The sequence below is a fragment of the Paenibacillus mesophilus genome (genome assembly GCF_005938385.1).
GTDB classification, from domain to species: domain Bacteria; phylum Bacillota; class Bacilli; order Paenibacillales; family NBRC-103111; genus Paenibacillus_AB; species Paenibacillus_AB mesophilus.
The window spans coordinates 173,015-230,685 of sequence record NZ_VCRA01000001.1 but is presented as its reverse complement, the minus strand read 5'-3'; the positions used below and the strand labels follow the sequence as shown (position 1 = coordinate 230,685).

The 57,671-nt window shown below is 54.5% G+C and carries 48 protein-coding genes and 1 pseudogene (2 of these 49 running past the window's edge); 36 read left to right on the top strand and 13 right to left on the bottom strand.

Translation table 11 applies throughout. The features are described from left to right. The 12 genes from FE783_RS00855 to FE783_RS00800 form a co-directional block, all read left to right on the top strand. On the top strand, nt 1-1,034 hold the final stretch of the coding sequence (locus FE783_RS00855) for a helix-turn-helix domain-containing protein (protein WP_158301551.1). 1,261 nt of this gene lie to the left of the window's left edge; only the last 1,034 of its 2,295 coding nucleotides appear in the window; its start codon lies off the left edge, out of view; the stop codon is at nt 1,032-1,034. 151 nt (nt 1,035-1,185) lie between these two features. Next, the gene (locus tag FE783_RS00850; RefSeq protein ID WP_138877419.1) at nt 1,186-2,067 is read left to right on the top strand and encodes a carbohydrate ABC transporter permease; all 882 of its coding nucleotides are present in this window, start codon (nt 1,186-1,188) and stop codon (nt 2,065-2,067) included. Nucleotides 2,068-2,083: 16 nt separating this feature from the next. Then, nucleotides 2,084-2,911, top strand: a complete 828-nt coding sequence (locus FE783_RS00845; RefSeq protein ID WP_138877418.1) for a carbohydrate ABC transporter permease — start codon at nt 2,084-2,086, stop codon at nt 2,909-2,911. Between the two features lie 80 nt (nt 2,912-2,991). Continuing rightward, nucleotides 2,992-4,146, top strand: coding sequence for an N-acetylglucosamine-6-phosphate deacetylase (gene nagA, locus FE783_RS00840; protein WP_138877417.1), 1,155 nt, complete (start codon nt 2,992-2,994; stop codon nt 4,144-4,146). A 113-nt stretch (nt 4,147-4,259) separates the two neighbouring features. Then, on the top strand, nt 4,260-5,978 hold the full coding sequence (locus FE783_RS00835; protein ID WP_158301550.1) for a sensor histidine kinase: 1,719 nt from the start codon (nt 4,260-4,262) through the stop codon (nt 5,976-5,978). Nucleotides 5,979-5,984: 6 nt separating this feature from the next. Next, the gene (locus FE783_RS00830) at nt 5,985-7,652 is read left to right on the top strand and encodes a response regulator (protein ID WP_138877415.1); all 1,668 of its coding nucleotides are present in this window, start codon (nt 5,985-5,987) and stop codon (nt 7,650-7,652) included. Nucleotides 7,653-7,753: 101 nt separating this feature from the next. Further along, nucleotides 7,754-9,064 carry an ABC transporter substrate-binding protein gene (locus FE783_RS00825; RefSeq protein ID WP_138877414.1) on the top strand — a complete coding sequence of 437 codons (1,311 nt, stop codon included), beginning with the start codon at nt 7,754-7,756 and terminating at the stop codon, nt 9,062-9,064. Nucleotides 9,065-9,121: 57 nt separating this feature from the next. Then, the gene (locus FE783_RS00820) at nt 9,122-10,792 is read left to right on the top strand and encodes an extracellular solute-binding protein (protein WP_138877413.1); all 1,671 of its coding nucleotides are present in this window, start codon (nt 9,122-9,124) and stop codon (nt 10,790-10,792) included. Between the two features lie 214 nt (nt 10,793-11,006). Continuing rightward, nucleotides 11,007-12,431 (top strand): right-handed parallel beta-helix repeat-containing protein, encoded by a 1,425-nt coding sequence (locus FE783_RS00815; RefSeq protein ID WP_138877412.1) that lies wholly within the window; start codon nt 11,007-11,009, stop codon nt 12,429-12,431. Between the two features lie 20 nt (nt 12,432-12,451). Further along, nucleotides 12,452-13,735, top strand: coding sequence for a right-handed parallel beta-helix repeat-containing protein (locus FE783_RS00810; protein ID WP_138877411.1), 1,284 nt, complete (start codon nt 12,452-12,454; stop codon nt 13,733-13,735). Between the two features lie 201 nt (nt 13,736-13,936). Then, on the top strand, nt 13,937-15,358 hold the full coding sequence (locus FE783_RS00805) for an extracellular solute-binding protein (RefSeq protein WP_138877410.1): 1,422 nt from the start codon (nt 13,937-13,939) through the stop codon (nt 15,356-15,358). Between the two features lie 194 nt (nt 15,359-15,552). Then, the gene (locus FE783_RS00800) at nt 15,553-16,374 is read left to right on the top strand and encodes an IclR family transcriptional regulator (RefSeq protein WP_138877409.1); all 822 of its coding nucleotides are present in this window, start codon (nt 15,553-15,555) and stop codon (nt 16,372-16,374) included. Between the two features lie 68 nt (nt 16,375-16,442). Here the strand turns inward: FE783_RS00800 and mnmA are convergent, their stop codons facing one another. Next, nucleotides 16,443-17,534 carry a tRNA 2-thiouridine(34) synthase MnmA gene (mnmA, locus tag FE783_RS00795; RefSeq protein ID WP_138877408.1) on the bottom strand — a complete coding sequence of 364 codons (1,092 nt, stop codon included), beginning with the start codon at nt 17,532-17,534 and terminating at the stop codon, nt 16,443-16,445. A gap of 370 nt (nt 17,535-17,904) precedes the next feature. Between mnmA and cymR the strand changes: the two genes are divergently transcribed. From cymR to FE783_RS00770, 5 genes are all read left to right on the top strand, one after another. After that, nucleotides 17,905-18,324 carry a cysteine metabolism transcriptional regulator CymR gene (gene cymR, locus FE783_RS00790; RefSeq protein WP_138877407.1) on the top strand — a complete coding sequence of 140 codons (420 nt, stop codon included), beginning with the start codon at nt 17,905-17,907 and terminating at the stop codon, nt 18,322-18,324. A gap of 12 nt (nt 18,325-18,336) precedes the next feature. Then, complete coding sequence (locus FE783_RS00785) at nt 18,337-19,488, top strand: cysteine desulfurase family protein (protein ID WP_138877406.1); 1,152 nt, start codon at nt 18,337-18,339, stop codon at nt 19,486-19,488. A 301-nt stretch (nt 19,489-19,789) separates the two neighbouring features. Then, nucleotides 19,790-20,308, top strand: a complete 519-nt coding sequence (locus FE783_RS00780) for a PRC-barrel domain-containing protein (protein ID WP_138877405.1) — start codon at nt 19,790-19,792, stop codon at nt 20,306-20,308. Nucleotides 20,309-20,313: 5 nt separating this feature from the next. After that, the gene (locus FE783_RS00775) at nt 20,314-20,511 is read left to right on the top strand and encodes a hypothetical protein (protein WP_138877404.1); all 198 of its coding nucleotides are present in this window, start codon (nt 20,314-20,316) and stop codon (nt 20,509-20,511) included. 652 nt (nt 20,512-21,163) lie between these two features. Next, entirely contained in the window at nt 21,164-22,237 is a 1,074-nt protein-coding gene (locus FE783_RS00770; protein ID WP_138877403.1) for an AI-2E family transporter, read from the top strand. Here the strand turns inward: FE783_RS00770 and FE783_RS00765 are convergent. From FE783_RS00765 to FE783_RS00755, 3 genes are read right to left on the bottom strand one after another with little or no spacing between them, the layout of a single operon-like run. Then, a complete protein-coding gene (locus FE783_RS00765) occupies nt 22,227-23,114 on the bottom strand; it encodes a carbon-nitrogen hydrolase family protein (RefSeq protein WP_158301549.1) in 888 nt (295 codons plus the stop codon). The two genes, FE783_RS00770 and FE783_RS00765, sit on opposite strands and share 11 nt — an antisense overlap. Continuing rightward, complete coding sequence (locus FE783_RS00760) at nt 23,111-23,758, bottom strand: GNAT family N-acetyltransferase (RefSeq protein ID WP_138877401.1); 648 nt, start codon at nt 23,756-23,758, stop codon at nt 23,111-23,113. Before FE783_RS00760 ends, FE783_RS00765 begins: the two co-directional genes overlap by 4 nt. A 15-nt stretch (nt 23,759-23,773) precedes the next feature. After that, a complete protein-coding gene (locus FE783_RS00755; protein ID WP_158301548.1) occupies nt 23,774-24,400 on the bottom strand; it encodes a YdcF family protein in 627 nt (208 codons plus the stop codon). 252 nt (nt 24,401-24,652) lie between these two features. Here FE783_RS00755 and FE783_RS00750 point away from each other — a divergent pair, with 252 nt between their 5' ends. The 3 genes from FE783_RS00750 (at nt 24,653) to FE783_RS00740 (ending at nt 27,212) form a co-directional block, all read left to right on the top strand. Continuing rightward, nucleotides 24,653-25,189: an NfeD family membrane protein gene (locus tag FE783_RS00750; RefSeq protein WP_138877399.1), complete on the top strand. Its 537-nt coding sequence runs from the start codon at nt 24,653-24,655 to the stop codon at nt 25,187-25,189. A gap of 15 nt (nt 25,190-25,204) precedes the next feature. Next, nucleotides 25,205-26,749, top strand: a complete 1,545-nt coding sequence (locus FE783_RS00745) for a flotillin family protein (RefSeq protein WP_138877398.1) — start codon at nt 25,205-25,207, stop codon at nt 26,747-26,749. Nucleotides 26,750-26,882: 133 nt separating this feature from the next. Continuing rightward, nucleotides 26,883-27,212, top strand: a complete 330-nt coding sequence (locus FE783_RS00740; protein ID WP_138877397.1) for a hypothetical protein — start codon at nt 26,883-26,885, stop codon at nt 27,210-27,212. A gap of 176 nt (nt 27,213-27,388) precedes the next feature. Here the strand turns inward: FE783_RS00740 and FE783_RS00735 are convergent, their stop codons facing one another. After that, nucleotides 27,389-28,276, bottom strand: coding sequence for an AraC family transcriptional regulator (locus FE783_RS00735; protein ID WP_158301547.1), 888 nt, complete (start codon nt 28,274-28,276; stop codon nt 27,389-27,391). Between the two features lie 428 nt (nt 28,277-28,704). Between FE783_RS00735 and FE783_RS00730 the strand changes: the two genes are divergently transcribed. The 4 genes from FE783_RS00730 (at nt 28,705) to FE783_RS00715 (ending at nt 34,940) form a co-directional block, all read left to right on the top strand. Continuing rightward, entirely contained in the window at nt 28,705-30,849 is a 2,145-nt protein-coding gene (locus tag FE783_RS00730; RefSeq protein WP_158301546.1) for a glycosyl hydrolase family 28-related protein, read from the top strand. 46 nt (nt 30,850-30,895) lie between these two features. Next, complete coding sequence (locus FE783_RS00725) at nt 30,896-32,980, top strand: glycosyl hydrolase family 28-related protein (protein WP_138877394.1); 2,085 nt, start codon at nt 30,896-30,898, stop codon at nt 32,978-32,980. Between the two features lie 152 nt (nt 32,981-33,132). Beyond that, nucleotides 33,133-33,714: a TetR/AcrR family transcriptional regulator gene (locus FE783_RS00720; RefSeq protein WP_138877393.1), complete on the top strand. Its 582-nt coding sequence runs from the start codon at nt 33,133-33,135 to the stop codon at nt 33,712-33,714. 89 nt (nt 33,715-33,803) lie between these two features. After that, nucleotides 33,804-34,940, top strand: a complete 1,137-nt coding sequence (locus tag FE783_RS00715; RefSeq protein WP_138877392.1) for a cytochrome P450 — start codon at nt 33,804-33,806, stop codon at nt 34,938-34,940. Nucleotides 34,941-35,001: 61 nt separating this feature from the next. On the opposite strand, the gene FE783_RS00710 is transcribed toward FE783_RS00715, so the two are convergent. Both FE783_RS00710 and FE783_RS00705 read right to left on the bottom strand, forming a co-directional pair. After that, complete coding sequence (locus FE783_RS00710; RefSeq protein ID WP_158301545.1) at nt 35,002-37,143, bottom strand: tail fiber domain-containing protein; 2,142 nt, start codon at nt 37,141-37,143, stop codon at nt 35,002-35,004. A gap of 713 nt (nt 37,144-37,856) precedes the next feature. Continuing rightward, nucleotides 37,857-38,759, bottom strand: coding sequence for a helix-turn-helix transcriptional regulator (locus FE783_RS00705; protein ID WP_138877390.1), 903 nt, complete (start codon nt 38,757-38,759; stop codon nt 37,857-37,859). 137 nt (nt 38,760-38,896) lie between these two features. Between FE783_RS00705 and FE783_RS00700 the strand changes: the two genes are divergently transcribed. Together FE783_RS00700 and FE783_RS00695 are read left to right on the top strand one after the other, a co-directional pair. Further along, complete coding sequence (locus tag FE783_RS00700) at nt 38,897-39,901, top strand: Gfo/Idh/MocA family protein (RefSeq protein ID WP_138877389.1); 1,005 nt, start codon at nt 38,897-38,899, stop codon at nt 39,899-39,901. Then, complete coding sequence (locus tag FE783_RS00695) at nt 39,898-40,893, top strand: Gfo/Idh/MocA family protein (RefSeq protein WP_138877388.1); 996 nt, start codon at nt 39,898-39,900, stop codon at nt 40,891-40,893. The genes FE783_RS00700 and FE783_RS00695 overlap by 4 nt, the downstream gene beginning before the upstream one ends. A gap of 96 nt (nt 40,894-40,989) precedes the next feature. Here the strand turns inward: FE783_RS00695 and FE783_RS00690 are convergent, their stop codons facing one another. Beyond that, nucleotides 40,990-41,643, bottom strand: a complete 654-nt coding sequence (locus FE783_RS00690) for an ABC transporter substrate-binding protein (RefSeq protein WP_158301544.1) — start codon at nt 41,641-41,643, stop codon at nt 40,990-40,992. Nucleotides 41,644-41,648: 5 nt separating this feature from the next. Then, on the bottom strand, nt 41,649-41,960 hold the full coding sequence (locus FE783_RS00685; protein WP_138877386.1) for an ABC transporter substrate-binding protein: 312 nt from the start codon (nt 41,958-41,960) through the stop codon (nt 41,649-41,651). Between the two features lie 196 nt (nt 41,961-42,156). Here FE783_RS00685 and FE783_RS00680 point away from each other — a divergent pair, with 196 nt between their 5' ends. Further along, nucleotides 42,157-43,095: an ROK family protein gene (locus FE783_RS00680; protein ID WP_138877385.1), complete on the top strand. Its 939-nt coding sequence runs from the start codon at nt 42,157-42,159 to the stop codon at nt 43,093-43,095. Between the two features lie 347 nt (nt 43,096-43,442). Here FE783_RS00680 and FE783_RS38145 read toward each other — a convergent pair whose 3' ends face one another. After that, complete coding sequence (locus FE783_RS38145; RefSeq protein ID WP_274381430.1) at nt 43,443-43,646, bottom strand: YiaA/YiaB family inner membrane protein; 204 nt, start codon at nt 43,644-43,646, stop codon at nt 43,443-43,445. Between the two features lie 42 nt (nt 43,647-43,688). Next, nucleotides 43,689-43,883, bottom strand: a pseudogene (locus FE783_RS38140) (YiaA/YiaB family inner membrane protein); the annotation flags it as partial. Nucleotides 43,884-44,116: 233 nt separating this feature from the next. Between FE783_RS38140 and FE783_RS00670 the strand changes: the two are divergent. From FE783_RS00670 to FE783_RS00655, 4 genes are all read left to right on the top strand, one after another. After that, nucleotides 44,117-44,884 (top strand): DeoR/GlpR family DNA-binding transcription regulator, encoded by a 768-nt coding sequence (locus FE783_RS00670; protein ID WP_138877384.1) that lies wholly within the window; start codon nt 44,117-44,119, stop codon nt 44,882-44,884. A 287-nt stretch (nt 44,885-45,171) separates the two neighbouring features. Beyond that, nucleotides 45,172-46,032 carry a DMT family transporter gene (locus FE783_RS00665; RefSeq protein ID WP_238402812.1) on the top strand — a complete coding sequence of 287 codons (861 nt, stop codon included), beginning with the start codon at nt 45,172-45,174 and terminating at the stop codon, nt 46,030-46,032. A gap of 46 nt (nt 46,033-46,078) precedes the next feature. Beyond that, nucleotides 46,079-47,197 (top strand): metallophosphoesterase family protein, encoded by a 1,119-nt coding sequence (locus FE783_RS00660; protein ID WP_138877383.1) that lies wholly within the window; start codon nt 46,079-46,081, stop codon nt 47,195-47,197. A gap of 213 nt (nt 47,198-47,410) precedes the next feature. Continuing rightward, nucleotides 47,411-48,247 (top strand): YitT family protein, encoded by an 837-nt coding sequence (locus FE783_RS00655; RefSeq protein ID WP_238402832.1) that lies wholly within the window; start codon nt 47,411-47,413, stop codon nt 48,245-48,247. Between the two features lie 294 nt (nt 48,248-48,541). On the opposite strand, the gene FE783_RS00650 is transcribed toward FE783_RS00655, so the two are convergent. Beyond that, nucleotides 48,542-49,438, bottom strand: coding sequence for an AraC family transcriptional regulator (locus FE783_RS00650; RefSeq protein WP_138877381.1), 897 nt, complete (start codon nt 49,436-49,438; stop codon nt 48,542-48,544). 247 nt (nt 49,439-49,685) lie between these two features. On the opposite strand from FE783_RS00650, the gene FE783_RS00645 reads away from it, so the two are divergent. Then, nucleotides 49,686-51,035 (top strand): ABC transporter substrate-binding protein, encoded by a 1,350-nt coding sequence (locus tag FE783_RS00645; protein ID WP_158301543.1) that lies wholly within the window; start codon nt 49,686-49,688, stop codon nt 51,033-51,035. Between the two features lie 45 nt (nt 51,036-51,080). Further along, on the top strand, nt 51,081-52,457 hold the full coding sequence (locus FE783_RS00640; protein WP_138877379.1) for a hypothetical protein: 1,377 nt from the start codon (nt 51,081-51,083) through the stop codon (nt 52,455-52,457). Nucleotides 52,458-52,635: 178 nt separating this feature from the next. On the opposite strand, the gene FE783_RS00635 is transcribed toward FE783_RS00640, so the two are convergent. Further along, complete coding sequence (locus FE783_RS00635; protein ID WP_138877378.1) at nt 52,636-52,920, bottom strand: hypothetical protein; 285 nt, start codon at nt 52,918-52,920, stop codon at nt 52,636-52,638. A 175-nt stretch (nt 52,921-53,095) separates the two neighbouring features. On the opposite strand from FE783_RS00635, the gene FE783_RS00630 reads away from it, so the two are divergent. The 3 genes from FE783_RS00630 to FE783_RS00620 all read left to right on the top strand — a co-directional run. Beyond that, a complete protein-coding gene (locus FE783_RS00630; protein WP_238402831.1) occupies nt 53,096-55,768 on the top strand; it encodes a family 78 glycoside hydrolase catalytic domain in 2,673 nt (890 codons plus the stop codon). A gap of 80 nt (nt 55,769-55,848) precedes the next feature. Further along, on the top strand, nt 55,849-56,865 hold the full coding sequence (locus FE783_RS00625) for a Gfo/Idh/MocA family protein (protein ID WP_138877376.1): 1,017 nt from the start codon (nt 55,849-55,851) through the stop codon (nt 56,863-56,865). Beyond that, a protein-coding gene (locus FE783_RS00620; protein ID WP_138877375.1) for an enolase C-terminal domain-like protein crosses the window boundary here: on the top strand, nt 56,862-57,671 show its 5' portion. Its footprint extends 492 nt past the window's final position; the window shows 810 of its 1,302 coding nt (coding positions 1-810); it begins with the start codon at nt 56,862-56,864; its stop codon lies off the right edge, out of view. Before FE783_RS00625 ends, FE783_RS00620 begins: the two co-directional genes overlap by 4 nt.

The following is a 57,671-nucleotide window of genomic DNA, read 5'->3' as shown; positions in this document are numbered from 1 at the left end:
CGGATGAAAGCGCTTTGTCCGCCGCCGAGCGTGCGATCCGCGATATGGAGCTTCGCGGGGGGATGATTTCGGATACGGTCGCGGCGAACCAGTTTTGCCTCATCTTCAATTGCCCCCAGGAAGAAGCGCTGATGATGCTGGAGCCGCTGCTCGACCATCTCCGCGACGAGCTGGAGCTTCGGCCCTACGCCTTCGTCGGGAACGGCTATGAAGATATTCATTTTGTCAAAAACTCGTTCGAGGAAGCGAAGGCGCTGCTCAAATACCGGGTCGGCGAGCGGATGGAGGAGGAGCCGTCCGTCTTTTTCTCCGGAGCTTCCTGGGAGCATCAATATCCCGAATCGTTCGAGAACCGGCTGCTCTACTATATGGATGAGGGCGATTTCGACACTTGCGCGGGCGTGATGGAGGAGCTGATCGCTTACGTTCGGGTGAAGCCGGTCGCCCCGTCCGTCATCAGCTCGCTGCTGATCTCGCTGTACAATCATATGAACAAGCTGCTGATCCAGTTCGGCGGACAGGACGTGCGGCTCGCCGACGACTGGCTCGACAAGCTGAGTTTGCGCCTGTCGCTCGAGCCGTTCGAGAAGAACGGCCGCGACTTTATCGCCGTCGTCAAAAAGCAGCTCGGCCCGCTGATGCATCAGCAAGTGCGGTACAGTCCGAACGTCGCCAAATCGCTGCTGCTTATCCGCGAGCAGTTCGACAATCCGAACATCGGCGTCGACTATGCGGCCAGAGAGCTCGGGTTGAATACGAACTATTTCAGCCAGCTGTTCAAGAAAGAAGTCGGCGTCGGGTTCGCCGAATATGTAAGCGGTTTAAGGCTGGAGCATGCGCAGAAGCTGCTTGGCGGCACGGCGCTTAAAATCAAAGAGGTGGCGGAGAAAACCGGCTTCGCCGACTCGCACTATTTCGGCGTATGGTTCAAGGACAATACGGGGCTGTCCCCATCGCAGTACAGGAAAAGCATGCAAGCCCAGCCCACTTATTCCGAGCTTGACACCACGGCGAACCGATCATCAGCGAATTAAGCGGGCAGGCAGGCTCAAACTGAGGAAACCGCCCCATTCCTGACGAATTTCACCTATCGCCCCTCCGAAGCTCCATGGTACGTTGGAAGCGTGACGACGGCTGGTTCGCCGTCAAGCGTCAACCTACAACCGGACAGGAGGGACGAATGTTATGGGGAAACTATGGAGCTTGAAATTGCGGCGCGAATGGAGCGGCTGGCTGTTCGTACTGCCGATGCTGCTTTTTTTCGTCGCCTTCGTCGTGTACCCGATTTTGTCGTCGATCAGAAGCAGCCTTTACGCATTCGATTATGCGGGATACGTCTTTGCCGGGCTGGACAACTACAAGCAATTGGTGAGCGATTCGTTGTTCTGGAAAGCGGTATGGAATACGCTCGTTTTCGTCCTTTATTTGGTGCCGTCCATTACGGTGCTCGCGCTGCTGCTGTCGGCGATTATTCACGTGTATCCGAAGAAGATGCAGTCTTTTTTCAGAGCGGCGTTCTATATTCCCGGCGTTACCTCCATCGTGAGCCTGGCGATGGTATGGGAGTATATGTACAACAACCAGTTCGGCCTCGGCAACTATTTCTTGAAGCTGATCGGCATGCAGCCCGTTAACTTTCTCGGTTCCGAATACGCTTACATGTCCTTGTCGCTCATTCTGGTCACGATCTCGCTCGGCAGCTCCATCGTCGTGTTCACGGCGGCGCTGAACGGGATTCCGCGCGACTTGTACGAATCGGCTTCGCTGGACGGCGCTGCGCCTCTCCGGGCTTTCTTCAGCATTACGCTGCCGATGCTGAGGCCGTCCGTCCTATACGTGGTCGTAACTTCGACGATCGGCGCCATTCAAGTATTCGCGATCATTCTGCTGATGACGGGGGGCGGGCCGGCTTACAAGACGACGACGATTCTGATGCTCATTTACCGCGAGGCGTTCGTCAATATGAACTTCGGCATCGCCAACGCGATGGGCGTCATGCTGTGCCTGCTCATTTGCCTGATCGCCTTCCTTCAATTCAAGCTGCTGAAATCCGACGTGGAGTATTGAGAAGGGGGCGAGGCATATGTTGAAGAAATGGCCTGCGGTCGCGGGGCATGTATGGATTTGGGCGTCGGCGTTGTTTTTCCTGTGGCCGATGTACTGGATGCTGATCGGATCGTTCAAAAATTTGAAGGTGGCGCTGCAAATACCGCCGGAGTGGTTTCCGCTTGAGCCGACGCTGGACAATTTCCGGATTCTCGCGACCGACTTTCCGCTATTCCGCTGGTTGTACAACAGCATGTTCATCTCCGTCATGGCGACGCTGCTCGTCATCACGGTTAGCGCTCTGGCCGCGTACGCGTTCGCCAAAGTGCCGTTCAAAGGGTCCAAATGGCTGTTCGCGGTCATGATCGCTTCGATGTCGATTCCGCATACGGTGCTGCTCATTCCATTGTTCCAGATGATGAACAAGCTCGGACTGACCAACTCGCTGTGGGGCGTGCTGCTCCCGCTCGTCGGCTGGCCGTTCGGGGTGTTTCTGCTCAAACAGTTCATGCAGACGCTGCCCGGGGCGCTGATCGAAGCGGCCAAAATCGACGGCGCAAGCGAGTGGCAGACGTTCGCAAGGGTCATTTTGCCGCTGGCGAAGCCGGGCATAGCCGTACTAGGCATCTTTACGTTCGTGAACTCGTGGAACGATTACGTCTGGCAAATGATCATGCTCAAAGACAAATTGACGTATACGCTTCCCGTCGGCGTGAAAATAGCAAGGCAAGTGCAAGAGGTGGATATCAATTACGGGGTTGCCATGGCGGGGGCCTTGTGCGCTACGCTGCCGGTTCTGCTTGTGTTTTTGTTCTTCCAGCGCTATTTTACCCAGGGCATTACGCTCGGCGCGGTGAAGGGGTAAGCGGAACGAGAGAAGGCGATCGTAAGCTTATTTCAGACCCGCAGTGAGTTGATCGCCGGAATTTCAGGAGGAGATTAGATATGGACGGACGGTTGAAAGCGATCGTTAACGGCAAAATCGTTACCGCGCATTCCGTCATAGACGACGGGATAATGCTGATCGACGGAGAAACGATCGCGGATATCGGTACGAAGGGCAGCGTAGAAATACCCGAGGGGGCGGAAGTGATCGACGCCGGCGGCGAATACGTCGGTCCGGGCTTTATCGACATTCACTGCCACGGCGGCGGCGGATACTGGTCCTGGGAGGAGCCTTATTTATTCGCGCTGTCCCATTTGAAGCACGGTACGACCGGAATATTGCCGACGCTCGTCTACAACCAGAGCCGGGAAGAGATGCTCGAGGGCGTGCGCAACATATTGCGCGTCGGAGAGCAGCCGTACAGCGGCGCGATTATCGGCATTCATATGGAAGGGCCGTTCATTAACAAAAAGTACGGGGCGGTTACGTCCCCGATACGCCCGGTCGATCCGGACGAGTACAACGAGCTGCTCGCCGTCGCGGGGGACCGGATCAAAGTATGGACGCTCGCTCCCGAGCTGGACGGACAAGCCGAATTCGCCGAAGCCGCTTCGAAATACGGCATCGCCTTGTCGGTCGGCCATTCGGAAGCGGACGCGGACACGATCTTCTCGCTCGTGGACAAAGGGCTGCGAATCGGCTGCCACTGCACGAACGCCTCGGGAACGACGCCCTCGCCTTCCCGGTACGGGGGAACGAGGGAAATCGGCGTCGACGAAGCGGTGCTCGTCCATGACGACATTTATGCCGAAGTCATTCCGGACGCGCAAGGGATTCACGTCAGACCGCTCATGTGCAAGCTGATCCACAAGGCGAAGGGTACGGACAAAGTGATCGTCATTACCGATGCGATCGACGAGGCCGGCTTGGAGAGTGGGACACCGGGCGGCGAGTATGAGGACGTAAGGTTTATCGAAGGCGTCGGCTTGTCCGGCAGCAAGCTGACGATGGACCGGGCGGTGAGGAACATGATGCGCCATACGGGAGTCGGCATCGTAGATGCATTTGTCATGAGCTCGCTGAATCCGGCCAAGGCGATTAATGCCGACCGGGAGATGGGCAGTCTGGAGAAGGGGAAGCTGGCCAATCTGGTCATCGTCTCGGACGAGATCGAAGTGCGCCGGGTGATGCTGCGGGGACGGTTGATGGAGTAGGGGAACTATATACGGGCTGTCCTTTCGGGTATTTGCGACCGGGGCAGCCCGATTTTCTCTTCACTGAGGCGTCTGACGCTTGGAAGGAGGCGATGAACGGGAGTATGGTTCGCATGTTCAGGAGCAGCTCTATTTTCGTCAAAAATATCGTGTTGTTTATGTTGTTTGCGGTACCGATGTACGGAATCAGCCTGCTCATCAACCATTCCGGCTCCGAGCATGTGAAGGAACAAATATTCGGCTCCATGCAATCGCGCGTCCATTTTTATTTGAACTCGCTCGAGGAAGAAATCAGCCGGGTCAATCGACTGAAGAAGCAATTTATTACCGATGACGATTTACAAAGATTGAGCGCGCTCGCTCTTCAAATGTCCAATTACGACAAACGCGGCGCCATTCTAAGAATTCAGCAGAAGCTGCAAAACGTCGTAGACTCCAGCCTGTATGTTAATGAGGCGTCGGTCCATATCCCGCTTATCGACCGCACCATTTCCAACGCTTATTATGACGAAGATGTCGCCTTGAGCAAAATCGAAACGCTCGCTCGCGAATCCGAATCGAGAGGTTCGCCGTTCGTCGTCTGGAATAACGAGCTGCTGATCGTCCAAAGCGCACCCCGGCAAATGAACGGGACGACGGCGTATTTGGCCGAAATCAAGCTGTCCGAGCAAAAGCTGCGGCAAACGCTCGTCCATATTACGAACGAAACGAAAGGAGGGGCCATGCTGATTGATCGGGAGCGCCGGTGGATGCTGTCGTCCGACGGCGACGACGCCCGGCACGAACAATGGGTCCGTGAGCTCGCGAGCGCAGGCGATCAGAAAACCGCTGCTATCGCGGGCGAAGATTATTGGCTGACTTACGACTATTCGGAGTTTCTTGGCGCCTTTCTTGCCGTATATGTTCCCGAAGAGCAGTTTATGGGCTGGAAACGGAAATATCGGCTTGTTATATGGCTTGTTACGGCTGTCTCGCTTCTGTTCGCGGGCTTGTTCTCGTATTGGAATTATCGCTTGATTCATAAGCCGTTGATACGTCTGGTGCACGCATTCCGCAAGATGGAGAAGGGGGATCTGCAAGTGCGGCTGGAGCACCGCCACGAGGACGAGTTCCGCTACTTGTACGATCAATTCAATGCGACTACAGCCCGGCTGAATACGTTGATATCCGAGGTGTACGAGCAGAAAATCCGGTCCCAGCGGTCGGAGTTGAAGCAGCTGCAGTCGCAAATCAATCCCCATTTTTTGTATAACAGCTTCTTTGTTTTGTACCGGATGGCGCAAAGGCACGATCATGATAACGTCGCCCGGTTTACGGAGCATCTCGGACACTATTTCCGTTTCATTACCCGTTCGGACGCCGACGAGGTAACGCTTGAGGAAGAGTACGAGCATATGAAAGCGTATACGGAAATTCAAAGGACTCGTTTCTCCCGTTCGGTCGAGACGGACATTATGCCATTGCCCGATCGGGCAAAGGACGTCGAGGTGCCGAGGCTGATCCTGCAGCCGCTGGTGGAGAACGCTTTCCATCATGCGCTCGAGCATAAACAAAAGGGGGGATTGCTGTGCGTCCGGTTTCAGGAGGAGACGGGCGAGCTGCTTATCGAAGTGGAAGATAACGGCAGCCGGATCGATCCCGAACAAATCGAGCGATTGAACGGATTGCTCCGCCGATCGGGCACCGATATGGAATTGACGACCGGGGTGTTCAATGTGCATCGCCGGTTGCGGATCAAATTCGGGGATAACGCCGGACTTTGCTTCGCTCTCGGTGAAAAGGGAGGTTTGCTTGTTCGTATGCGAATCCCGCTGCCCAAGGAGGTTGAATGAAATCGCATGTACCGGATGTTGATTATCGATAACGAGGAGATTATCGTCGAAGGTTTGGTGGAGCTGTTCTCGGAGCAGCCCGAGCTGGAGCTCGAAGTATTCGGGGCCTACTCGGCGGACGAAGCGATCCTGCTGCTGGAGCGGACGAAATTCGATATCGTCCTGACGGACATTCATATGCCGGGAATGAGCGGGCTGCAGCTGCAGCAGGTTATAATCCGGCAATGGCCGTGGTGCAAAGTTATCTTTCTTACCGGCTTCAGCCGGTTCGAATATGCGCAGAGCGCGCTGCGCAACGAAGGCATCGATTTCGTGCTGAAAACCGAAGGTGACGGCAAAATTATCGAGGCGGTGCAAAAAGCGAAAGCGAAGCTTCAGGAGCAAACGGAAACCCGGCACAGGCTCGAGCAGGCACAACGCCAAATGGACAAAGCTTTGCCTCTGCTCAGACAGACTTGCCTGAAAGAGCTGCTCGATGGAGACAGCGCGGCGGATACGCAGGCGGATGAAATGCTTCGAGAGTTCGGGACGGGACTGACGACCCTCCAGCCTGTGCTGCCCGTTGTCGGGCGGCTGGACGATCTGCCCGGTTCGCCCAAAGACCGGGCTTTGTACGTATGCGCGTTGCAAAATAGGATCGAGGGCTATTTGTCGGCGATGACCGCCGTCTGCTTCGTTGATTACGACAAAACGCGGTTTGTCTTGCTGATGCAGCCATTGGACTCATCCCGGGAGGAGCGTAAGGAAAGCGAGTACGAGACGGCCATCAGGACGCAGCGTTTCATTCACGGCATGCTGGAGCACGTCCAACAGGAGAGCAAGCATGCTTGGAACGTGCGGCTGTCCTTTGCGCTCGCGGATGAGTTCGTCCGATGGGAGCGGTTGCCCGACATGTTGAGCAGGCTGAAAGGTTATTTTCATTTCGGACTCGGCATCGGACCGGAGTCAATGCTTGCCGGTCCATACATTCAGGAAGATCGCAGCGGAGAGGGTGTGGCGACGTCTCCGACGGGGGCGTCATCCGGCAATTATGACCGCTTGAAGCGCTATTTGGAGCAGGGAAGGAAAGAAGAGTTTCAGGAATTGATTCGGCAAATGATGCCGGGGCCGGATTCGGGGCTGGGAAGGCCAGGGAACGAAGAGCCGCGGAGGATGGAGCTTTATTACCATTTCGTCGCCTTGCTTATGACCGCCGTCAATGAATGGGAGTTGTACGAAGCGGTGCAAGCTGCGGAAGACTTCCGTAAGCTCGCCGTATGGGACGATACGGAAGGTTGGGAAGAGCGGTTCGGCCGCTTGTTCCGCTTATCGGGAAGCCTGTTCGATCTGCGCGAGGACGGATACCGCAAAGATAGCGACGAATTGGTAAACCGGATCAACCAATATATCGATCGGCACATTAACGGGGATTTGTCGCTTACCCGTCTCGGGGAAGCGATGAAGCTGAATCCTTCCTACTTGTCCCGCCACTATAAGCAGACTACCGGCAAAGGCGTTTCGGAATATATTATGGAAGCCAGATTAAGTACGGCCAAACGGCTGCTGACGGGCAGCCGGCTCAAAATCCACGAAATATCGGCCGAAGCCGGCTTTTTGACGGATGCGACCTTTTACCGGTGCTTCAAGAAAGCGATCCGGCTGACGCCGCAGGAATACCGCGAAGTAAATAAATAAGAGGATGACGTAAAGAACCGTAAGTAGTCCGGCCAAACACCCCCCCTTTATAATTGGATATGAACACCGGTGTAAGACGTTTATAGGGGGAGATATCGAGAATGAGAAGAACTTATGCCATGTCGCTTCTGTTCGGCTTGTCGATGGCGGCGTTGTCCGCTTGCGGCGCAGACAAGGAGCAGCCCGGAGCGGCGGGCGCGCCGGAGAAGAAAGATCCGATTACGCTGTCCGTATTCGGGCTTGGGGTCAAGGAGGAAGAATTCAACGACCGGTTCAGGGGAGAGCTTACGAAGAGGTTTCCGTACATCACCTTCAAATACATCCCGCCGGACAAGGGCAATTCGCTGCCGGAGCTTGTGGCGCGCGGAGAAACGCCCGATCTGATCCGGACGGACATTCCGAATTTGAAGAACAATTATCTGGATCTCAAGATCGGCACCGACCTGAACCCGTTCGTCAAATCGCACAGCTACGATCTGAGCCGCTTCAACCCGCCGTTCATTCAGGAAATGATCGATGCCGGTCAGAACGGGGCCTTATACGGCATTCCGTATCCGCCTTATATTCCGATGGTGCTGAGCTATAACAAATCTTTGTTCGACCAGTTCGGTGTCCCTTATCCGAAGGACGGCATGAACTGGGATGAAGTGTACGAGATCGCCAAGAAAATGAGCAGAACGGAAGGCGGCAGCGTCTATCGCGGCTTCAGCGGCAACGTGATGGCGATGCTGCGAGACAATACGTACGGCTACCCGATTCTCGATCCGAATGCGGACCAGCTGTACAACCCGGAGAAATGGAAAACGATATTCGCCAACTTCAAACGATTCTACGAGATTCCGAACAACAAAATCGATCCGGTCGTCGGTGCGGAGCTGAACGGCGAAGCGTTCAATAAAGGGAAAGTCGCCATGCATGCATACCAATACAGCACCTATGCACCAATACCGGAAACAATCGACTGGGATATCGTATCGTATCCGACGTTCCCGGGCGAATCGAAAATAATGGCCTGGCGAGGCCCCGCCTACTGGTCCGTCTCCGCGCTCAGCAAGCATAAGGATGATGCGTTTCAGGTCATCATGGCGATGGTATCCGATGAAGTCCAATTGGCCGATTCGAAGAAAGGCATCCTTCCGACGGTCGTCAATAAGCAGATCAAAGATGCCTTCGGGCAAGAACGGCCGGATATGAAAAGCAAAAATATCGGTGCGTTGTTTTATTACAAGGAATGGGCGCCCTACTCGCCCAAACGGAAAAGCGGAGCCGCCAATGTCGCCACCGTCTTTCAACAAAACAACATGGCCGTGACGTTCCATGATGTAGCGATGGGTAAGACGGATATGAATACGGCGCTCCGCCAGTTGGACGAGAAGCTGAAGCAGGAGCTGGCAAAGGATACGAACAAGTAGCATCCTTGGTAGGCGGCTCCTCGCCCGGACCGGAACTAAGAGGAGAAGCGGTATGACATGACCAAGCGATTAGGATGGATAATATTGCTCCTGTCGGTATTCGCGTTCCCGGGGATCGCAATGTTTCAAGAGAAGGAAACCGTCATGCAGCCGGGCAGCCGATCGCCCGTCCTTTATGGCGAGCGGAGCGCCTCGCCTAGCGCAGCGAACCCGCGTCTGTACGATCCTCCTATCGAACTAACGGCTATACGGCAAATAAACAACAATACGGTGTTCAAGGATGGAGAGTCTCTGGAGCATAACGATTGGTCCCGATACTACGAGGACGGGCTCGGCATCAAACTGAACTACAAATGGACGGGCAGCGGAGCTTCCTATGTCCATAAATGGAACGTCGCCATCGCGTCCGATGATTTGGCCGATCTGATGGTGCTTCCGCCGAGCCAGTTCGAACAATTGGCGAGGGAAGGCCGCTTGGAAAATATGCAGCCGTATTTCGATACATACGCTTCCCCGGCTCTGAAGGAGCTGTACGCTTCCGACGGCGGGAAGCTGTATCGGGCCGGCCGCATAAACCAGATTCAACACGGCATTCCCCGCCCGATCTCTTCGATGGGCGACGGCTCGCCGCTGCTGTTCGTCCGCATGGATTGGCTGGAGCGGCTCGCTATCCCCGAACCGAAGACGATGCAGGATGTGTTCAAGATTATGGAAGCGTTTACCGAGAAAGATCCGGACGACAACGGAGCTGCCGACACTTACGGGCTTGCCGTTCATAAAGATTTATACGGATCCATGGGACTGGAAGGTTTTTTTAACGGCTATCATGCTTATCCGGGGATATGGGTGGACGACGGAACGGGCCGGCTCGTATATGGCAGCATCCAACCCGAGATGAAGCCCGCTCTTGCCAAGCTTCGGGAGCTGTACGCGGCGGGCCGGCTCGATCCCGAGTTCGGGGTGAAGACGTTCGCCAAGGAATCGGAGCTGCTCGTCTCGGGGAAGCTCGGCCTCATGTTCAGTGCGATGGGAGCGCCATTATATCCGCTGCAGGATGCCGTCAATGCGGACCCGGCGGCCAGGTGGCGGCCCTTCCCGGTTCCGTCCATCGACGAGAAGCCGGCCAAGGTCAACCGGAAATCTCACATTTCCGAAATATTTGCCGTCCGCAAAGGCGCTGCCCATCCCGAGGCGCTGATCCATCTGATGAACGCGCATTTGGACAATTTGTACGGTCCGGGCGCGGATTGGAGCGCTTACTCCCAGGAAGGCCAACTCCAGAAATACAATTATTCATTTACGAATATCGAACCGCTCCGCAAAAACATGGACGTGTACACGGCCGTCCGTGAAGCGCTGCAGACCGGTGATACGACGGGCTTGAACCAGGATCAGCGAAACGCATACGATCAGGTGATCGCTTACCGGAACGGCGACCGCCGGGCGTTCGGCCTGGCGACCGTATTCAATGAAACCGGCTCCTTCAGCGTTATAAGCGGCAGCTATGTCGAACAAGACTTGTTCATGAACGACGGCTTTACCGGACTCAACACGCCGACGCTTGCGGCCAAAAGATCGCTGCTCGGCACGTTGGAAACCGAGATGTTCACCAAAATCATTTACGGTGCAGCTTCGCTCGACGAGTTCGATTTGTTTATCGACGCATGGTGGAGATCGGGGGGAGAACAAATAAGCGCGGAAATCAATGATGCGAAGACATCCGGCTGAGAGCCGTGAATCAATGAGTCGATTATTCAGAAGTCCGGTGAATTACTTAGTGGAGGGTCTGAAATGATGCTGTAGAAGCGTCAGCGGTCGCATTTGTTTCCGGATTTTCACCGATTATGGGCTTATTGAATCAAAAATCTGGGAACAACGGTGATCGGAAGCATATTTCAGACCCGCAGTGGTGTTGATCACCGGAACTTTAGGAGGATTAAGGATGAAAAAGCGAAGCCTGCTTATTTCCCTGCTGCTTGCATGTGTCGTTGCCTCTATGCCTGTATTTGCGGACAATACGCCTTCTTGCGATGTACCGGTCTTGCCGGGTAACTCCGCTTCCGCTGGCGACCATAACGATTTGAATGCGGCCATCGCCGCCGCACAGACGGCGGGCGAGAAGCTGGTGCTCCCGAGCCGCAAAGTATACGAGATCGGCGGAACGGTAACGATCCCGTCCGGCGCGGATATCGACTTCAACTTCTCGACGATTCGCCGGAAGGCGGGCAGCGGCGTGTTCGATATGATCCGCAATGCAGACCCGGTAACCGGAAACAATCGGATCAGGCTTTCCAATCTGATTATCGACGGCAACAAAGGCGCGGATCAGCTTGTTGCGGCTCAGCCGTCTCATCGCTTCTCGGGGCTGCGATTGGAGAAGGTCGACGATAGCTATTTGCGCGGTATCGTCGTTACCGGGACGGTCAACGCCGAAATAGGCGGGAACGGCGCCGCCGGTATTTACATGAAGAACAGCAAGCGAATAGACGCCTATGAGCTGACGGGCTACGACAACGACCGGACCGCAATTTTGCTCGACCGCAGCCAGAACGTCAGGATTTTCGGTTCTTTGACATGCGGCAACTTGGGGAGCGGCATATCGAGCTACGATGCCGATGAATCGGAATACCATGACATCGTCACCCATCATAACGGATATTCGAACTTGTCGGTGAACGGGGAGCGTTCGAAAGTGTCCAACGTACTCAGCTACGAGTCCGCTTATTCGGGTCTGAATATCGGGCATGAGAACGTGGAGAACCGTGCGGACGACACGGTCGTAAACAATGTCCATTCCTACAGTAATGGTTACGAAGGCCTCACGATTGCGGGCAGCGCACGCGTTCAAGTCGTGAATCTGGTCGTTTACGGCAACCGCAGAAACAATATTCAAGTATACGGAGGGGCGACTGCGAGCAAGCTTACCAACGTCGTTGCCCGGAACAGTGCTAGCGGACAAGGGATCGTGTACAAATCCGGGGCGAACCACAGTTTGGTCGCTTCGGAAGTTTACGGCAACGCATATTCCGGCATTTACGTGCAGAAGCCGTCTGCCATTACGGACCCGGTATCGCTTACCGTCGGGTACGGAGTTAAGATCTACAACAACGGTCAGCTGAATTCGACCGTATCAGGGATCGTACTCGAGAACTCCAGGGACAGTCAGATCATAGGAGCGGAAATATATGATAACCAGGCCGTGAAGACGCAAGGCTACGGCGTTTCCGTCTCCGGAGGGACCGGCCACGCTTTTGCCCTGAACAATATCCATGATAATGCGACGTCGCAAATCCGGCTGTTAGGCTCGCCAACGAATCTGAAATTTTCATTGAACGTACCCTCGACGTACGATTCGACGAGTTGGTAAAAAGGAGTGAACTTCAGAAGATGTCCAATTTAAGCGAGAACGAATTAATCGAGGAAATAACGGAGGCGGTCAGCCATAACCGGAAATGTATCCTTAAGTATCGCAAGGTCTATGAAATCGGTACGACGATCGAAATCCCGTCGGGAGCCGACATCGATTTCAATAAAAGCGTGATCCGCAGGAAGGCGGGCAGCGGGGCGTTCGATTTGCTTCGCAACGCCAATCCGGTCGGAGGGGATGCGAATATTCGTCTGGCCAATGTTACGCTCGACGGCAATCGCGAGGCCGATGCGATAAGCCCGGAGACTCCCGGACACCGCTTCTCCGGATTAAGGCTGGAACGGGTATCGCGCAGCCGCTTAGCGAATGTGACTGTGATCGGGACCGTCAATGCGGAGATTGATCTGGAAGGAGCGTCGGGAGTATACTTCAAATACTGCAGCGATGTGGATGCTTACGGATTGAACGGCTACGACAACGACAGAACGGCGGTGCTGATCGACAGAAGCAGCAGGGTCCGCATCTTAGGCTCCGAAACGTACGGGAATAAAGGAAGCGGTGTATCGAGCTACTGGGCGGAAGAGTGCGAGTACCACCATATCGTGACGCATCATAACGGATATTCCAACTTGTCTATCAACGGAAAGCGCTCCAAAGCGTCGAATGTGCTCACTTATGCGTCCGGCTACAGCGGTTTGAACGTGGGACACGAGAATGAAGAAAACCGCACCGACGATACGGTTATCATGAATGTCCACTCTTACGACAACACGTATGAGGGATTGACGGTCGCAGGCAGCGCACGGGTTCAGGTTACGAATTTGATCGTGCATGGCAATAAAAGAAACAATATCAACCTTTTCCGCAACTCCACGGAGACGAGATTAACTCAGGTGGTCTCCCGCCAATCCGCAGGCGGTCAAGGCATTCTCGTGCAATCAGGACATCATTTCGTCGTCTCCTCGACGATTACGGGAAATGCGGCTCATGGCATTTACGTTAAAAATGGAGCGGCTGTCACCGTAGGATCGGGAGTAACGATCTCCAACAATGCCCAATCAGTTGCGGATTGTTCGGGTATCGTCCTGGAGAACTCGGAGCGAAGCATGATTATGGGGGCCGCCATTTTCGACGACCAGTCGGCCAAGACACAAGGATGCGGCATCACGATCGACGGCGGGGGACATCATACGATTGCTCTCAATCGAATCGAGGGCAACAAGTACGATGGCTTGAGGGTGGTTAATGAACCGGCCGGAATGGCCGAAACCTTGGCGCTGATTACCGAACATGCTTCTTCATAGATTCGGATCCATGCTGTTTTCCCGGCTTTCGGTTCAAAAACACATCTAAGCGGCGATACTGATCATTTCAACCCAAACCTTACGAATTTCACCTACTGGCTGCGGCCGTTCCATGGTACGGTTGCATCAGGCTTTCGGCTGTCTCAACGGACGCAAGTGCCGAAATACGGAACACGACACGATATAAGGGAGGGTTTACGGATGGGCAGATTGGCTGCTTTACGCAAATGGAACGTCAAACGGGCATTCGCCCTGCCGCTCGCACTCGCATTGACTGTGTTCGCTTACGGATGCAGCTCCGGTACGGGGAGCGGTACGACGAACGAACCGGGCAAGACCGGTCAAGCGGCGATGAACGAGAAGGACGAGAAGGCGGAGATTACGGTCTGGATGACGCAGGTCGGTACGCTCAAGGCAGGGCAGAAGCCGGGCGACTGGGTGAAGGAGGATTTGGTTCCGGAGTGGAATAAGCAGTACCCGAACATCAAGGTTAATGTGGAAATCATTCCGTTCGACGGCATCAATGAAAAGATTACGACGGCGATCGCCTCCGGCACGGCGCCCAACGTGCTTCTGGACACTCCGGTGCGTACGCTGGCCTACGCGCAGATGGGCGCGCTTGCTCCGCTTACCGATACGATTCCGGTCAAAGATTTGGAGCAGATCAAGAAAAATCCGGACGTGATGAAGATGGTGTCGGTCAACGGCAATATCGTCACGATGCCGTATTCCGCCACGGTTTCCGCGCTCATCCTGAACAAATCGCTCTGGAAGGAAGCGGGGGCCGAACAGCTGCTGCCGCAGGACGAATACCGGACATGGACGCCGGATCAATTCAAAGCTGCTTTGAAAGCGGTTACGAACAAAGACAAGGGCGTGTACGGCATGACGCTGTTCGCGTTGAACGAGCAAGGCGATCAGCTGTACAACAATACGATGGTCGCGTTCGGGGCAAAGCTGTTCAACGACGATTATTCCAAATATACGGCTGCGGATAGTCCGGCATCGGAGCAGACGCTTTCGTTTTTCAACTCGCTGGTCGCCGAGGGGCTCGTTCATCCGCATCCCGAGACGCTTTCGGCCGTTAACGCGCTCGACTATTGGAAGCAGCGCAAGAATGGCATGGTCGTGGCCGGAACGTCCCACGCGGATCTCGTCAAAAACGGGATCAAGGACGGATCGGTTACCGGTCCGCACGAGTATATGTACGTCAACTATCCGTCTCCGAACAAAGGCAAGGCGGCGCTCAAGATGGAATTCGGCTTTGGCGTCGTGTTCAAGAACAAGGATGCGCTCAAAGAAAAATGGGCGAAAAAGTTTCTGTACTGGTCGCAGACCGGGAACCAGATTTATTCTACGGCTACGAAAGCGTTCAATCCGTTCGGAGAAGCGCCTTCCTGGACGAAGGACGATCCGGAGCTGCAATTTCTGTTCAAGCTGACGACGAAGTCGAAAGAATGGCCGGTCGTCGATCCGGGCTGGGGGATCAAGGGCTATCCGGAAATGCGCGCGGCGATGTTCCCGGAAATGCAGCGGATGTTCATCAAGGAAGCGACTCCGAAGCAAACGATCGACGCGATATCCAAGAAATTCAACGATACGATCAAGAAGTACAACAAGTAAGCCGCTGAAGGCAGCCTGCCGGCGCGCTCGGAGCTGTCCGGAGTCTTAAGAAGACTTCCGGGCCGCTCTTTGTTTGCTTTATGCTGTTCTTTCCGGTCCAATGTTTGTTATAATAACCGTATCAGTATATGAGACGGCGGATTTATATGTCACGAATAACCGCCCAGGAAAGATAAAGGAGACCGTGAGCGAACATGGCAGAAGAGCAAATAACCGAACAACCCCCAAAAACCAAAAAAGCGGAGAAAGACGCGCCTTATTTCATGATCCAGTCGGTCGACCGGACGCTGATGATTTTGCAATGCTTCATTCAGGAGAGGCGTGAGCTCGGAGTGAGCGAAGTCGCCCGCCAGCTGAAGCTGAACAAAAGCGTCGTGCACCGGCTCATGCTGACGCTGCTGTCGCACGGATATCTCGAGCAGCTGAAAAATACGGACAAGTATATGATCGGTCCGAAGGCGTTCGAGCTCGGTTCGGTATTCACCAATTCGACGAGCTTGGTCGACGAAGGGAAGAAGGTGCTGATCGAGCTGGTGGACCGGATCGGCTTTACGGCACATCTCGCCATATTGGAGAAAGATTCGGTGTTGTATTTGGTCAACGTGGAGCCGGATCACATGAAATATTTGTTCGGCGCGGTAGGGCAGCGGAGGCCCATCTACAATACGGCTCTCGGCAAAAGCTTGACCGCTTGGCTGCCGGAGGAAAAAGTAAGGAAAGTGTTGGAGAATTGCACCTTCGAGAAAATGACGGACAATACGATCACCTCTCTGGATGCGTTTCTCGAGGAGCTGGAGCGCGTGCGTCAGCTCGGCTTCTCCGTCGACAACGAAGAGGCGAGCTTCGGAGTGCGCTGCTTTGCCGCTCCGATCCGCAACAAGGACGGGGACGTCGTGGCGGCTATCAGCGTGAGCGGCTACGGGGTTACGGCGGACAAAATGAACGAGTTCGGCATAACCGTGAAAAATTTGGCGTCCCAATTGTCCCGCCGGATCGGCTACTTTGCCAATCCTTGATTGGCGATAAAAAACGCGAAAGCCTCACCGCTGGCTGAATGCCGACGGTTTGCTTCCGCGTTTTTCGTTTAGAACGTCTTATCGATAACGGCGCCGCCCAGGCAAGTCTCGCCATCGTAGAACACGACGGCTTGCCCCGGCGTCACCGCTTTTTGCGGCTTATCGAACGTGACTTCGCATCGGCCTTCCCCGAGAAAACGGACGGTTACGCCTTGATCGGGCTGACGGTAGCGGAACTTGGCCGTACATGCGTACGGAGAGTCCGGCACCGACGGACTGATCCAGTTCAAATCGGTCGCTATCAGACCGTGCGTATACAGATGCGGGTCCGCTTCGCCTTGTACCACATACAAAATATTGCGCTCCAAGTCTTTGCCCGCTACGAACCACGGCTCGCCGTTGCCGGAGCCTCCGATGCCGAGCCCTTGACGCTGCCCGAGCGTGTAATACATGAGGCCGTCGTGGCGTCCTTTCAATTCCCCGTCATACGTGCGGATATCCCCGGGCTTGGCCGGCAAGTATTGGCTTAGGAATTCCTTGAAGTTCCGTTCCCCTATGAAGCAGACGCCGGTGCTGTCCTTCTTCTTCGCGGTGGCGAGTCCAGCCTCGAGCGCGATCTCGCGCACTTTCGCCTTCGGAAGATGGCCGATCGGGAACATCGCCTTGGACAGCTGTTCCTGATTGAGGGCGTTCAGGAAATACGTCTGGTCTTTGTTCGGATCGACGCCCCGCAGCAGCCGGAATTCTGCGTCTTTGCGTTCAACCCGGGCGTAATGGCCCGTAGCCAAGTAGTCGGCGCCCAGCGCGAGAGCCTTATTCAGAAACTCTCCGAATTTGATCTCGCGGTTGCACATGACGTCCGGGTTAGGCGTACGGCCTTTCCGGTATTCGTCGAGAAAATATTCAAATACTTTCTCGGAATATTCTTTCTCGAAATTGACGGTATAGAACGGAATATCGATTTGGGCGCATACGCGGCGAACGTCTTCCGCATCTTCCTCTGCAGTGCAGTGTCCGAACTCGTCGGTATCGTCCCAGTTTTTCATGAAAATGCCGATCACGTCGAAGCCCTGCCGCTTCAGAAGCAGCGCGGTGACGGAGGAATCGACCCCGCCCGACATACCGACTACGATTCGCGTATTGGCGTTGTTCGTTGCCATGATGCTGACCTCTTTCTTCATTAATACTAAGGAACTTTAACGGAATTACCGCCCCGACTGACCGGTCGTCAGAGAACAGGTGCGTTATTCCGTTAAAGTTCCTAGGTGACGCTGTCCCTATATTACCACAAACGGAACAAAATCGCTTTTCCCGTACCTAAAGTCTACAAAAACGATAGAAATGATAAAACTTTTCATCAAGATGTCAAGGTTATGGATACCATAACCGGGCTATATATGTTAACATATAAATGATATTTACTGCCATATTCAAGTTTTTTCCAAATTTCCGTCCTCCGGGCACGTAAACATAACGAGTAATTTGGCTAAAATAGGTAAAGAACGATGAAGCGATGAATGAGGTGCAACGTTGAAAATATCGACAAAAGGCCGATATGGGCTTACTATCATGATGGAACTGGCCTCGAAGTTCGGTGAAGGACCTACTTCCTTGAAAAGTATAGCGGAAAAAAATCAGCTCTCCGAGCATTATTTGGAGCAGCTGATCGCTCCGCTTCGCAATGCGGGTCTCGTCAAGAGCATTCGCGGAGCTTACGGCGGATATATACTTTCGCGGGCGCCGGAAGAAATAACGTCCGGCGACGTGATTCGCGTTTTGGAAGGGCCGATCAGTCCGGTAGATTTTACCGACGAAGACGATCCGGCGAAGCGCGACTTGTGGATACGCATCAAGAACAGCATCGCGGAAGTGCTCGATTCGACGACGCTTGCCGGCTTGATCACGTATCAGGACGAAGGCAAAAACGAGAACTTCATGTTCTATATTTAACGGTGCGCCGCGATGAATCCGATCTATCTCGATCATGCCGCAACGACGCCGATGCGGGCCGAAGTATTGGAGGCGATGCTCCCGTACTTCACGGAGAAATTCGGCAATCCGTCCAGTCTTCATGCTTTCGGCAGGGAGACGCGCATAGCGCTTAGCCGTTCCCGGGACCGGCTGGCTGCGCTGATAGGCTGTTCGCCTTCGGAGCTGCTGTTTACAAGCGGGGGAACGGAGAGCGACAACTCGGCCTTATTCGGAGCCGCCGCCCAATACGGTACTTCCAAGAAGCATGTGATCACTACGCAAGTCGAGCATCATGCCGTCCTTCACGCCTGCGGGCAGTTGGAGCGCAGCGGCTACGAGGTAACGTATTTGCCCGTAGACGAGACGGGACAAGTGCGGATGGAGGAGCTCGCTGCCGCCGTCCGCGACGATACGTTTCTGATCAGCGTCATGTACGGCAACAATGAAGTCGGTACGATCCAGCCGATCGCCCGGATCGGCGAGCTCGCCCGTGAGCGTGGAATCGTGTTCCATGTCGACGCGGTTCAAGCCCTTGGTTTGCTTCCTATCGATTTATCCGCCCTTCCCGTCGATTTGATGAGCTTCTCGGCCCACAAAATTTATGGACCGAAAGGCGTCGGAGCGTTGTACGTATCCAAATCCGTAACGATCCCCCCTTATTTGGTCGGAGGTTCTCAGGAACGCAAACGAAGGGCCGGAACGGAAAATGTGGCCGGCATCGTCGGCTTCGCCAAGGCGGCCGAGCTCGCGATCGAATCGCAAGCGGACAGCCGACGCCATACGGAACTTTTGCGGCAGGAAATGATTCAGACGTTTACCCGCGATCTCGAGGCCGGAGCATTTGTGGTGAACGGCCATCCTACTGACGTATTGCCCCACATCCTAAACGTAAGCTTCCCGGGAACGGATACCGAGACGATGCTGATGAGCCTCGATCTCGATGGCATAGCCGCAGCAAGCGGCTCGGCTTGTACGTCCGGATCGCTCGAATTATCCCACGTGCTGCGTGCGATGCGTCTGCAGGAGGACGTCATGCGCTCCGCTATCCGATTCAGCTTCGGATTTACGCAAAATATCGAACAAATTCGCACCGCGGCGCAAAAAGCTGCAACCATTTCGCGTCGAATTCGTAATAAAATTTAAGGGCAACCCCCGTATCCTATATAAGGAGGTGGGAAAGGGCAAGCAACCCGCAAGCACGATCTCCAACTGATCGACATCATCAGAATATGGACAACGCCAAGGACAACCGGCGCTGGGTTGGAATGAAATTCCGCCGAGCGTGCCATCATATAGACGAATGATAAGCATAGCGAATGCTTAAGAAGTCAGCTTTGATACGCAAAGCCAAAGCGGATGCTTACGAAGTCAGCTTTGCTACACAAAGCTAAGCGAATGCTTACGAAGTCAGCTTTGCTATGCAAAGCTCTCAGGAGGGTACACCTTGCGCAGGGCACAAGACATCATGGGGCTGCCCGTTATCGAAATCGAGGCGGGCAAGCAGGTAGGGACAGCTAAAGATTTTGTGATCGATCGCGATTGGAACATTCAAGGTGTGCTTCTCGATTCGAAGCATTGGTTCGCTTCTCCCCGATATATCGCATGGGACGACATCGTCTCCATCGGGACGGACGCCGTTACGGTGAAGGACGAGCAGGTCGTTCGGGACTACGACGATAAGGCCGACACGGTATGTTTGTTGGACGGCAGCTTCAAATTAAAAGGGCTGCCGGTCATTACGGTGAACGGAGATCATCTCGGAATGGTCGAGGATGTTTATTTCGGGGAACAAATGGATAAAAAGATAGTAGGGTATGAGTTGTCCGGCGGCTTGATCTCCGACCTCAAGGAAGGGCGCAAATGGCTTCCCTCGTCCGAAGCGGCGAAGATCGGGGAGGACGCCGTCATCGTGCCCGTTAGTTGTATCGTGCAAGAAACGTCATCATTTCAGGAAATAGGGTGAGAATCATGCTAAGATGTCCGAACTGCAATTCCAAGGATATAGGGAAAATCGGCTCCCATCAGTATTACTGCTGGAGCTGTTTTATCGAACTGACCGTCAACGGGGACAAAATGTCCGTCTACCAAGTGGAAGAAGACGGTACGCTCAGTTCGTTGGACGATTTGTTCTTCGAGGAAGAAATGCCGGAAGTTCATGCGAACTAAAACCGTATTGCATGTAATAAAAAGATCGGAGCCGCGCTCCGGTCTTTTTTGTATATACCAGGAGAGAGAGGCGGAACTTTCATTTCCTCTATCGGTTTAGAAAGAGAGTACATGCATCGCAAATGGAACTTTCTGTTCCGTTATTCACTCTGGATTGGTAGAAATGCTATTTATTTTGTCCGATAGCGGAACTCAGCCTTCCGTTAAGCCTGATTTCAACCCTTCGTTTTCGTAATAACGGAACGCCAATTTCCGCGAGTTTTTTCCGCTTTCATCCGCAGGAAAAAGCGATTGGGACATGGGCTTTTAGAGTAGAAGTCATTCCGCAGAAGCTCCGAGAGGGAATGGGTATTGAAGCGGAAAGTTTAGGTGTGAATTTGGCATGAACTTCGTCAATATCACACTCGGGCTGCCTTTGAAGTCGTGTTGTTACCGCCAAGTCTAATCAAGACAACACGACTTCAACAGCGGTTGGAGCCGGGTACCCATTTCCTCCCAACGCGCCAACGTATGGGTTTGCACATCAAAAAGACCGTCCGGGAACCGGACGGTTTTAACTATTTACGGCGGAAAGTCCATAGGATCGGCATCGTTCTTCTTGAATGAAGTCGACGGGGTTGTACATATACTGTAGGGGGAGGGGGCGGATGAAATGGATAAGTTTTTAAAGAGCCGGCTGTTCGTGACGCTCGTCTACGTGCTGCTTGGTCTTATTATTTTGTTCATGATGCAGCAGATCCATCCGATCTTGTCTACGGCATACGGGTTTTTGAAAGCCGTGCTGGCGCCATTTGTGATCGCCCTCATCATCTCTTACGTGCTCAACCCGATCGTACGAATGCTGAACGAGCGCAAAGTGCCACGAACGGCTGCGGTTCTGCTTATTTATGCGGTTTTTATTACGTCGGTTACGGTCATCGTCATGAACTTGACGCCGATATTCGTCAAGCAGGTGGGGGAACTGAACGAGCATATGCCGGAGCTGACGATGAGGGCCCAAGGGCTGTTCGACGGTCTGAACGATAACCGGATGCTGCCGGAGAGCGTGCGCAGCGGCATTAACAATGCGCTGATGAAACTGGAAAATACGCTGTCGGCGTTCATATCCAATTTCGTCGACGGCATCGGCAGCACGATCAATATGCTGATGGTCGCTTTTATCGTTCCGTTTCTCGCCTTTTACATTTTGAAGGACTACCAGGTGATCGAGAAGACGGTGCTGGCCACCGTTCCCCGCGCCCATAGAACGAACACGATCAAGCTTGTCATCGACATCGACACCGCTCTCGGCAACTATATCCGCGGTCAATTTCTCGTCTGCGTTCTGGTCGGCTTGCTCGCGTATGTCGGCTATTGGCTTATCGGGATGCCCTACGCGCTGCTGCTGGCGAGCATTGTGGCGATTTTTAACATCATCCCATATTTGGGGCCGTTTTTCGGTGCTGCCCCCGCGATCATTATGGCCTCTACCGTTTCGTTCAAAATGGTGCTGATGGTCGTTTTCGTCAATTTGGTGGTTCAAATTTTGGAAGGGAACGTCATATCGCCGCAGGTGGTCGGGCGGACGCTTCATATGCATCCGCTGCTGATCATTTTTGCCCTTCTCGTCGGTGGCGAGCTTGCCGGCATCATCGGCCTTATCTTGGCGGTGCCGTGCTTCGCCGTGCTGAAGGTGATCATTCACCACATCTTCCTCTACTACGTACACCGCAGGCCTACTGCTTAGCGTACGCCGAATACAGCCCGGGCCGTCTATCGTAGAACGGAGCGACAGCGCCCTGCGAGCGGTTTTGCGCCAGCAAATCCAAGTCGGCCGATGCGCATACGATTCCGTTCCGGTTCGCGGAACCGACGGCAAGGATGCCGTTGTCGGGAAAAGGGCGGTCGCACGGCGCGAAAATACCGGCCTGAGAGTAGCCGGTGTCCACCTGCTCCACGCCCGGCATATGGCCGACCAAACCGCTGAGCGCGACGTACAGCTGGTTCTCGATAGCGCGGGCTTGGCTGCAATTGCGAACCCGCCAATAGCCTGCGGCCGCATCCGTATAGGACGGGCAAAGGATCACTTCAGCCCCCATATCGGCCACGATGCGCGATCCTTCGGGAAATTCGATATCGTAGCAAATTTGGATCGCCACCCGACCGATCTCGGTATCGTGAACCGCGTAACGGTCGCCGGCAAGCAGCGGCCACGCCCGCTGCTCCTCCGGAGTGAGATGAATTTTCTTATAGCTTTCGATCCGTCCGTCGGGACCGAACAGAAACGCTTCGTTGTAATAGCCGTATACGGAGCCGACGACGGGAGCGCCTTCCCGGTGAATATGCGTACCGCCCAGTATGGTCATGCCCGTTTCGCGGCTCATCTTCGCGAATCGGGTTTTGTATTCGTCGGTAAACCGGTGCAAAAATTCGCATGCTTCCTCGTTGTTCATAGGAGAAGCCAGAGACAGCAGGTGTCCGGTCAAATATTCCGGGAATACGATCAGCTTGGCGCCTTCTGCTTGCGCTTTGGCTATATGGCGGCGAAGGCGGTTCCAGAACTCGTTCTCGGAACGGAGCGGCCCGATCCCGTATTGGACGGCCGCGATCTGATTGCGTTTCATGCAGGTTCGGCTCCTTTCGGATTTTCGGCAAACGCCGAGTTTCGCCATTCCACAAGAACGGCTTTGTTAAGCGATTCATCATCTTCCAAATAGTTGTCCAGCACTTGTACCGGAGTCAAGCCTTGACGCAGCATGAAGGACAAGACGAGATCCTTGAATTCGCCCGCAACGACGCGGCGGACGTACTCGTCGGCGTCCATCCGGTCCGCATGCAGGTTATAGCCGGGAATGCGGCAGCCTGCGAGAAAGCGTTTCAAGCCGGAACGTACGACCAGCTGCTTCCGTGCTTCATACAGCGCGCCTGCGATTCCTTTGGAGCGATAGGCCGGGCGGACGCATAGATCGATTCCGTATAAGCTGTCGCCATCCGGTTCATGGGCGCCCTGGATATATCCGTTGTCGGAAACCTCTTCCCACGTATGGGGTTTGCCTGTAAAAGTGATGAGCAGCGAGGTGGAGGAACCGGCTACTTCGCCGTCGCATAGCGCAACCATCGCTCCTTCCGGATAGGCTGCGATGTGGGCGGCGATTTGTTCTTTTTTCCACCATAGCTCCTCGGGAAAAGGCGGGGGAAACGCCTCTCGCTGTACGGTCAGCAGCGCATCGTAATCATCGATTGTATAAGGCCGGACTATAACGGTCATGAAGGAAAACTCCTTTCACAAAAGCGCCTTGATCGAGCGGAGCGGGTCGGTAACGAGGAGATAGGCGACTCCGCCGCACTCTCTCAGCGTATAATACGCGAGCCGCAAGGGACGAAGCTGGACGGGTTCGACGGTAGATTCGATGCCGAGCATACGGGCCGTCATGCGGGCGCGGAAGGCGTGATAGCCGTGTGTGACCAGGATGGCGCTGCGGATGTCGTACCGCTGCATAAGCTCCCGGCTGTTTTGCAAGTTCTCGAACGTGCTTCGCGACTCGTTCTCTACCAATATGGCCTCTGAGGGAACTCCCCGCTCTATCAAATATTTTTTGATCGTTTCGGCTTCCGACGGTTCGCCGGGAAGTCCGATGCCGCCCGTAGCGATGATCCGGGGGGCGAGCTTCTTGTTCCATGCCTCCAGAGCTATGTTGATTCGCTCCCTGAGCGCGGGGCTGGGCTTGCCGTTCCATACGGCCGCTCCCAGCACGATGATGCTGTCGCTCGGTGAACCGCTGGACGTTTTCCAAGTATGCATAATGATCCAGCTCATGCCGCCGAAATAAAGTACCACGGCGAGCGCGGCGGATAACAACAGGCGGATGATGAGCCGGACCGGATGCAGCTTTCGGATTCGTTTAGTCATAATATAATCTCCGCCAATGATGCAAATAAGATTCATTATAACCTGTTTCGGGCTTGACCAAAAGAGACGATTCGCCGTCCGGCACCACCCGGTAGCCGAAGGTATGCCGGTTTCAGACAAGTATCGCGGGCTCAGAGCGTTAATTTTGTCGAAATTGTGAAACTGTTCGTGCGTTAACGCGTATTACATATTGACTGGCAGCACCGTGCAAGTTCTGGAAAATGAAGTTAATAAGAGGCGGAGGAAACCGGGATGGAGCAACTGTTTTGGGCTTGCCTTGCGGGCGGCGTGCTGTTCGCTATCGTTACCGTCATATTCGGCGATTTGCTCAGCCATGCGCTTGACGGCATCCTCGATTTCATGTCGGTGGATGGAGTCCGTAAGCTGCGTCCGATGGTGATCGTGAGCGTCATAACGGCTTTCGGAGGTGTGGGCTTGCTGCTGCTGCATTATTCGCCGCTCGGGTCGCTAGTGGTCGTCTTGACTGCGGCGCTAGCCGCGATCGCCGTCGGCATACTCGTCTATGTCGCCTATGTCAGGCCGATGGAAAACAGCGAAAACTCCACCGGTTTCTCGATCCGCGAGCTGTCCGGACGCATCGGCGAGGTACTGGTCCCGATCCCTCCGAGAGGCTACGGGGAAGTACTCGTGAAAGTGGGCGCCGGACACACGAACCAAATCGCGGCCAGCTTCGACGGAGACACGCTGGACGCGGGCGTACGGGTTGTCGTCGTGGAAGTCCGGGACGATACGCTGTTCGTATCCCGGCTCGAAGACAATTCGAAATAAGAGAGGAGAGATCGAATGAACGTTTCGGAAGCTTTGGTTATTCCCGCAATTGTCGTAGGGGTTATCGTTGTGCTCGGGTTGGCGTTTTGGGCCAGGTACAAGACGGTCAGTCCGGATGAAGCGATGATCGTGACGGGCTCTTTTCTGGGCAGCAAAAATGCTTTGATCGACGAATCGGGACGGCGCATCAAAATCGTGCGGGGCGGCGGCGCCTTTATATTGCCGATCTTCCAGAAAGCCGAATTTCTATCGCTGCTATCGCACAAACTGGACGTATCCACGCCGGAAGTATACACGGAGCAAGGGGTGCCCGTCATGACCGACGCGGTCGCGATCATCAAGATCGGCGGTTCGGTCGAAGACGTGGCGACGGCGGCGGAACAGTTCATGGGCAAGCCGACGGAAGCGCTGAAGAGCGAAGCGCAGGAAGTGCTGGAAGGGCATCTGCGTTCGATTCTCGGCTCGATGACGGTCGAGGAAGTATACCGCAACCGCGACAAGTTTGCCCAGGAAGTGCAGGGCGTAGCGGCCAAAGATTTGAAGAAAATGGGCTTGCAGATCGTCTCCTTCACGATCAAGGACGTTCGCGACAAGCACGGCTACTTGGACTCGCTCGGGAAGCCGCGAATCGCCGCGGTGAAGCGCGATGCGGAGATCGCCGAAGCGGAGGCGCTGCGGGATGCCCGCATCCAGAAGGCGAGCGCCGAGGAGCAAGGGATGAAGGCCGAGCTGCTGCGGGATACGAATATCGCCGAAGCGGCCAAAGATAAAGAGCTGAAGATAGCGGCGTTCAAGAAAGATCAGGATATGGCGAAAGCCGAAGCGGATCAAGCCTACCACATCCAAGAAGCGCGCTCGAAGCAAAGCGTCGTCGAGGAGCAGATGAAAGTCGAGCTTGTCCGCAGGGAGCGGGAAATTGACCTGGAGGCGAAAGAAATATTGCGCCGGGAGAAGCAGTACGACGCGGAAGTGAAGAAGAAGGCGGATGCCGACCGGTATGCGGTCGAGCAGGCGGCGGAGGCCGAGAAAGCACGCCGTCTCCGCGAAGCGGACGCGCTGCAGTATACGATCGAGGCGGAAGCGAGAGCGAAAGCGGAGCAGCAGCGGCTCGAGGGTATGGCGATCGCCGATGCGGAGCGGGCGAAAGGGACGGCGGAGGCCGAAGTCATTCGTCTGCGCGGACTTGCCGAAGCCGAAGCGAAGCAGAAGCTGGCCGAGGCGTTCGAGAAGTTCGGCGAAGCGGCAATCCTCGACATTATCGTGAAAATGCTGCCCGAGCTGGCCGGCAAAGTGGCCGAGCCGATCGGCTCGATCGACAAGCTGACCGTAGTCGACACCGGACATGGCGAAGGGGCAGCCCGCATAAGCAATTACGTCACCTCGCTCATGGCGACGGCGCCGGAAATGCTCAAAAGCGTATCGGGCATCGACGTCGACCAACTCGTCAAAGGATTAACCGGCAAATTCGGGGCTTCGAAGCCGGCTGAAGTGACGGCCCTTAAGCCGAAGGCGCTGCCGGTTGAGCCGGCTACAGCAGCACCGGATGTTGAGAAAGGCTAAACGGACTCATACGATGCAAATGCAAGCTGCGGGAACCCGAAAGGGTTTTGCCGCAGCTTTTGTTGTTGTCGATCGGGGATGTATCGTTTGACCGCGGCTTGGATATCCTATTCCCAAATAGGGAGGGATAGCATTGCGATACCTTCGAATCGGCATCGGTTGTTTGTTCCTAACGGTTATATTAGCTTTGGCAGGCTGCGGCGGCAAGTCTGCGGACGAGAAGAAAGCGAAGGCGAACCAGCAGCAGAGCAACCAGCCCAGCGTGATCGACCAGGAGCTGAAGAAGCAGTATCAGATGTACAAGGAAATGCGGCAGTATCAGCTGGAGCAGCAAATCAAGGCGGAAGAGGAAGTCAAGAAGAAAGAAGAGCAAAGCAAAAAACAAGAAAAAGAAAGCAAAAAGCAAGAGATAAAATCGGACAAATCGTCCGGCGGCAAAGAAGAAGGCGAGAAAAGCAAGTAGCCGTCGGAGTGAAATGGCGCTGCTGCCGACTGAAGCGTTCTGATCGTTTATCGAAAAATATTGAGTCTAATCGGTGTCCTGTACGGGTGGACATAGCCCAAGCGAAGGCATAGCGCCGCCGAATACAAAGGCCTTCCAACCGAACGATTTCGTTCGGAGGAAGGCCTTTTTCTCTATTAACGGTTCATTCTGTATTGCGTAGGGGTCAATCCCTCGATTTTTTTGAACATCCGGCCGAAATAAACCGAGTCCTCCATGCCGATCTCTGCAGATATCTCCATGATGCTTTTGTTACTGTCCCGCAGCAAATGTTTCGCTTTCTGAATGCGCAGCTGCTGCAAATAAGCGCTAATCGTCATACCCGAGTACTTTTTGAATAATTGACACAAATATTCGTACCGACGGTCCAGCAATTTCTCGAAAAACGGCGCGGAGCATTCCATCGCGTAACTTTCATGTAAACAGTCGATCAATCTTCGATAGGTTGTGTAGGAGGCGGGCAGGGAAGTATCCGCGCGTAAATCCCGCAACGCGTCTTCGGCGAGAAGCTCGATGAATTTGCACAAATAACGCGATAAGCGAAAGTTAAAGTAGCCTTTGGGATGGTGAAATTCATCAACCATTTGTTCGAGGGTTAACAGACACTCGTATCGTTGAGCGGGATTGAATAAGCGGGGAAGAAGCAGTCGCTCGCTGGCCGTGTCGCGGGTCGTTCGAAGCTGGATGCTGTTCAATTGACTGATGTTAAGGAACGACGTTAAATTTTTCCGGTCTTGGATGAGGGAAGGCTCCGGATCGATCGTAAACTGTACCCAAAAGAAACTGCCTTGCCCATCATTTCTCCGCCAACCGCGATGGGTCGTCCAAGGCGGAATCAAGAGAACGTCTCCCGTTTTAAGTGTAAGCTTCTCATCGTTTACTTGCAGGTAGACCGGACCGTCGGAGATCATGATCAGTTCGTAGTGCGGGTTGGAATGCGGAGCTAGGAAAGAAGGTTCCACTTTGTATTGGTTCGTCCATTTCACCGCAAAATGAGAATTCCCTTGAATGGAGTAATAGTTCATGATCCGCTCCCCTCCCATGTCCAGTCGGTATCAAATATTAATTCAATCCGTTTTTACATAAAAGGATACTTGCTATACTGAAGGCGCTTGCAACACCGATTTACACCATTGTAAGTCAACAGTCGGGTCACAATCAATACGATGTGTCCGTGGGGGAAGCGTAAGTCAAACGGGATCGTATAAGAGGAGGGTACGTTTGTTGCGGAGCGCCATTTGGAATGAAAGCGAGTACCATCGGAAAGATTGGAAGTACCGGATGCGTGGGTGCGTTCGGAAACCCGCGAATATCGACTCGATCCAGGGGAGCGACTCGCGAGGAGGAAGTTGTTCGTTCGGCCGAGATAGTGCAGCCTTATTACAAGCTTGTCCTGCACGTTCACCGTTCCCATGATACGCCGGAAAAACAAACTGCCCGGGAGGGAAGCGAAATGAAAACGGTTGCAGAAGAGGACGCGAAACAGACGAAACCGAAACGATCGGACCCCATGATCGGCAGAAGGAAGCTGCTGGCGTCAATCGGTACGGCCGGTGCAGCGCTAGTCGCCGGGAGCTGTTGGGACGGGAGTCTCGCCGCACGGGCAACCGGTGCCGCCCCGACCGTAACCGGATCGGTTTACGGCGGCGGGGCGTGCATGACCGGGAAGCACGGCACGGTCGTAACGACGATCGCCGAATTAAGGACGATGCCGGCACCGCTAGCGGAACGAATGTATTATGTCGCGGATCGGGGGCGAGAAGGCTTCTTTTCTTTCGAAGCCTCGGATAATTCTTCGGCGGACAATTCGGGAACCGTCATCGTCTCGACATCCGGCGTGAGGTTCCGGAGACGATTTGACGGAGCTTTGAACGTGAAGTGGTTTGGCGCGCTAGGTAACGGCAGTACGGACGATACGGTTGCGATTCGGCTGGCTATTGCCGCTTTGCGGGACGGAAATTCGCTCTATTTCCCTACCGGAGAGTATATCGTCGATTCGGGTTGTCTACTGTTCCGAGGCTTGACGAACGTCACGCTATTCGGCGAAGGGGTCGATTCGTGGATTCATCCTTCCGGTCAACGTGTGCCACTGGCCGCGCCAACCGACTATCACACCTCGGTCGCCATCGACCAATGCAAAGGCATGGTGATCCGAGATCTTCGCATCGAGAGCAAAGGGGAGGGCTGGGGAAGTACGAATGCGGGAGACAGCCTGGAGAGGGGAGACGCCCGAACGAGCTTCGCGATTGAAAAAGGAGGTCACGCGCTGCTCGTAGCCCGGAGCACGAACATAACCGTCGCCAATGTTACGGGGAGGCTATGCGGTTCGAAGGGCGTATTCCATTTATCTTCGTGCGGGGATGTAACGGTTCTCGACTGCTTCGCCAACGCCGGTTCGTCGAAGTACGTCCTGTTCGCCGTCAACAATTGGTGCGACGATGCAACGAACAGAAGCCGAACTTATCGTTTCTTCGATTGCAGAGGCTGGAGCGAACCGGGCTATTCCGATCGTTCGGGGAAGGGAGGAATTGTAGTCGAGGGAGACGAGACGATGGTTATACATGTCGACATCCAAGGAGGCGTGTTCAGAGACTGCTTGGCCGATGAGGGGGCGACACCTCCCGGTTGCGCGGTTGGAGCGACGTATGCGAACTTGACGGCGGACGGGCTCGTCTCCGACTCTTGTCTCGTCGGGTTTTACGCCGGATCCCGCGAGACGCATTCGGCAAACACAGAGCATGCGATTATCGGCTGCCAGTTTTTGCGCAACAAGGTGACGGGCATCATGTTGGACATTCAAGCGGCAGGGGGCGGAACCCACCGTCTCACCGTCAACGGTACGGTTATTCAGACGAACCCAGAGCCTTATTGGGGGCAATCTTCCGATTTCGGAGTTCAACATACGAGCGGCTTGCTCAACCGCCATCCGTTCAACGGAAACCTGCATTTGTCCCACGTGACGATGCTGGGCGCCGAGTACGGAGTTTATGCCATGGACGCTCTGCATCTGGAATGCCTCGCTACGATGATCCGTGCCACGCGGCACGGTTGCCTGATCTACGGCGGCGGTACGTATGAAGTGAACGGTTCGGACATCGCTTCGGAACTGGCCGCTCCATTCGTTTTCCAAACCGACAATCGAATCTCCTCCGGAGCGAGCGAAGGGACGGGGCCGCTGCGCGTTTCGATAACCAAAAGTGCGATCGATTGCGGCCTTGATCAAAGCTTGATCTCGTTAATCGGCGGAATAACGGACTTGGAGACCGTCACCATTACGAATAATATCGTTCGCAACGGTTACGTGAACATCGAGCCCGGAACGATTCAAACGGTCCAAAGGGACGGATTGCTCGCTTCGACGGAAGCGAAAGTAAAAAACAGCGGTTTGGATGGAACAAATACGTTTGTGGAATTTAATATGCCGAAAGACCACCATTACGGTTATACGCAAGTCGTGAACGAGTCCGGAGCCGTCTTCGCCATTCTACATTCGGTCAACGACTACACGGGTATCCGTGGGCTGTATCGCGCAATTGTCGAGGGCGATAAGCTTGCTTCGTTTGCCGTCGGCTCCGTTTGCCGACTTGTCGGGTTATGATATCGCGTTGATGAGGTTCTACTTTATTTTGGAGGAGGAATGAATAATGGATACCAAGTTGAGCCGTAGGAAGCTGTTATCCTCTCTTGGAGCGGCCGGCGCAGCCTTGGCGGTCGGCGCCTATCTCAGCGGGGGACGGCCGGGATTCGCCGCTGGCGGGAATATGACCGTTACCGGGTCGGTATACGGCGAAGGATGCAACGATGCACGGAATTGCCTGATTCCCGTAACGATGGAGGAGCTGCGCGCGCTGGCGGCTCCGGACCCGGTCGATTTGTTTTATGTGACGAATCGCGGGCGGGAAGGCGTTTTTTATTACGATGCGTCCGACACCGCTTCCACCGATAATTCGGGAACCGTCCTTGTTTCCTCTTCAGGCCCGAGATTCAAACGAGTGTTCGACGGCGCCATAGACGTCAAATGGTTCGGCGCGCGCGGAGACGGCAGTACGGACGATACGGCCGCGATCCGGCTGGCCATTGCGGCCCTGCGAAACGGAGGTTCCCTTTACTTCCCGGCAGGCGAATATATCATTGACTCCGGCTGTCTGTTATTCCGGGGATTATCGAATGTAACCATCTTCGGAGACGGGGCCAGCTCGTGGCTTCACCCTTCCGGGCAAAGAACACCGACATCGAAGACCTTCTTCCATACGACGGTTGCAATTGATCAATGCGACAATACGGAAATCAAAGATCTCAGAATCGAAAGCAAAGGGGAAAATTGGGGGAATACGGACGCCGGCCCAAATACGTATGGGGATCCTCGAGCCAACTTCGCCGCCGAAAAAGGGGGGCATGCCCTTTTAGTGACGAGATGCAGATTTACAAAGGTCACGAATATTGTCGGAAGGTTATGCGGTTCGGTGGGGGTGTTTTACTTTTCGTCCTGCGAAGATATCGTCGTTCGCGATTGCTTCGCCAACGTCAACTCGCTCGGCTATGCCATGTACGCGGTAGACAATTGGTGCGCGCCGGCGCAGCAGCTTAGGCGGACGTACAGCTTTATCGACTGCTGCGGCTGGAATGAACCGGGTTACTCGAGCTATTCCGGTAAGGGCGGCATCGTAGCCGAAGGCGACCCCAGCGCGATTTTGAATATCACCGTTCAAGGGGGGATCTTTAAAAACTGCATCATCGGCGGAGACAATAAAGTGTTTGGTTGCGGCATTAGCGCGGTTTATACGAATGCCGTGGTCCAAAATGTAACGACCGACTCTTGTCTGGTCGGATATTACGCCGGGACGCGAGGCGCCATTTCGGCAAATACGTTCCACTCCATTACGGGCTGCAGCTTTCTCAACAACAAAGTATCCGGCGTCCATATGAACTTTAATGGAGGAAACGGCGAGCATCACCTTCACTTGCAAGATACCGTAATCAAGTCCGATTCCGTGTCGCACTGGTTGGGAAAAGGCGTTGATTTCCGAGTGGATCATACAAGCGGAATTGCGAATTTGAGTCCCCTAAGCGGGAGACTCCATATGACCAATGTAAGTATTAGCGGTGGAGAATACGGGATTTTCTCGATGGATCAACTCGATTGTTTAGTCCATGGCTCTCAGATCAACGGATTAACTCACGCCGTTCAATGCTATGGAGGCGGCGGCTATGAGCTGAACGGGTCGAGGCTCCACGCCGATAGCGGTCCGGTTCTATATTTCAGAACCGCCAATCTGACATCTTCGGGTGGCAGTTCGGCAGAAAGGACAATCGATATATCCGTCACGAACAACATTCTGAATTCGGGTGTTGATCAAAGCTTAATGCAAATAGGCGGAAACGCCGTTAATTTCAAAAAGCTGACCGTCAAACAAAATACGATCAAGAACGGATTTCTGCCTTTGATAACGGGTTCCGAATCGACCGTATGGGATGAAAAGCTATATTACACTACCGCTAAAATTGCAGCTTTAGGTTTGGCGGGCACCAACACCTTCCTGGATTTCCGATTGCCGAAAGATAAATATTACGGCTATACGAAGATGTTCAGCGAAGCCGGAGCCGTTTTTCCGATTATCGGAACGGCTAACGATTATCTTGGCACGCGCGGCCGATTTCTCGTTTATTTGGCCGGTGACGTTCGCGCTTCCTTCGGAGCGAATCAGATTTGCCGATTGACCAGACTTTAGAATCGCGAAGCGAAAATAGGCCGGGCTATCCGCAGATGGATAGCCCGGCGTTTCAATTTTTAAGGAAAAGCCGACTTTACAGGAAAAATGTACCTGTGTTATCATCAGTTTAAACTGACTAGTCAGTACAAAAAAAGAGGATGATGTTCCGTTTGAGCCGAAATAAAGTTTTGGAAGCGGCAGTTGAGCTGTTTGCCGAGAAAGGGTACCACCAGGCCAGCATGGATGATATTGCTCTGAGGGCGAACGTTGCCAAAGGTACGTTGTATTATCATTTTACCGGGAAATCGCAGCTTTTCCGGACGATCGTAAGCGACGGCCTCCAGCGGATCAAGGTGCGGATCGAGGCGGATTTGAACGCGGGGCTTGCGCTCGAGGAGCAAATCAAGCGAGTGATCGGGCATAATCTCGACTTGTTTACGGAGAGCAGCGGACTTGCCCATATCGTCTTCCACGAATTGACGAACGGCATCGAGGAGGAAGTGCTGGCGGAACTGAAAAGAATGCGGGAAGAATATGTCCGCTTCATCGCCGGCATATTGGAGGAAGGGCAGAAGCTCGGCATCGTTCGCCTCATGAACAGCACGTTGGCCGCTGCCGGCCTCCTCGGTCTGCTGGACAGCTGCTGCGATTATTTCCTGAGCAATAACCGACAAATTTCGCGGGACGTGATCGAGAATTTCATTTACACGACCGTAACGTCCGGATTGTTCATCGGTAGAGAGCAAGGTTGAGACTATGAAGCCGGAGCGGGTTTGAATGAGCCGATGAACCCGATTGGCCAGGTACAGCGGGATTGATTCGACGAAAGCAGGGGATGCGCATGAACAAACGGATTGTTCCCGAGGAACTGGTCCCGTTGAGCAAGTTTCAACAGATGAGGGCGAATGCGCCCGTACACTTCCAAGAGGGAAGCGGTGATTGGCATGTGTACAAATATGCGGATGTGAAAGCGGTATTCAGCGATTATGAGCTGTTCTCTTCGCAGTTCAGGAGCAGTCCGCCCGCGGAGGAGCCGATCGAGGCGAGCATCTTGCGCAGGGACCCGCCGAAGCACCGGCAGATGAGATCGCTCGTATCGCAAGCGTTCACGCCCCGAGCGGTGGAGTCGCTCATCCCGTTGATGGAATCGGTTACGCACGAGCTTCTGGACATGGCCGAGACCAAAGGAACGGTCGATGCATTACATGATTTCGCGGGACCGCTGCCGATTATCGTCATCGCCGAAATGCTCGGCATTCCGCCGGCTGACCGCAGGCAGTTCAAGCAATGGTCCGATGCGCTCGTGGGCAATAACTCCGACAATTATTTCAAATGCCAGAGAGAGATGAGCGGATATTTCGGATCGATAGCCGCCGAGCGCCGCCGCGAGCCGCAAAACGATCTGATCAGCCGGCTCGTGGCGGCGAATGCGGATGGCGAGCAATTGACCGATCTGGAGCTGATCGGGTTCTGCATCCTGCTGCTCGTAGCCGGCAACGAAACGACGACTAATCTGATCTCCTCCGCCATCCTATGCCTGGACAGCCGGCCGGAAGACCGGGAACGGCTTGCCGCCGATTCCGCTCTAGTCCCTCAAGCGCTGGAAGAGGTGCTCCGTTACTGCTCTCCCGTTCAGATGATGACCCGCCGGGTTACACGGGCTGCCGAATTGCGGGGACAGGCGCTGTCCGCCGGACAATTCGTCCAATTATGGATCGGTTCGGCCAATCACGACGAGGACGTATTCGAACGTCCTGAGCTTTTCGACATTTCCCGCAGCCCGAATCCGCATCTTGCCTTCGGTCACGGCATTCACTTCTGCCTCGGCTCGCAGCTTGCCCGTCTGGAAGCGGATATCGCCATCCGTTCGCTGCTGCAACGATTTCCGAATTTCGCGAGAGACCGCACGTGCGAGTTGAAAAGACTGGACAGCGGGATCATATTCGGCGTGGACCGGCTTCCGATCCGGTTGGGCTGATCCGATGACGGGAATGAAAAAGTCAGGCGCTCGGAGAAGGGAGCAGCCTGACTTTTCCGAATTATTTCTGCTTGAGCCTGCTCAGCTCTCTGCGCATGTAAGCCATCTCGAGAAACTGGCATTCATCGGCCCGAATTCCCCATACTTGACGGTTTTGACCCGTTGATTCGTCCGCCTGCTCTTCCACGCATAGCAAACCGTACTCGAAAGCATCCAGTCCGTGCTTCTGAAACGTCTCGTAAATTTCCTGGGCGATTAGCCCCGTATGTTTTCGGGCGGCATTCCCTTTTTCCGCCACCGCCTCCTTGAAACGGAACGTCCGGTATTGGATATCCGCCCAAGCATCAAGAACCGCATCGGATATCGGTTGAATATCCTGCTTCGCATTGCGGTCCGAGGTGTGGATCACACCGGTAACCGAGTAAATGTCGGACCAGCGGGCGAAAGAAGCCCCGAGCTGAATATCGCCGTCCGATGCCGGTACATGTTGCTTCTCCGTTCCCGACAGCAGGGTGCGGGTCATCGGAACGCCGTCCACCCATATTTTCGTTTCCCGAATATCGCCCGCAGACGCTACAAATTCGACTACATTTTCTGCCCACAATGCGCCTTTCCTGTACTTGCCGCCATAACCGGCGCTCGTCGTCCCTCGGGCTATATACGGGGTTTCAACCCATTGCCGGGTGGGCAATTCGGTGCTGCCCGTGCCGGACCATCTGACGGCGTTGCTGGCATTCAGTTTGTTTTTCATCTCATCCGTGCCCCGGGAGATTAAGGAGAGCGCTTCCAACGATTCCGTAGTCCAATTCGGGTTAAGCACCGTGCCCAAGCTGCGCAGCCTGTTGTTATTGTCTATGATCGTAATGGAGGTATGGATATAAGTACCGATAAAATTGCATAATGACTTGCTCGATAACCCGTTCAGATTCATTACAGGCCGTTTTCTTCCCGGCTGGGCCGAACTTTCGAACCGTCCGTTAAGGAAGGTAATGCCTTCGATATTGCTGCCTTCCGTCTTGAGCAGCTCATAGTCCCCTTCTCCGACGGGCGGAGTTTCCTGGAAGATGCAATTGATAAACACAATGCCGTACGTACGAGGCGTCTTCTGACGATAAATGTCCAGCAGCACTTCGTACCCGCGATACCGGCAGTTGATCCACGTATTTTCGTTGCAGGCTCCTTGCTGCGCTTGCGGAATCGGGTTGCGGCCGATTTGCAGCCCGCGTCTGATTGCGTACATCTCTACTCGCTCGAACTTATTGGCTATCGCCTCATGACCGTACGTCGGCGAGTTGTACAGCCTGTGCCCGCCGGCAAATCCGCGTGAACGAATTCGTTGAAAATCGCCGGAATACGTGCAAGTATCCAGCGGCCAATACCACTGGCAGGCAGGTCCCGCGAGCAATAAAAAGTCTCCCGCCGACTGGCCGACTCCATCGAACACAAGCGCGGCGCGGGAAGCGGCGTCATTCGTTCCGCCATTGATGCGCAGCCCGGATACGTGTTCCTCGTTGGTCGTATATATATACGGATCGACTCCCGTGCCGAACAATCCGAACCCCTGCTTGCTGAAAACGAGAGGGTCCTGAATCGTAATCGTGACAAGCGCTGACGGCAAATAAAGGTTGGTGCACGGGGACATTTCCGCAAATTGCTTGGCTGCCAGAAACGAAGCCGTTTCATCGCCATTGTTGCCAATCGCTCCAAACCATTCCGAATGAACGTGACGGCTGTCGAAGGAACGTATCCAACAACCTCTCCCTGACGGATCGCTCTCGCCGACCCCCTTCAGGAAAGCGTCCACGCCTGCGCGATCGCCGTTCCAGGGGACTGTCCAGCTAATAACGGTACCGCCGTTGTGATCGGATTTCGGACGATTCGCGTCATAATAAAAACTGCCGGAGCCTTGCCCATTGTCCGGGTAAAATCCGAGTACGAGCACTTGCTGCTTGTCGTGCCGCCCCCGAAATCCGGATAAATCCGCTATACTGCTCAAAGTGAGGGTGTTAAACATATCGTCATTGCCCGGCTTCGTTTTGTTGTCTCCCGCCCCATAGACACTTTCGTTTACGAGCGGCGCTCCGTCGGACTTGCCGCTTATTTTTCCCGTCGCAATCATAGCGGCGCCGGAAATGCCTAACGCCGTGATGAATTTTCTTCTGCTAAGAAGCTTGGATAAGGAATTTTTATCGATGTGGCTCATGGTCATTCCTCCTTGCCCCGTTCTTCTCCGGTTCGGGTGAAATCGGCAAGTGTAAGAATGCGCTTACAAATGAATGTTTGAACAAAGGTATTACCTCCAAACCAATATTATTACATTGTTTTGTTTGACTCGCCTTGCGTTTCTCATTGGCCTTACGTGCCTGACTAGTCCATCTTTCGTTTGTCTTACGCGTCTTACCCGCCTTACCTGTGCTGCCGATACTATGCCGGATGCTTGCTTGAATTACGCGATGCGTGCAAGCAACGGACCGATAAATCTGCGCCCCTCCTTTCGTATGTTGAATTTTCAGCAGTGGTTCTATTACTAAGAACAATGTTCAGTTGGAGAGTTATAGGTTCTTCAATGAAGAACAACGTTCTTGATATTACTATAGTATAATGCTCATCTGAATACAATACTTCTTCTTGAAAGGGTCCATCTGTACGGTTATTTTCAGGTTGTTGAAAAAGTCTAAAGCGAGAGTTGGAATACCGAAAGAGGTGGGGAGATGTGCGTAAAGCGAAGCGGCTGACTTGAGAGCTTTGCGTAAGCAAAGCTTGCTTCGGAAGGATATGCTTAAAATCTTGTTGTAACTGCTGAAAATTCAAAAAAACAACGCGATTTTAACGGACTTGCAGACTTTTTCAACAGCCTCAGGTGCGATAGACTAAAAAAAGCCGGGCACAAACCCGCCCGGCTCCGGCAAAGAGGCACTATTTTCCGCTTGCATCGATTTTGCACAAATATTGCTTGGGCGTGCAGCCGTTGAACCGTTTGAACAGCTCGTAGAAGTGGGCCATATTCTCGATGCCGACCGATCTGGCGATTTCTCCGACGTTTTGTCCGCTCGTAACGAGCAGACGTTCCGCTTTGGCGATCCGTTTCCGGTTAACATAATCGGTGAACGAGAAGCCCATCGCTTTTTTGAAATATTTGGAGAAGTAGAAGTAGCTCATCCCGGCGATCTGGCTCACTTGCTCCAGCTCGATTTTCTCCGACAGATGATGATCCACATATTCCAGAATCGGCTTCATGACCCCGGGATCGATCAGATCATGAGCTTGAAGCAGTCCGCGCGAATCTCCCCTCAGCAGCGTGAGCAGCATATGCTTGATATGCATGCTGGCGGCGATTTCGTAGCCGGTCGTCTTGTCCATGATCTCTTGGTGGATCCGCTCGATAATGCTCCCGACTTCCGCACGCACTTCCGCGTTCTCGCTGAACATATAGTTCAGTTCCTCGAGCGGGTGATGCACCTCCGAGAAGTGCCGGTAATACCGCATCATCGCCGGGTCGAAATACGGCTCGAAATCGACGTGAAGCACGATGTAGACCAGCTTCTCGGGACCGATGAGCCGGGCGCGGTGCAGTTGGGAGGAGCCGACTACCATGACGTCGCCGGGTCCAAGCATATAGGTATGGTTCGGCGTGTGCATTTCGTGAAGGCCTTGCTTCACGAGAATGAACTCGACTTCCTTGTGGTAATGCCAGCGAACGGGTTGAATCGGCGGGGGCGCTGCGGGCGCGGCCGCTGGGCGTTTCTGCGCCTCGAACTGCCATACTTTGATGCACAGTACGGGGTTTTGGTAATGAATCGGCTCTTTGTATATTTCCATAGGCGAGGGCACCTCCGCATTCGGACAATAGCAAAATTGGATACAAAACCGACAAATGGCGGAATATACGCCGGGCGGCTAAGGCTGTATTGTTGGCCATAGGATTATTATACAACGATTTGAAGAGAGGGAAAGCCATGAAAGTAGCCATCGTCGGCTGCGGAGGATTGGGTAACGTTCATGCGAGCAGTTATGCCAAAATTCCCGGCGTAACGGTAGTCGGAGTATGCGACATCGATCAGGCACTTGTGCAAAAGATGGCCGAACGGACGGGCGCGAAAGCGTATACGTCGTTCGACGAAATGCTGGAACAATCGGGCTGCGAAGTCGTAAGCGTCACGCTGCCGAGCTATTTGCACAAGCCGTTCTCGATCAAGGCGGCGCAAGCCGGAAAGCACGTCATATGCGAGAAGCCGATCGCGCTCAATCTGGAAGACGCCGCCGAAATGATCCGCGTCTGCGAAGAGAACGGCGTCCGTCTGTTCGTCGGACATGTCGTCCGTTTCTTCCCGGAATATGTGCAAATGAAAAACAAAATCGCCCAGGGCGCTATCGGCCGCGTAGGCGTCGCTCATGCGAAGCGCATCGGGGGACATCCCGGCGAACGCCGTCCGTGGTTCAAGGAAGATGACAAGAGCGGCGGCGTAGTCCCCGACTTGATGGTGCACGACCTCGACTTCTTGCGCTGGTCGCTCGGCGAGGTGCGCTCCGTATATGGGATGCGCAAGTGCGAAGGTTATGTGGACTATGCTTCGGCAACGCTCGTATTCGAGAGCGGCGCCGTCGCCAACGTCGAGGCGTACTGGGGATATCCGGGACCGTTCACAACGGCGGCGGAAATTGCCGGCAGCGGCGGCATCATCCGCAGCGACAGCTCCAAATCGGTTTCTCTGCAAGTACGCAAGGTCAAAACCGGCGAATCGGGCGGTCCGTTCGTGGAAGTCCCGCAAAGCCCGGGCTTCCGCAGTCCGTTCGAGCTGGAAATCCACCATTTCGTCGACTGCATCCGCGAAAACCGCGAGCCGATCGTTACGGCCCACGATGCTTATAAGGCGCTTGAGCTCGGACTAGCCGTCATGGAATCTTCGCGCACCGGCCAAGCCGTCTATTTGAACAACGCAGTACGGGAGGGATCGCGATGAAAAAGCTGAAAGTCGGCATGATCAGCTTCGCCCACGGCCATGGCTTCTCTTATCTGAATGCGCTGCTGGCGTTGCCGGAAGTGGAAGTCGTCGGCATCGCGGACGAAGAGAAAAGCCGCGTAGAAGCCGTCGTAACCAAAAACGGATTGAACTATTACGCGGATTACCGCGATCTGCTCGCCGTAGCGGACATGGACGCCGTCGTCATCTGTTCGGAGAACGCATTCCATGCCCGGCATACGATCGACTCCGCCAATGCGAAGAAGCATGTCATCTGCGAGAAGCCGCTCGGCATTTCCGTAGAAGAGATGGAACAGATGATCGCCGCTTGCAACGATAACGGCGTGCAGCTGTTTACGGCGTTCCCATGCCGGTACTTGGCGGCGGTCATTAACGCCAAAGCGGCAGTCGACCGTGGCGAGATCGGCGATATTTTGGCGATCAAGGGCACGAACCGCGGCTCGATGCCGGGGAAATGGTTCGTCGAGCCGGAGCTTTCCGGCGGCGGCGCCTTGCTCGACCATACGGTCCACGTCATGGACTTGATGAACTGGTTTACCGGCTCCAAGGTCAATGAGGTTTACGCGTATGCGGCGACTTTGTTCCACGAAGATTTGAAGGTGGACGACGCCGGCATGATCCACGTCAAGTACGACAACGGCGTGTTCGGCGTGCTCGATACGAGCTGGTCGCGCTCGAAGGCGTTCCCGACATGGGGCGATGTGACGATGGAAATCGTCGGAACGAAAGGCGCGATCTCGGTGGACAGCTTCGCGCAGAAAAACGAGCTGTTCAGCGACGCGGTCGGCAAGGCGCAATATTTGCCGTGGGGCGATTCGATGGACCACTATATGGTCAAGTCGTTCGTCAACGCTCTGATCGAAGGCAAGCCGGCTCCGATCTCGGGCGTGGACGGCCTCCGCTCGGCCGAGGTCGCTTTGGCCGGATACGAGTCGGTGAAAACCGGCCAGCCGGTTAAGCTTCACGCATAAACGGATAATGGGCAAAAAGGCAGAGACGATGATTCCAATTCGTCCCTGCCTTTTTTCGTTTAATATGCGGCCTACGTCGTTACTTCGCATGATCCCTTATTTTTTTGTCAATTCCTTCACCGCTTGGTCCAGCATGGCCGAGCTCGCGATCGGCCCTTCGCCTTGAATCCACAACCGCTGGTCTACCGGATAGATCCGGTTATTTTTGACGGCGTTCAAATTTTTCCACAACGGACTGCTTTGCAGCTCTTTGATTTTCTGCTCGGCATCGTCTTGTGCAAGCAAGAATATATGATCCGGGTTGAGCTCGGGCATCAGCTCCATTGAGACGGCAAGCTGCTTCTTATCCATCGGAACGCCGGCGGGAGCGCGGAGCGCGAGATCTTCGTAAAGGACCGAACCGGCCGGGCTTATTTTTCCGTACACCCGGTACTCTTTGGGCAGGATGCGCAGGAACACGACCGTTTGATCGCCGATGGCGGCTTTCACGAGGCTGGCGGAAGCTTCCGACTTCTTCTTGTAGTCTTCCAGCAGCTGCTTCGCCTTCTCCTCCTTTCCGACGATACGGGCGAATTCGTTTAACGTTTTGCGCCAATCGTATTCGGATTGCGCGAGCAGAATCGTTTTGGCGATTTTGGACAGCTGATCGAACGTTTTGTCTTGGCCCGGGGAGGTGCCGATGATCAATCCCGGATCGGCTGCGAGAATCGCTTCGGGGTTCGCTTCGCTGATCGTCCCCAAAAATTTCACGTCCTTCACCCGATCGGATAAATAGGGAGGCAATTCGTTCTAGCAAATGTAACCGTCGATCCCGGCTTCGTCTCCAGTGCGGTCAAATAATCGATGAAGCTATAGTCCAGAATGGCGATGTTGCGGGGAGCTTCGGTCAAAACGGTCTCTCCCGCCGCGTGTTGAATCGTGCGCTCGAACGGCTGTTGCGCCTTTGTTCCGGCGGTTGCCGCCGTTTCCGGAGAAGAGGCGGCCGGCCGATTCCCGCTGCAGCCCGAAGCCGCGAGAACGGTCAGAGTCAAGATGACGAAGCCAAGCTTGAGTCGTATGGTGTTCATGAGTGTTGCCCTCCGATATGGATGGATAGTTTTTGCGAAAGCAAAAGAATTTCATATCAAAGATTAAATGATAATGATATTCATTGTCAATAAAATATTCATGTGCGATGTAGAGACGAAGGGCACTATTTTGGACAAGCTTCGCGACTCGCTCTATACTGGGAAAGAGAGACTGTAAAAAGGAGAAATTGACTTCATGGATCGTTATGCCATCGTATTTGACGTCGGGGGGACTTCGATCAAAGCGGCGGTCGTCCGCGAAAACGGAGCAACCGTTGCAGGAACCGTAGAAACGTTCCCGTCCAAGGGGAAGGAACGGAAGGAGACGCTGCTCGCCCATTTTTATAGTCTGATTGCGGGGCGGGTGGCGCTGATGAATAAGCTGTCCGGCGGAGCGCCATTCGAGATGATCGGGATCGGGTATGCGTTTCCGTCGCCGTTTGACTATGAGCAAGGCATTTGTTATATTCGCGGGCAAGAGAAGTATGATGCGCTGTACGGGACGAACCTGCGCGAGGAGATGAAGAAGCGGATCGCGGCCGATCCCGATGTCGGAGCCAAGCTGCCGGCCGATGCGCCGATCGTCTTCGACAACGATGCCGCTTTGTTTGCCGCGGGGCAGCTGTATTACGGTCATGCGAAACGTTACCGCCGTTCGATCTGCATCACGATCGGGACGGGGACGGGGTCGTCCTTCATCGACGAGAACGGGATCGTGAAAGGGAGAGAGCTGTGGAGCGACCCGTTCCGGGACAGCATCGCGGACGATTACATCTCGAAACGCGGTGTACTGAAAGTAGCGGCTGAATACGGATTGGGCGCCGACGGGGACGTCAAGGCGATTGCCGATGCCGCGCGTGCGGGGGATGCCCGTGCGGCTGGGGTATTCGCGGCCTTCGGCCGGCTGTTCGGCGAGATGCTGACGCCGTATATCCGCGAGTTCCGGCCGGAGGCGATCATCATCGGCGGCAATATCGCGAAAAGCCATGACCTGTTTATTTCGTCGACCGTCGAGGCGATCGCCGCGTCCGGAATTGCCAGGGAAAGCATGCCGGCCTTCGAAACGGTGGAGGACACCTCGGGGAGTGCGTTTGCGGGCGCATTGGCGCTGCTCAAAGCGGCTGCGGCAGGGTAGAGCTATAATGCTCGGGCGAAACATCGCCGACTGCGGCATCGGCATTGTATCGGTTGCGGTTAGAAAAGCGGCACTGCTATGAGTGCCGCTTCATTAGCGTATAAGCTTCGATACTCCGTAATCGGCTGCCAAACCGACCATCATCCACGTGAGGAGGGTCAACCTGCATAGGGATAGGGACGGATGGATATCGAGGTCGATTCCGATATATAGACGTATATAACCATTATCAAGAGTGCGGGCAGATAGAAGCCCGCTTTTTTCGGCATGGTTCTTATCCCTTAGTGATGTCAGGTGCGGGAAGAGGAAGCCCGGTACACGTTATTCGGCTCGGCTCCAAGAACTGCTTATTCATTCGGCTCGTGGCTCGACGGGCCCAACAAATCGTCGTCTTCTTTGTTGTCTCTGACGGTTTTCTGGAGCACGAATGAGGACATCGTCAGGAAGAGAGACGTAACGGCATAATACCCTTGTACGGACAGCGGCTGATTCAAATTGTAGATGCCGATGAACATGGCGATCAAAGCGGTGGCGAAGGCGGCCCAGGCCAGGAAGTTGAAGGCGCCGGTATTCCGTTTTTTGCCGGTGTGCTCGTCTTCTTGGTTGTCGCGGATCGTTTTCTGCAGCACGAAGGCGGACATGGTCAAGTACAAGGCGGCGACCGCGTAATACCCTTTGACGGAAAGCTCTTCCTCCAGCGTATAGATGCCGATAAACATCGCCAGGAACGCACAGGCGAACGAAGCCCATGCCATAAAGGAAAATGCAGCCGTATTTCTTCTTCTCATCATCACTCAACACCTCGATAGGAGTAATTGGCGTCTGAAGCGCCATGCTTGCCATACCGGTTCGCCCGGGCTCGATTTCATTTCTTATCGCTTAGTCTTAGTACCTGCTCTTATAATAATTGCGTGACGGGCAAGCGAATAGTACTAACTTTTCGTAGTACCCGGCATATGGTACACTTTGGGACAGGAGAAACGCTTGCGGCAAAATACGCCGTTTCGGGAGGAGGAACCGAATGTTCGCACAGCAAAGGCATCAGGCGATCGTGCAGAAACTGGAACGGGAGAAGTCGATTAAAGCGTCGGAGCTGATGGAGCTGTTCGGCGTTTCGTTCGAGACGATCCGGCGCGATCTGGAGCATCTGGAAGGTGAAGGGCTGCTGAAGCGCGTCCATGGCGGAGCGGTGTCGAAGCAGCTGGACTACGCCCGGGAAATTCCGCTGACCGTCAGGGAATTGGCGTTCCTCAAGGAAAAAAGCGAGCTCGCCGAGATCGCCTCGCGATATGTAACCGAAGGGCAGTCGATCGCTTTGGACGTCAGCACGACGAACACTGAATTCGCCAAACATTTGAAGCGGAAGGTCGAAAGACTGACAGTCATTACGAATTCTTTGCCTATCGCGAACGCGCTTATCGATATGCCGCATTATACGATCGTACTGATCGGCGGCGTCATCCGCAATGCCGAGCAAAGCATCATAGGCGATCTGGCCGAACAATTCGCCGCCCGATTTCATCCCGATCTGTTCTTTATGAGCATGAGCGGGGTGACGCTGGAAGAAGGGATAACCGACTACGGGTTAGGGGAAATCCAGGTGAAGAAAACGATGCTGAACAACGCCAAACGTACGATCGCGCTTGCGGACAGCAGCAAGTTCGACTGCTTGTCGCTTACGAAAATATGCGGCGCAAACGAAGTGGAGCGATTCGTCACCGATCCGGGCATCGACCGGGAAATCGTGGACAAGTATCGGAAGCGCGGCATCGAAGTCGTATTCGAATAAGCTGTCCGCCAGCGGGCGCATGCCGATTGCAGTCGGATGCGAAATGATATAGCCTCATAAGTAGGGTCGGTCGGCTGCTCTCCGAAGCAGCTGTCCGATCCTTTCTTTTGTTGCGGCGGTGTCGTTACTCCATACGTACTGGGGTGCCCGCAGCTTTAGTACCTACATTCGCTTCGTTTTGTTGCAGGTTGTTGTATTTATGTTTTTTGTATTGCATATATGTGTGTTTGTGTGTTAATTTGTGTGTAGATGTCAAAATAAAGATCGGCTTTGTGAGGGGGATCATCATGTCTTTGCCGATGCTGTCGCTGCTGCTCGTAATCGGTTCGGGATTGGCTCATGCCGTATGGAACTTATTTGCCAAGAAAAGCGAAAGCAAAGCGGTCTTTCTGTGGGCTATGTACATACCGTCTACAGCCGCGCTGCTGCCCGTCATGTGGAAAGAGCTGACGAGCGTGTCCTTGTCCGTAGGCGCTTGGCTCTTGATCGCGCTGTCGGTACTTCTGCAAGGCGTCTATGCATTGCTCTTATCCATAACGTATAAACGAAGCGACTTGTCGCAGGCTTACCCGATTATGAGGGGGACTTCAACGCTGCTTGTGCCTGTGCTCGGTGTCGTGTTCCTGCACGAATCTCTCCCTGCCGTCGGCTGGATAGGCGTCCTTTGTCTGCTTGCGGGATTTGTCGTGATGAGCGGCTGGACGCCGGCGAGGAACCGTCCGCGGTTGTCGCCCGCGCCATTCCTGCTCGCTCTGGCCGTCGGATTATGCACGACAACGTACACGCTGGTCGACAAGCTGAATCTGGATACGCTGTCTCCGCTTGCGCTGCTCGCCGTTACGAATATCGGATTCATTGCCGGGTTGACTCCTTCCGCCTTATTTTCCGGGAAAATAACGGAAATCGTGGTTCGCCAGTGGAAGTCTTTTCTGGTCGGGGCCGTTTTGTCGCCGGGGTCGTATTTGCTTTTCCTGTACGCGATGCAAAATGCTCAAGTGACGTACATCGCCCCGCTGCGGGAAGTCGGCATCGTCTTCGGCGCGCTGCTCGGGATGATCGTATTGAAAGAGAAGCACGGTGCAAGCCGGATCGCGGCATCCGTTGTCGTCGTGACGGGGATATTCTTGATTGCGGTGTCGGGATATTGAGAAGTCCGGCAGCGAGCCAATTGATTCATAAGCGGAGGGATATAGAATGAATTTCGCAAACGGATTGTCCAAGGAAGCTTCGATGCGTCTACCCGACTATCTCCAGGCGGAAATGAAAGAGGTACTCGACCGGTGCAGATCGGAACAAAACGAGGAAACGGTCAGCTTCGTCTTCATTACCGACATTCATCATAGCAAAGGCGGCAACCAGCTGTACACGGTGGAGGCTATCAGACAATTGGCCGGTCAGCTGCGTTTCGATGCGATCGTGTGTGGCGGCGATCATAGCCAGAACGGCCCGAAATCGGAGTTCATGGCCTCCCAAATGGAGCTGATGGACGCGTTTCACGCGGTCGGCCTTCCCTTTTTTCCGCTGAAAGGGAACCATGACGATAATTCCATACACGATCATTATCACGACCCGGATCAAACGGGCAACGTCGTCTTTCCCGGCGAAAGCTATGAATTGTATATTCGGAGAATCGAATCGCTCGTATCGCACGGTCCCGCCCATCCGGATGGGTTGTACTATTATTACGACGTTCCCGGCCGCAAAATGAGAATGATTGTATTGAACTGTATCGACATCCCCTACAAGACGACGGATAAAGGCGGTTTGCAATATAAAGGACAGTGGAAATATGCATTTTCCAACGAGCAGCTGAATTGGATGGCGCATGTTGCTCTCGATTTCTCCGCTAAAGCCGATTCCCGGGACTGGTCTGTCGTCGTTTTCTCCCATGTCGCAATCGGGCAGGAGGAAGTGTTCGGAGCCGATCATCCGGTCGCAGGCGAAAAGGCGATGTGGGGCGTAATCGATGCCTACCGCACAGGGTCAGCTTACCGCTTCGCCGAGACGGACGGGGATTTCGCCATATCGGTCGAAGCCGATTTTTCCAAGTCGGGTCCCGGAATCGTGACGGGGTGCTTTTTCGGCCACGTTCACTTCGATCAAGTGATCGTCAGAGACGGAATCCCGCTAATATCGACGCTGAACGCTACGACTAACCGGGATTTCGAGGAGGCTCCGGAGAGGATCCGGGGGACGAGGAGCGAGACGGCTTTCGATGTCGTGACGATCGATAACCGGCATCGAACGATGCATCTGACCCGGTTCGGCCCAGGCGGCGATCGGAGGGTGCGCTTTGAAGCAGGACATGAATGATCAGGAAAACGGCATGTGCTCGCGATAACGCCGATAAGGGCTGGAAACGAATATATGGGCCGGAGGACTGGAATGCCAGGAGGATAATGGGTTACACTAGGTTCAGTGTACAGGAGCGATCCGCTTCATAGGGAAGGAGTCGTTTAGGTGGCTACACTAGACCAAGCCGTATCCGCCGCCGAATTATGCCGGCAGCATAAACGCAGTACGAAGCTGCAAATCGCGAAGAGAGCGGTATTCATATTCCTCGGGGCGGCACTCGTGTCCGTCGGACTCGAAATTTTTCTCGTGCCGAACAACATTATCGACGGCGGTGTCGTCGGGATCTCGATCATTTGTCAGCATTTGACCGGTTTGCCGTTAGGCTTGTTTTTGACTTTGATCAACTTGCCGTTCCTGTTTCTCGGCTACAAGCAGATCGGCAAAACGTTCGCATTGTCTACGCTGTACGGGGTTATCGTCATGTCCATCGGGACGGCGCTCCTGCATCCGGTCGAACCGATTACGATCGATCCGCTGCTGGCAGCCGTATTCGGCGGGATCATCCTGGGAATCGGCGTCGGGATTGTAATCCGCGTCGGCGGCTCGCTCGACGGTACGGAGATCGTGGCGATCTTGCTGAACAAAAAGTCGCCGTTCTCCGTCGGAGAGTTCGTCATGTTTTTTAACGTGTTCATCTTGGGCAGTGCCGGCTTCGTATTCGGCTGGGATCGGGCGATGTATTCGCTGATCGCCTATTATATCGCGTTCAAGATGATCGATCTGACGGTCGAAGGATTGGACGAATCGAAATCGGTATGGATCATCAGCGACGATGCCAAGACGCTCGGCGACGCGATCCTGCAGAGACTGGGGCGGGGGGTTACCTATTTGAACGGGGAAGGCGGCTACAGCGGCGACGACAAGCAGGTTATCTTTGCCGTCGTCACCCGGCTCGAGCAGGCGAAGCTGAAGTCGATCGTCGAGGAGCTTGACCCCGGGGCGTTTCTCGCCATCGGCAACATACACGACGTCAAAGGCGGACGGTTCAAGAAGAAAGACATCCACTAATGTACCCCAAAAAGTGAAGTGAAGCTTCGAAGAGTATGCCGAGTACTTTTCGGGGACCCCGAGACTTTGCCCCAAAAAGTGAAGTAAAGCTTTGCAGCGTAATCCGAGTACTTTTCGGGGACCCCAGACTTTGCCCCAAAAAGTGAAGTAAAGCTTTGCAGCGTAATCCGGGTACTTTTCGGGGCCCCCGAGACTTTGCCCCAAAAAGTGAAGCACACTTTATATAAAAGACGGACGAGCCTGTAACGGGCACGCCGTCTTTTTCGTTTAGTAGAGACTTGCCAAGGGAAAGGCTTACTCCGCCCTCTCGCCTGCATATTTCATTCTGAATATTCGCGGTGTCATCCCGGTATACTGCCGGAACAGCTTGTAGTAATGGCTCAAATCGTGAATGCCGACGTTTTCGGCGATCGATAAGGTGTTGAGGTCCGTTTCACGAAGCAGCTTTAGCGATGCGTTAATCCTCACTTCATTACGGTATTCCGTGAATGTCTTCCCTACATATTTTTTAAACTTATCGCCGAAACTGGACTGGCTCATCGTGCACATGCGGCTAATTTGCTCCAAGCTGATGTCTTGTGCGTAATGTTGTTCGATAAATTCGCATACGGCTTTGATGGCTTCGGGTTGACTCCGGCGCGGGGGCGGGGCAATAATGCGCTCTTCGTAGCGGCGACTGAGCCACACCAGCATGTCGATCAACTGTGCTTTGATGGAGATTCGATAGCCAAGCGCTTTGCGGCTGAATTCCCCGACGATACGGTCCAGACGCTGCTTCATTTCTTGGTCTTCCAGAACAGAGAGCTTCATATGGGAATCGAAATCGAGCGTCTGGCGAAAAAACGGCTCCACATAAAAGAAATCGAAAAACGGCGTCACATTTGACAACGCTTGCAATTCGAAGGTCAAAAACGACGGAAGAAACAGCACGTTGTACACCTTCAGCGGCATGCCGCCGATCACGTTGTAATCGTGCTCGACAAACGGAGGGACTACGAAGATGTCTCCTGTGGAAATCGGATAAGCGGAGCCTTTGTAAAGATGTTCGCCGTGCCCTTCGGATACGTACACCAATTCAATGAATTCGTGACAGTGAACGGTTCTCGGCCGTTGCGGAGAAGTCGAGAACAAGAACGCTTGGAACGGAAACTCCTCGCTTTCCAAACATGCGCTTTTGGAATAAAGCAACACCGCTCATCCACCTCCACACTTCCTTCAGCCTTCATTATAGAAGAAAAACGGGGTTCCTACAACAAAAGTGATCGTCGCTTCGTCCGCGGAACGCAGACTGCTCCCGGTTGCCCCATTGTCAGGATTCCGCCTAATTTTTGCGGGGAAAACTCCAAGAATTCCGAGCCGGGCTTGTAGTAAGCTCTAAATGGAATCGCATACAAGACATATGATGATCCGATTGATCCGAAAAAAGGGAGGGGTTACCGTGAAAAGGAAGGGGGCACCAGGGGTGCTTGCCGCGGCGCTGCTCGTTACGATGCTGGCCGCCTGCGGAACAACGAGGGAGGCCGAAAGCGGAAACCGCGACGGTGCGGGTTCGTCCGCTCCAAAGCCGGGCGGGAGCAAGGAGCAGGTGGAACTGACCGTGTACAACACCACGCTGCTGTGGGAGCCGGAGGAGTTCGAGAACATGTTTCTCCGGCCGGTGGAGAAGAAGTACCCGCACATCAAGCTGAAATTTGTACCGTATAGACAGTCCAAGACAAACGCGATCTCCGATATGATCGCCAGCGGCGAAACGCCGGACCTGATCATGTCTTCCGTCGGCTCGGTCGAGACGTGGATCAAATCGTTGCAACTGCAGTACGATCTGACTCCGCTCGCGCAGCAGCACAAGTACGATTTGAATCGTCTGGACCCGACGATACTCGATTTGATGCGCATCATATCGGACGGCAAGTTGTACGGCCTCCCGATCTACGAGTCGCCCGCACCGCTGTTCTACAACAAAGATTTGTTCGACAAATTCGGTGTCGCCTACCCGCAAAACAATTTGACCTGGGACGATGTATACGAGCTGAGCCGCAAACTGACACGCAACGAAGGTGGGGTCCAATACCTCGGATTTTATGGCGATACCACCCCGCTCGTGAGACGCAACCAATTGTCTTTGACGGGGCTGGACGCGTCGGGACAAAAATCGGCTTTGCAGACGGATGCGTGGAAGCGTTATTTCGAGACGCTTGTCCGCATCTACCAGCTTCCGGGCTATGAGCGGAACAACGCTGGCGCGATCCAATCGCAGGCCGTCCATAACGCGTTCCTGAAAGACCGGAAGGTGGCGATGTTAATGTCGGGCGCCCAGATCTTGTCGGAGAAGACGGCCGGAGGGCTCAATTGGGACATGGTCGCTTATCCGGGCGACGCACAGAAGCCGGGTGTCGGCGCGCAGCCATATCCGTTCGCGCTGTTCATAGCGGCAAACAGCAAGCACAAAGAGGAAGCGTTCGAGGCGCTGATGCATCTGACTTCCGTGGAATACCAGATGGAGCAAAGCAGGAAGGGCATTTTCCCGACCGTTCTGAAGGACGAGTCGGTCCGCAAGGCGTTCGGAGCGGAGAATCCGTTCTATAAAGGGAAAAACGTGAGTGCGATGCTTCCCGCGAAATATGCGGAGGTGCCGGCGGCCAATTACAGCAAATACGGATCGTTCGCCCTGAACAATGCGCGGGTTGCCCTGGAGAAGGCGCTGGCCGGAACGGGAGATTTGAACTCGCTGCTCAGGGAAGCCGACGAAGCGGCGGATAAGCAAATTGCCGCCGAGAAAAACAAGTAGCTCTGCGTTTCGCGAATCGCGACTACCCGAATGGGAGGAATGGAAATGGAGAAGTGGGACGGAAAGCCGCAAGCCGAACGAACGGATCGCCGTTTGACCCGCAGAAAGCTGCTGGCTTCGATGGGCATGGTTGGAGCCGCCGCGGCGCTCTACGGTGCAGCCGCGGGAGCGGCGGGCAACGAAGAAGGAAGCGCCGGGGGCACTCGCGGGAAGGGAGGGCCGGCGACGCGGAGTGCGGTCGTTCCGGGATGCTGCTGCATACGCACCACGATCGCCGAATTAAGGGCCGCCGCTTCCCCGGGCGCGGATGTCGTCTATTTTATTTCCGATCCCAGGCAGGAAGGATTTTTTTATCGGGATAACTCGGATGTAACCAGCGCAGATAATGGCGGTACGATTCTTGTTGACGGATCCGGAGGGCGTTGGAAACGTCTATATGACGGCAATGTTCAGGTTGATTGGTTCGGGGCAAAAAACGACGGTACCGATGCTGCGGGTACGACAGCCTCCGTTCTAGCAGCTATTCAGGCTATGAGGTCGGACCAAACCACTTTAATCCAGTACATCGGCGGGCCTACGATAACAGCCTATAAATCCGGCACATTAGAGTTCGGGCGCGGTGTTTATGCATTGCTTCCGGACACCTTTGACATTACCCAAGACCTCGGGTTGACGATCAAAGGGCAAGGTTCGCGCGGGAAAAATCAAGCCGTTCCAGCTGCCACGACCTTGCTATTTGTTGGAGCCTCCAGCGGATATGGGTTTAAATTCACCGGCAACGGTGCGAGGTCCGCCCACTTTGAAGACCTCGACATTAACTACAAGGACGCCAATTTTACGGGAGATCTTATAGATTCATTGTCTTGCCCGGGGTTGTCCATGCGCAGAGTGCGACTCGGATGTTTGGGCGGTTTTGCCGCAACACGTGTTCAGAGCGCCAGAAGTCTTATCCGCTCGACCTATGATGAGTTTCTGACATTTGAAAGTGTCATTTTCGATGGCGCTATAGACGGTTGGTGGTCGGATAACAGCAGAACGTTGGGAGGTTCCAATTTCGGCGGCTGGGGAACCACATTCGACAAATGCACCTTCTACGATATTTCTGGAAGATGCATCACGCACAGTGCCACGCGCACGCGAGCCGCAGTTAATGTGCGCGGTTGTGCATTCAATCCTATTAATGTGGATTGTGTGCGTGCGATAGATATTGACAACGTTGAAGGATACGTCATCGAAGGCAGTCAATTTACGCCTAGCACAAGCCGACAACCATCCGAAGAGTGGTTCCGCATTCTCGGCAGTACAGGGCGGGTTTCCGAGAACGCCTTTCAGGAGCCGCCGCTAGACTTGGAACAACCGGAGGCGCTAACCCTAACTCCATGGATTTCAGCCGCAATAGGGTGGCATGCTCCGAGGGTTTGACCTTGACAGGCGGGGTTGTCACCGGCTCGGGAAATGAGTACTCGGCAGGCGCTTTCGGTGTAAATATATCTCCTGCCGCCGTGACGTGTGTCGACATGGGTCCGGATATTTTCAAAGCGGCCATAACTAACTCCTATAAAATACCGGCTGACAGCGCATTGCTGGGAGGGCGAATCAACTACAACGCCGAGCAGGACAATTCGGTGTCAAGATTCGTAAATGCATCGGGCAGGATCAGCATAGACAACGTGGATAGGAGAATCGCAACCGTTGCCTCGTTGCCATCGACCGGCAGCCCATTTTTCACTGGAAGAACGTATAACGTAACTGCGGCAGGTACATTTACTTTGCCGGCTCCGATTTTGGGAACCCGTTTACGCGTAATGAAATCCACAGCCACAGCGCTGACGATTGCGGCGGCGGCAGGCACCGGCTTCGCGGCCGGTGCTGCGTCAACCTGCACATCAGCGGCAGCAACCGCCGGCGAGCTTGGGGCCGGTATCGAGTTTGTTGCACTAAGCGGGACAACATGGATTGCCCAGGTTCTAAGCGGCAATTGGACATTTAGCTAGAGCGAGCCGGGGAAAATAGATCAGATGGCCGAGCATGGTCATCCTTTTCGGGAGTGATGACGGGTGATGAAACATACGTACGGGGTGAACGAACAACCGGGCATTCCGACAAGCTTGCTTTGCAATAGGCGCGATAGCCCGATCGGAGTAGGCGCAGCCGGGCTGCGATTCTCCTGGACGATCGGAGGCGAGCGTATTCGCCGCCAAAGCGCCTATCAGATCCTGGTGGCGGCCGACTTGGGCGATTTGCGCGCAAACCGCGGAACGATGTGGGACAGCGGAAAAACGGACGGCAGCGAGATGGCGCATATTTTATACGAAGGGGCTCCGCTGGAAGCGCAAACGTACTACTACTGGAAGATTCGTATTTGGGACGACACGGGTACGGCTACCGATTACTCCGACCATGCCGTGTTTGCGACCGGCATCGACGGACCATGGCAGGCGCGATGGATCTGGACGGACAAATCGCCGGAGCCGGATTCAGGTTCGGATTCGGGTATCGAACCGAACAATCACGTTTATTTGCGCAAGGAAGTCGCGCTCGCGCCTAAACCGGTCAAGCGCATTGTCGCCTGCGTGTCGGCGGACGACATGTACAAGCTGTATGTGAACGGATCGTTCGTCGGCCAAGGGCCATGCCCGTCCTATCCGGATATCGGACACAACTATAACGGCTACGAGCTGCTGCCTTTCTTCAAATCCGGGCAGCCGCTCTGCATCGCAGTCCACGCCTATTACCAAGGGCTCGTGAATAACGCTCTCGTGAGCGGCGACGGGCGGGCCGGCTGGATCGCCCAGATTCGGGTCGTATACGAAGACGGGACGGACGAGATCATCGGAACCGACGAAACATGGCGGGCGAAGCGCTCGGAAGCATACGGCTGGACGCGCAAACTCGGCTACGATACCGGGTTCGACGAGCAGATCGACGCGCGGGCCGAGCCGCAAGGGTGGAAGGAGGCGGGATATTCCGACGAAGCATGGGAACGGGCGTCCGTGCAGGATGGCGGAAAGTGGAAGCTGTTCGCACAGGAAACCGACGTTCTGCACGTGGAGGAACAAGAGCCGAAGCAGATAACGGAGCTGCCTGACGGGGTACGCTTCGATATGGGCAAGGAAATCGTCGGCATGCTGCGTCTGGTTGTGGAAGGCCGTGCGGGCGACCGTGTGGAAATCCGGCTAGGGGAAGAACTGGATGAAGCCGGATCGGTGCGGTTCGATATGCGCTGCAACTGCGTTTACCGGGACGTTTGGACGATTCGGGACGGCGTACAGACGATCGAGTTTTACGACTATCGCGCTTTCCGGTACGGCGAGGTGATCGTCTTGTCCGATACGGTTACGCTCCGGGCCGTCCGAGCTGTCGTGAGGCATTATCCGTTTGACGATACCGCGGCTTCCTTTCGCAGCTCGGATGGCGATCTGAACGCGTTGTGGGATATTTCCGCGTATTCGACGAAGGTAGGAACGCAAGAACTGTATATGGACTGTCCGAGCCGGGAAAAGGCGAATTATTCGCTCGATACGTATTTGGAGATGAGCGCTGCCTACTACGTCGCCGGGGAATGGAACTTGAGCCGCAGCATGATCGGTTATTTTTTGCAGTCCGACCCGGACGGGAAGCTGCGTTGTATGGCTCCGGCGGGACGACCGCATTATTTTACGGAGTATACGATGTATCCCGTGTTGATGGCGTGGCGTTACTACGAATATACCGGTGACAAGCCGTTTCTGGCCGCGCAGTACGCGAGCCTTTGCCGCGTGCACCGTTACATGACGACATTTGCGGACGAATCGGGCTTGCTGACGCGAACTAACGACACGTTGTGCGATTTGGTGGACTGGCCGGTCAATATGCGGGACGGACATGAGATGCTCCCGGTCAACATCGTACCGAACGCGGTTTATTATGGCATGACGACGGCGTTGGCGGGTATTGCCGCTGCGATCGGCCGGTCCGAAGATGCCGACGCCTATGCGAAAAGCGCCGCATCATTGAAGCGGATGATCAACTCGCGGTTCTGGAACGGAACGATTGGCGCGTATTGTGACGGCTTGGACGGGGAAGGACGGCCGAGCGTCCATTCGTCGCTACACAGCAATGCGTTTGCATTGGCGTTGGGGCTTGTTCCGGCGGAGCGGACGGAGCCGGTGCTGCGACATATCCGATCGAGGGGGATGCGCTGCAATTTGTTTTTGGCGATGTTTTTGTTCGAAGCGCTGTTTGACTATGGCGAGGCGGATTATGCATTGGAGCTGTTGAAAGCGGACGGCGAGTATAGCCCGATGAACATGATCCGCCAAGGCGCGACGACGACGTGGGAAGCATGGGACCTGACACAAAAAGCGAACGCGAGTCTGTGTCACCCTGCCGGAGCGTTTACCGCTTATTTGATCGGCAGCCGGGTGATGGGTGTAATGCCGGCCGAGCCGGGGTTCGCCAAGGTGCGCATCCGGCCGCAAACCGGGAAGCTGCGCAACGCTTCCATACGCGTTCCGACGCCAAGGGGGGCGGTAGAGCTGGCGATCGAGCAGGCCGTGGAAATGGCATACACGATGGAGCTGCAAATCCCGTCGAATACGACGGCCGACGCGTACGTACCGCTCCCTCGGCCGCATGCCGCGGATTGTTTCGTGCTGGTAAACGGGGTTCGGACGCAAGTGGAAAGACACGGCGTATATTTGCTGCTCCGTGACGTGCCTTGCGGCCGGTACCGCATAGAGGCAAAGGCGTGAGGGGGGAATGGATTTGAAGATGAACAACAATATTCTCGTTTTTAAATGACACTTCCGGGGACGGAGAGGAGCCAACCAAAATGAGTACAATCAGAGTTGGGATTATCGGTTGCGGGAGCTTGGGGAAGTTGCACGCCACATGCATAGCAGAGCTGGAGGGGATGGAAGTGCGGGCGTATTGCGACGTGTTCGAGAAAAGCGCACAGGCGTTGCTGGAGCAATTCGGCGGTGCATACGCAACTACAGACACAGACCGTTTCTTCAATGATCCCGAGCTGGATGCCATTTATGTGACGACACAGCATGACACTCACACCGAATACAGCATCCGAGCCTTGGAAGCAGGCAAGCACGTTCTCGTAGAGAAACCGCTCGCCATGACGGCCGAAGATTGTGTCCGCATCGGAGAAGCGACAGTCCGCACCGGAAAGAAGCTGTTTACGGCGTTCAAAATGCGCTACTACGAGCTGCTGTGGAAAGCGAAGGAACTTATTCCGCAGCCGGTAGTCGTGACGATGCAAATGATGGATAACCGTTGGGGCGACACGATTTGGGGCAACGATCCGATCAAAGGCGGCGGCAACGTACTGAGCCAAGGCTGTCATTCCACTGATATTTTGCGCTTCGTATCGGGAGGCGACCCTGTAGAGGTGTATGCAGCAGGTGCGAATTATTACCAGCCGACCGGAGTCATTGACAATATGGTTGCAGTATTCCGCTTCGACAACGGGGCGGCCGGGAGCTTGGTCCAGGGGGATTCTAGTTGTCCGCCGCATACGAGCAAATTTTTTATGCAGCTGTTTGCCGAGAATAAGTCGATCACGATCACGGATCGGTTGACAACGATGATTTATACGGAGGCAGGCAAGGAACCGCAACTGTTCAAAGGAACCGAATCCGGCTTTCTGGAAGAAAATAAAGCGTTTCTGCGCTGTCTGCAGGAGGATGCGCCGGCGCCGATCGATCATGTGGACGGACTGTATGCGACGTTAATGGTGCTGCAAGCGTTCGAATCATTGCGCAGCGGCAAACCGGAGCCGATCAAATCGGTCGTGGAGCAGGCGGTTGCTTCGCTTGCCGGCAATGTGAAATCATGATTCGGATCACGAGAACCGATCATGCGGTGCAAAACGAACCGCTCCTCTCTCCTTTCGGCTTTAAAGGCGCCTATTTGTCCGAGGCGTGGCAGTCCGTCACTTTATTGACCGGCGAGGAGGGCAGGGTCGGAATGGGCGTCGGCGTCCAAAGCGTGCTATGGTCGGATTCCCGGGTACTTGAACGATACGGGGAGTTGGCCGGAAACGAGTTGATGGTCAACTTGACTCGCTTCGCGCTAAAGGCATTGGAAAGGGAGGAGTTCGCAACACCGTTGGATCTGTTGGACCGAATATTTCCGGAAGTGTACGACTATGGCCTGAAATCGATCGGTCTTCCGGATTTGAGAAGCACATTCGTGCTCAATTCACTCGTAACCGTCGATCATGCGGCATGGGGGCTGTATGTGAAAAGTAAGGGGCTCCATTTCGAAGAGTTGATACCGGAACCATACCGATATCCGAAATGGGAACGGCAAACCCGCCTTGGGAGCATACCGCTCATTCCATACGGCATGTCCGAGACCGACATGATCCGGTTACTGAATAACGGGTATTTTTTGTTGAAAATCAAAGTCGGGGCAGATCCGGACCGGGACGGCAGCCAAACCAAAATGCTCGAATGGGACTGCCGCAGGTTGGCCCATATTCACAAGGTGGCTTCGAGCTATGAAACCGAATATACGCAGAGCGGGAAAATCGCTTACTATTTGGACGCGAACGGCCGTTACGACGGGAAAGACCGTATATTCCGATTGCTCGAGTACGCCGACAAGATCGGGGCGCTGGAGCGGATCGTCTTGTTCGAG

What these genes read in the sequence shown, in the direction of transcription:
- FE783_RS00850 (WP_138877419.1), top strand. Translation starts at nt 1,186, where the DNA reads ATGGGGAAACTATGGAGCTTGAAATTGCGGCGCGAATGGAGCGGCTGG.
- FE783_RS00845 (WP_138877418.1), top strand. Translation starts at nt 2,084, where the DNA reads ATGTTGAAGAAATGGCCTGCGGTCGCGGGGCATGTATGGATTTGGGCG.
- nagA (WP_138877417.1), top strand. Translation starts at nt 2,992, where the DNA reads ATGGACGGACGGTTGAAAGCGATCGTTAACGGCAAAATCGTTACCGCG.
- FE783_RS00835 (WP_158301550.1), top strand. Translation starts at nt 4,260, where the DNA reads ATGTTCAGGAGCAGCTCTATTTTCGTCAAAAATATCGTGTTGTTTATG.
- FE783_RS00830 (WP_138877415.1), top strand. Translation starts at nt 5,985, where the DNA reads ATGTACCGGATGTTGATTATCGATAACGAGGAGATTATCGTCGAAGGT.
- FE783_RS00825 (WP_138877414.1), top strand. Translation starts at nt 7,754, where the DNA reads ATGAGAAGAACTTATGCCATGTCGCTTCTGTTCGGCTTGTCGATGGCG.
- FE783_RS00820 (WP_138877413.1), top strand. Translation starts at nt 9,122, where the DNA reads ATGACCAAGCGATTAGGATGGATAATATTGCTCCTGTCGGTATTCGCG.
- FE783_RS00815 (WP_138877412.1), top strand. Translation starts at nt 11,007, where the DNA reads ATGAAAAAGCGAAGCCTGCTTATTTCCCTGCTGCTTGCATGTGTCGTT.
- FE783_RS00810 (WP_138877411.1), top strand. Translation starts at nt 12,452, where the DNA reads ATGTCCAATTTAAGCGAGAACGAATTAATCGAGGAAATAACGGAGGCG.
- FE783_RS00805 (WP_138877410.1), top strand. Translation starts at nt 13,937, where the DNA reads ATGGGCAGATTGGCTGCTTTACGCAAATGGAACGTCAAACGGGCATTC.
- FE783_RS00800 (WP_138877409.1), top strand. Translation starts at nt 15,553, where the DNA reads ATGGCAGAAGAGCAAATAACCGAACAACCCCCAAAAACCAAAAAAGCG.
- mnmA (WP_138877408.1), bottom strand. Translation starts at nt 17,534, where the DNA reads ATGGCAACGAACAACGCCAATACGCGAATCGTAGTCGGTATGTCGGGC.
- FE783_RS00785 (WP_138877406.1), top strand. Translation starts at nt 18,337, where the DNA reads ATGAATCCGATCTATCTCGATCATGCCGCAACGACGCCGATGCGGGCC.
- FE783_RS00775 (WP_138877404.1), top strand. Translation starts at nt 20,314, where the DNA reads ATGCTAAGATGTCCGAACTGCAATTCCAAGGATATAGGGAAAATCGGC.
- FE783_RS00770 (WP_138877403.1), top strand. Translation starts at nt 21,164, where the DNA reads ATGGATAAGTTTTTAAAGAGCCGGCTGTTCGTGACGCTCGTCTACGTG.
- FE783_RS00765 (WP_158301549.1), bottom strand. Translation starts at nt 23,114, where the DNA reads ATGAAACGCAATCAGATCGCGGCCGTCCAATACGGGATCGGGCCGCTC.
- FE783_RS00760 (WP_138877401.1), bottom strand. Translation starts at nt 23,758, where the DNA reads ATGACCGTTATAGTCCGGCCTTATACAATCGATGATTACGATGCGCTG.
- FE783_RS00755 (WP_158301548.1), bottom strand. Translation starts at nt 24,400, where the DNA reads ATGACTAAACGAATCCGAAAGCTGCATCCGGTCCGGCTCATCATCCGC.
- FE783_RS00750 (WP_138877399.1), top strand. Translation starts at nt 24,653, where the DNA reads ATGGAGCAACTGTTTTGGGCTTGCCTTGCGGGCGGCGTGCTGTTCGCT.
- FE783_RS00745 (WP_138877398.1), top strand. Translation starts at nt 25,205, where the DNA reads ATGAACGTTTCGGAAGCTTTGGTTATTCCCGCAATTGTCGTAGGGGTT.
- FE783_RS00735 (WP_158301547.1), bottom strand. Translation starts at nt 28,276, where the DNA reads ATGAACTATTACTCCATTCAAGGGAATTCTCATTTTGCGGTGAAATGG.
- FE783_RS00730 (WP_158301546.1), top strand. Translation starts at nt 28,705, where the DNA reads ATGAAAACGGTTGCAGAAGAGGACGCGAAACAGACGAAACCGAAACGA.
- FE783_RS00725 (WP_138877394.1), top strand. Translation starts at nt 30,896, where the DNA reads ATGGATACCAAGTTGAGCCGTAGGAAGCTGTTATCCTCTCTTGGAGCG.
- FE783_RS00715 (WP_138877392.1), top strand. Translation starts at nt 33,804, where the DNA reads ATGAACAAACGGATTGTTCCCGAGGAACTGGTCCCGTTGAGCAAGTTT.
- FE783_RS00710 (WP_158301545.1), bottom strand. Translation starts at nt 37,143, where the DNA reads ATGAGCCACATCGATAAAAATTCCTTATCCAAGCTTCTTAGCAGAAGA.
- FE783_RS00705 (WP_138877390.1), bottom strand. Translation starts at nt 38,759, where the DNA reads ATGGAAATATACAAAGAGCCGATTCATTACCAAAACCCCGTACTGTGC.
- FE783_RS00700 (WP_138877389.1), top strand. Translation starts at nt 38,897, where the DNA reads ATGAAAGTAGCCATCGTCGGCTGCGGAGGATTGGGTAACGTTCATGCG.
- FE783_RS00695 (WP_138877388.1), top strand. Translation starts at nt 39,898, where the DNA reads ATGAAAAAGCTGAAAGTCGGCATGATCAGCTTCGCCCACGGCCATGGC.
- FE783_RS00685 (WP_138877386.1), bottom strand. Translation starts at nt 41,960, where the DNA reads ATGAACACCATACGACTCAAGCTTGGCTTCGTCATCTTGACTCTGACC.
- FE783_RS00680 (WP_138877385.1), top strand. Translation starts at nt 42,157, where the DNA reads ATGGATCGTTATGCCATCGTATTTGACGTCGGGGGGACTTCGATCAAA.
- FE783_RS00670 (WP_138877384.1), top strand. Translation starts at nt 44,117, where the DNA reads ATGTTCGCACAGCAAAGGCATCAGGCGATCGTGCAGAAACTGGAACGG.
- FE783_RS00665 (WP_238402812.1), top strand. Translation starts at nt 45,172, where the DNA reads ATGTCTTTGCCGATGCTGTCGCTGCTGCTCGTAATCGGTTCGGGATTG.
- FE783_RS00660 (WP_138877383.1), top strand. Translation starts at nt 46,079, where the DNA reads ATGAATTTCGCAAACGGATTGTCCAAGGAAGCTTCGATGCGTCTACCC.
- FE783_RS00640 (WP_138877379.1), top strand. Translation starts at nt 51,081, where the DNA reads ATGGAGAAGTGGGACGGAAAGCCGCAAGCCGAACGAACGGATCGCCGT.
- FE783_RS00630 (WP_238402831.1), top strand. Translation starts at nt 53,096, where the DNA reads ATGAAACATACGTACGGGGTGAACGAACAACCGGGCATTCCGACAAGC.
- FE783_RS00625 (WP_138877376.1), top strand. Translation starts at nt 55,849, where the DNA reads ATGAGTACAATCAGAGTTGGGATTATCGGTTGCGGGAGCTTGGGGAAG.